Annotated in this window: 45 protein-coding genes, 2 tRNA genes, 2 pseudogenes and 1 riboswitch (1 of these 50 running past the window's edge); of the genes and pseudogenes, 27 read left to right on the top strand and 22 right to left on the bottom strand. The window is 75.7% G+C overall.

The window, feature by feature from the left end; translation table 11 throughout:
* Positions 1-413: 413 nt before the first annotated feature.
* Positions 414-1,751: pseudogene (locus tag ACF1AK_RS08820) on the bottom strand (PP2C family protein-serine/threonine phosphatase); the annotation flags it as partial.
* A 203-nt stretch (positions 1,752-1,954) separates the two neighbouring features.
* Positions 1,955-3,256, bottom strand: coding sequence for an NAD(P)/FAD-dependent oxidoreductase (locus tag ACF1AK_RS08815; protein ID WP_391498014.1), 1,302 nt, complete (start codon positions 3,254-3,256; stop codon positions 1,955-1,957).
* Between the two features lie 621 nt (positions 3,257-3,877).
* On the opposite strand from ACF1AK_RS08815, the gene ACF1AK_RS08810 reads away from it, so the two are divergent.
* Positions 3,878-4,882, top strand: a complete 1,005-nt coding sequence (locus tag ACF1AK_RS08810) for a TetR/AcrR family transcriptional regulator (protein ID WP_391498013.1) — start codon at positions 3,878-3,880, stop codon at positions 4,880-4,882.
* A 338-nt stretch (positions 4,883-5,220) separates the two neighbouring features.
* On the top strand, positions 5,221-7,602 hold the full coding sequence (locus ACF1AK_RS08805) for a sigma-70 family RNA polymerase sigma factor (RefSeq protein WP_391498012.1): 2,382 nt from the start codon (positions 5,221-5,223) through the stop codon (positions 7,600-7,602).
* 40 nt (positions 7,603-7,642) lie between these two features.
* Here ACF1AK_RS08805 and ACF1AK_RS08800 read toward each other — a convergent pair whose 3' ends face one another.
* The 3 genes from ACF1AK_RS08800 to ACF1AK_RS08790 form a co-directional block, all read right to left on the bottom strand.
* Positions 7,643-8,347: a DsbA family oxidoreductase gene (locus ACF1AK_RS08800; RefSeq protein WP_391498011.1), complete on the bottom strand. Its 705-nt coding sequence runs from the start codon at positions 8,345-8,347 to the stop codon at positions 7,643-7,645.
* A gap of 90 nt (positions 8,348-8,437) precedes the next feature.
* Positions 8,438-8,959 carry a universal stress protein gene (locus tag ACF1AK_RS08795; RefSeq protein ID WP_391498010.1) on the bottom strand — a complete coding sequence of 174 codons (522 nt, stop codon included), beginning with the start codon at positions 8,957-8,959 and terminating at the stop codon, positions 8,438-8,440.
* Between the two features lie 196 nt (positions 8,960-9,155).
* Positions 9,156-11,342, bottom strand: coding sequence for an asparagine synthase-related protein (locus tag ACF1AK_RS08790; RefSeq protein ID WP_391498008.1), 2,187 nt, complete (start codon positions 11,340-11,342; stop codon positions 9,156-9,158).
* A 709-nt stretch (positions 11,343-12,051) separates the two neighbouring features.
* Between ACF1AK_RS08790 and ACF1AK_RS08785 the strand changes: the two genes are divergently transcribed.
* The 7 genes from ACF1AK_RS08785 (at position 12,052) to ACF1AK_RS08755 (ending at position 19,969) form a co-directional block, all read left to right on the top strand.
* A complete protein-coding gene (locus ACF1AK_RS08785; RefSeq protein WP_391498006.1) occupies positions 12,052-13,479 on the top strand; it encodes an MFS transporter in 1,428 nt (475 codons plus the stop codon).
* Positions 13,480-13,586: 107 nt separating this feature from the next.
* On the top strand, positions 13,587-14,822 hold the full coding sequence (gene lhgO / locus ACF1AK_RS08780) for an L-2-hydroxyglutarate oxidase (RefSeq protein ID WP_391498005.1): 1,236 nt from the start codon (positions 13,587-13,589) through the stop codon (positions 14,820-14,822).
* Between the two features lie 91 nt (positions 14,823-14,913).
* Complete coding sequence (gene trmB, locus ACF1AK_RS08775; protein WP_391498004.1) at positions 14,914-15,744, top strand: tRNA (guanosine(46)-N7)-methyltransferase TrmB; 831 nt, start codon at positions 14,914-14,916, stop codon at positions 15,742-15,744.
* A 126-nt stretch (positions 15,745-15,870) separates the two neighbouring features.
* Positions 15,871-17,229: a PrsW family intramembrane metalloprotease gene (locus tag ACF1AK_RS08770; protein ID WP_391498003.1), complete on the top strand. Its 1,359-nt coding sequence runs from the start codon at positions 15,871-15,873 to the stop codon at positions 17,227-17,229.
* Between the two features lie 85 nt (positions 17,230-17,314).
* Positions 17,315-17,388 (top strand) — tRNA-Met (locus ACF1AK_RS08765).
* Between the two features lie 245 nt (positions 17,389-17,633).
* Positions 17,634-18,389: a hypothetical protein gene (locus tag ACF1AK_RS08760; RefSeq protein ID WP_391498002.1), complete on the top strand. Its 756-nt coding sequence runs from the start codon at positions 17,634-17,636 to the stop codon at positions 18,387-18,389.
* A gap of 446 nt (positions 18,390-18,835) precedes the next feature.
* Positions 18,836-19,969, top strand: coding sequence for a hypothetical protein (locus ACF1AK_RS08755; RefSeq protein WP_391498001.1), 1,134 nt, complete (start codon positions 18,836-18,838; stop codon positions 19,967-19,969).
* Here ACF1AK_RS08755 and ACF1AK_RS08750 read toward each other — a convergent pair.
* The 4 genes from ACF1AK_RS08750 to ACF1AK_RS08735 form a co-directional block, all read right to left on the bottom strand.
* Positions 19,966-20,415, bottom strand: coding sequence for a GNAT family N-acetyltransferase (locus ACF1AK_RS08750; RefSeq protein ID WP_391498000.1), 450 nt, complete (start codon positions 20,413-20,415; stop codon positions 19,966-19,968). The two genes, ACF1AK_RS08755 and ACF1AK_RS08750, sit on opposite strands and share 4 nt — an antisense overlap.
* Positions 20,416-20,452: 37 nt before the next feature.
* On the bottom strand, positions 20,453-21,187 hold the full coding sequence (locus ACF1AK_RS08745; RefSeq protein ID WP_391497999.1) for a class I SAM-dependent methyltransferase: 735 nt from the start codon (positions 21,185-21,187) through the stop codon (positions 20,453-20,455).
* 79 nt (positions 21,188-21,266) lie between these two features.
* On the bottom strand, positions 21,267-22,013 hold the full coding sequence (locus ACF1AK_RS08740; protein ID WP_391497998.1) for a sensor domain-containing protein: 747 nt from the start codon (positions 22,011-22,013) through the stop codon (positions 21,267-21,269).
* Between the two features lie 125 nt (positions 22,014-22,138).
* A complete protein-coding gene (locus tag ACF1AK_RS08735; protein ID WP_391497997.1) occupies positions 22,139-22,723 on the bottom strand; it encodes a GNAT family N-acetyltransferase in 585 nt (194 codons plus the stop codon).
* 43 nt (positions 22,724-22,766) lie between these two features.
* Here ACF1AK_RS08735 and ACF1AK_RS08730 point away from each other — a divergent pair, with 43 nt between their 5' ends.
* A complete protein-coding gene (locus ACF1AK_RS08730; protein WP_391497996.1) occupies positions 22,767-23,666 on the top strand; it encodes a hypothetical protein in 900 nt (299 codons plus the stop codon).
* 58 nt (positions 23,667-23,724) lie between these two features.
* On the opposite strand, the gene ACF1AK_RS08725 is transcribed toward ACF1AK_RS08730, so the two are convergent.
* The gene (locus ACF1AK_RS08725; RefSeq protein WP_391497995.1) at positions 23,725-24,582 is read right to left on the bottom strand and encodes a M23 family metallopeptidase; all 858 of its coding nucleotides are present in this window, start codon (positions 24,580-24,582) and stop codon (positions 23,725-23,727) included.
* Between the two features lie 12 nt (positions 24,583-24,594).
* Positions 24,595-24,753: riboswitch (cyclic di-AMP (ydaO/yuaA leader) on the bottom strand.
* A 245-nt stretch (positions 24,754-24,998) separates the two neighbouring features.
* On the opposite strand from ACF1AK_RS08725, the gene ACF1AK_RS08720 reads away from it, so the two are divergent.
* The 3 genes from ACF1AK_RS08720 to ACF1AK_RS08710 all read left to right on the top strand — a co-directional run bounded on the left by ACF1AK_RS08720 (position 24,999) and on the right by ACF1AK_RS08710 (position 26,893).
* Entirely contained in the window at positions 24,999-25,289 is a 291-nt protein-coding gene (locus ACF1AK_RS08720) for a YiaA/YiaB family inner membrane protein (RefSeq protein WP_391497994.1), read from the top strand.
* 135 nt (positions 25,290-25,424) lie between these two features.
* A complete protein-coding gene (locus ACF1AK_RS08715; RefSeq protein WP_391497993.1) occupies positions 25,425-26,252 on the top strand; it encodes an alpha/beta fold hydrolase in 828 nt (275 codons plus the stop codon).
* 71 nt (positions 26,253-26,323) lie between these two features.
* On the top strand, positions 26,324-26,893 hold the full coding sequence (locus ACF1AK_RS08710; RefSeq protein WP_391497992.1) for a TetR/AcrR family transcriptional regulator: 570 nt from the start codon (positions 26,324-26,326) through the stop codon (positions 26,891-26,893).
* Between the two features lie 63 nt (positions 26,894-26,956).
* Here the strand turns inward: ACF1AK_RS08710 and ACF1AK_RS08705 are convergent.
* A tRNA-Ile gene (locus ACF1AK_RS08705) sits at positions 26,957-27,030 on the bottom strand.
* A gap of 186 nt (positions 27,031-27,216) precedes the next feature.
* Between ACF1AK_RS08705 and ACF1AK_RS08700 the strand changes: the two genes are divergently transcribed.
* From ACF1AK_RS08700 to ACF1AK_RS08660, 9 genes are all read left to right on the top strand, one after another.
* A complete protein-coding gene (locus tag ACF1AK_RS08700; RefSeq protein ID WP_391497991.1) occupies positions 27,217-29,535 on the top strand; it encodes a SpoIIE family protein phosphatase in 2,319 nt (772 codons plus the stop codon).
* 162 nt (positions 29,536-29,697) lie between these two features.
* Positions 29,698-31,260 carry a sensor histidine kinase gene (locus tag ACF1AK_RS08695; protein WP_391498050.1) on the top strand — a complete coding sequence of 521 codons (1,563 nt, stop codon included), beginning with the start codon at positions 29,698-29,700 and terminating at the stop codon, positions 31,258-31,260.
* The gene (locus ACF1AK_RS08690; protein WP_376086659.1) at positions 31,244-31,657 is read left to right on the top strand and encodes a roadblock/LC7 domain-containing protein; all 414 of its coding nucleotides are present in this window, start codon (positions 31,244-31,246) and stop codon (positions 31,655-31,657) included. Before ACF1AK_RS08695 ends, ACF1AK_RS08690 begins: the two co-directional genes overlap by 17 nt.
* Entirely contained in the window at positions 31,654-32,004 is a 351-nt protein-coding gene (locus ACF1AK_RS08685; protein WP_391497990.1) for a DUF742 domain-containing protein, read from the top strand. The genes ACF1AK_RS08690 and ACF1AK_RS08685 overlap by 4 nt, the downstream gene beginning before the upstream one ends.
* A 16-nt stretch (positions 32,005-32,020) precedes the next feature.
* Complete coding sequence (locus tag ACF1AK_RS08680) at positions 32,021-32,632, top strand: ATP/GTP-binding protein (protein ID WP_391498049.1); 612 nt, start codon at positions 32,021-32,023, stop codon at positions 32,630-32,632.
* On the top strand, positions 32,629-34,221 hold the full coding sequence (locus tag ACF1AK_RS08675) for a cytochrome P450 (protein WP_391497989.1): 1,593 nt from the start codon (positions 32,629-32,631) through the stop codon (positions 34,219-34,221). The genes ACF1AK_RS08680 and ACF1AK_RS08675 overlap by 4 nt, the downstream gene beginning before the upstream one ends.
* Positions 34,185-35,303 carry a cytochrome P450 gene (locus ACF1AK_RS08670; protein WP_391497988.1) on the top strand — a complete coding sequence of 373 codons (1,119 nt, stop codon included), beginning with the start codon at positions 34,185-34,187 and terminating at the stop codon, positions 35,301-35,303. Before ACF1AK_RS08675 ends, ACF1AK_RS08670 begins: the two co-directional genes overlap by 37 nt.
* Before the next feature lie 30 nt (positions 35,304-35,333).
* Entirely contained in the window at positions 35,334-35,600 is a 267-nt protein-coding gene (locus ACF1AK_RS08665; protein ID WP_380290969.1) for a hypothetical protein, read from the top strand.
* A complete protein-coding gene (locus ACF1AK_RS08660) occupies positions 35,597-35,857 on the top strand; it encodes a hypothetical protein (protein WP_391497987.1) in 261 nt (86 codons plus the stop codon). Before ACF1AK_RS08665 ends, ACF1AK_RS08660 begins: the two co-directional genes overlap by 4 nt.
* On the opposite strand, the gene ACF1AK_RS08655 is transcribed toward ACF1AK_RS08660, so the two are convergent.
* Positions 35,847-36,671 (bottom strand): isocitrate lyase/phosphoenolpyruvate mutase family protein, encoded by an 825-nt coding sequence (locus tag ACF1AK_RS08655; RefSeq protein ID WP_391497986.1) that lies wholly within the window; start codon positions 36,669-36,671, stop codon positions 35,847-35,849. The genes ACF1AK_RS08660 and ACF1AK_RS08655 overlap by 11 nt on opposite strands.
* 14 nt (positions 36,672-36,685) lie before the next feature.
* Positions 36,686-37,183 (bottom strand): carboxymuconolactone decarboxylase family protein, encoded by a 498-nt coding sequence (locus ACF1AK_RS08650; RefSeq protein WP_391497985.1) that lies wholly within the window; start codon positions 37,181-37,183, stop codon positions 36,686-36,688.
* A gap of 236 nt (positions 37,184-37,419) precedes the next feature.
* Here ACF1AK_RS08650 and ACF1AK_RS08645 point away from each other — a divergent pair, with 236 nt between their 5' ends.
* The 3 genes and pseudogenes from ACF1AK_RS08645 to ACF1AK_RS08635 all read left to right on the top strand — a co-directional run.
* Positions 37,420-38,211, top strand: coding sequence for an NRDE family protein (locus tag ACF1AK_RS08645; RefSeq protein ID WP_391497984.1), 792 nt, complete (start codon positions 37,420-37,422; stop codon positions 38,209-38,211).
* 83 nt (positions 38,212-38,294) lie between these two features.
* Complete coding sequence (locus tag ACF1AK_RS08640; RefSeq protein ID WP_391497983.1) at positions 38,295-38,651, top strand: S26 family signal peptidase; 357 nt, start codon at positions 38,295-38,297, stop codon at positions 38,649-38,651.
* 40 nt (positions 38,652-38,691) lie between these two features.
* Positions 38,692-39,017: pseudogene (locus ACF1AK_RS08635) on the top strand (GNAT family N-acetyltransferase); the annotation flags it as partial.
* Between the two features lie 90 nt (positions 39,018-39,107).
* Here ACF1AK_RS08635 and ACF1AK_RS08630 read toward each other — a convergent pair.
* The 6 genes from ACF1AK_RS08630 to ACF1AK_RS08605 form a co-directional block, all read right to left on the bottom strand.
* A complete protein-coding gene (locus ACF1AK_RS08630) occupies positions 39,108-39,752 on the bottom strand; it encodes a response regulator (protein ID WP_391497982.1) in 645 nt (214 codons plus the stop codon).
* A gap of 4 nt (positions 39,753-39,756) precedes the next feature.
* Positions 39,757-40,842, bottom strand: coding sequence for a sensor histidine kinase (locus tag ACF1AK_RS08625; protein ID WP_391497981.1), 1,086 nt, complete (start codon positions 40,840-40,842; stop codon positions 39,757-39,759).
* A 109-nt stretch (positions 40,843-40,951) separates the two neighbouring features.
* Positions 40,952-43,171 carry an MMPL family transporter gene (locus tag ACF1AK_RS08620; RefSeq protein WP_391497980.1) on the bottom strand — a complete coding sequence of 740 codons (2,220 nt, stop codon included), beginning with the start codon at positions 43,169-43,171 and terminating at the stop codon, positions 40,952-40,954.
* 156 nt (positions 43,172-43,327) lie between these two features.
* Positions 43,328-43,549, bottom strand: a complete 222-nt coding sequence (locus ACF1AK_RS08615) for a hypothetical protein (protein WP_391497979.1) — start codon at positions 43,547-43,549, stop codon at positions 43,328-43,330.
* Positions 43,546-43,725 (bottom strand): hypothetical protein, encoded by a 180-nt coding sequence (locus tag ACF1AK_RS08610; RefSeq protein WP_391497978.1) that lies wholly within the window; start codon positions 43,723-43,725, stop codon positions 43,546-43,548. Before ACF1AK_RS08610 ends, ACF1AK_RS08615 begins: the two co-directional genes overlap by 4 nt.
* A 41-nt stretch (positions 43,726-43,766) precedes the next feature.
* Positions 43,767-44,126: a hypothetical protein gene (locus ACF1AK_RS08605; RefSeq protein ID WP_391497977.1), complete on the bottom strand. Its 360-nt coding sequence runs from the start codon at positions 44,124-44,126 to the stop codon at positions 43,767-43,769.
* 127 nt (positions 44,127-44,253) lie between these two features.
* On the opposite strand from ACF1AK_RS08605, the gene ACF1AK_RS08600 reads away from it, so the two are divergent.
* A complete protein-coding gene (locus ACF1AK_RS08600) occupies positions 44,254-45,099 on the top strand; it encodes a helix-turn-helix domain-containing protein (RefSeq protein ID WP_391497976.1) in 846 nt (281 codons plus the stop codon).
* Entirely contained in the window at positions 45,083-45,289 is a 207-nt protein-coding gene (locus ACF1AK_RS08595; protein WP_391497975.1) for a DUF397 domain-containing protein, read from the top strand. The genes ACF1AK_RS08600 and ACF1AK_RS08595 overlap by 17 nt, the downstream gene beginning before the upstream one ends.
* A gap of 191 nt (positions 45,290-45,480) precedes the next feature.
* Here the strand turns inward: ACF1AK_RS08595 and ACF1AK_RS08590 are convergent, their stop codons facing one another.
* The 3 genes in view from ACF1AK_RS08590 to ACF1AK_RS08580 are tightly spaced (at most 41 nt apart) and all read right to left on the bottom strand, a layout consistent with a single transcriptional unit that may run on beyond the window.
* Positions 45,481-46,131 (bottom strand): dihydrofolate reductase family protein, encoded by a 651-nt coding sequence (locus ACF1AK_RS08590; RefSeq protein WP_391497974.1) that lies wholly within the window; start codon positions 46,129-46,131, stop codon positions 45,481-45,483.
* Positions 46,128-47,354 (bottom strand): RNA polymerase sigma factor, encoded by a 1,227-nt coding sequence (locus ACF1AK_RS08585; RefSeq protein WP_391497973.1) that lies wholly within the window; start codon positions 47,352-47,354, stop codon positions 46,128-46,130. The genes ACF1AK_RS08590 and ACF1AK_RS08585 overlap by 4 nt, the downstream gene beginning before the upstream one ends.
* Positions 47,355-47,395: 41 nt before the next feature.
* Positions 47,396-47,616: the 3' portion of a YciI family protein gene (locus ACF1AK_RS08580; RefSeq protein ID WP_391497972.1), read on the bottom strand. 151 nt of this gene lie beyond the right edge of the window; the window shows 221 of its 372 coding nt (coding positions 152-372); the start codon falls outside the window, past its right edge; its stop codon occupies positions 47,396-47,398.

The raw sequence follows: 47,616 nt of genomic DNA, 5'->3' as shown, positions 1-47,616 counted from the left end.
ATCGGGCGGCTTTCACACCGGCCCTCCGGGCGCTTCGTTCTTTCGTGTCTCCAGCTTATCAGATGTTTTCCGTGCCGTTCCCGGCGCTTCCTTCACCCAACTCGCTGGCGTCTTCTGCGGCTTGACGCCCCGTCCGACGTTTCAAACTCTAGCCGATCCCCGCTCCGAAAAGCGAATCCGACCGCAATCCCTGAAAACAGGCACGACAAATAAACCCTGAGCCGGAACGCGTCGAAAAGACAACGAAGCGCCTCGGCCCGTAACCGGGAAGAGGTGGTGTTTCAGAGGATTGGCTGCCCCGGGACCGTCCGCGCCGATGCGTGTCCGGTGCTCCCAGCCAGGCAGCTCGAAGAACACTAGACCTCCTGGGCGGCCGAGTCAAGCGCCGGCCTCCGTTCGGGGGACTCCTCGTCGGCCGGCAGCTGGAAGGCGAGGACGGCGACGTCGTCGTCGTGCTCGGAGGTGACGCCCATCGCCCGCAGCAGGCGGGCGCAGACCACGTCGGGGGCGCCGACCGCGCCGGCGAGGGTGCGGGCGAGCTGGTCGAGGCCCTGGTCGATGTCCTCGTCGCGGCGTTCGACCAGACCGTCCGTGTAGAGGACGCCGGTGGTGCCGGGCAGCAGCCGCAGGGTGTGCGAGAGGTGGACGCCTCCCCCGGTGCCCAGGGGCGGGCCGTTCTGTTCCTCGCTGCGCAGGACGGTGCCGTCGGGGCAGCGCAGCAGGATCGGGAGGTGGCCGGCGGAGGCGTAGCCGAGGGTGCGGCGCTGCGGGTCCCAGACGGCGTAGGTGCAGGTGGCGATCTGGTTGGCGTCGATCTCCATGGCGAGGCCGTCGAGCAGGCTCATCACCTTGTGCGGCGGGAGGTCGAGGCGCGCGTAGGCGCGGACGGCGGTGCGCAGCTGGCCCATGACGGCGGCGGCGCGCAGGCCGCGTCCCATGACGTCGCCGATGACGAGGGCGGTCCGGCCGCCGCCGATGGCGATGACGTCGTACCAGTCGCCGCCGACCGCGGCCTCGGCCCCGCCGGGCTGGTAGGTGGCGGCGACGCGGAGGTCGGCGGGCTGGTCGAGCTTCTGCGGGAGCAGGCTGCGCTGGAGGGTGACGGCGGCCTCGCGGTGGCGGCGCTCGGACTCGCGCAGCCGGGCGGCGGCAAGGACCTGGTCGGTGACCTCGGCGGCGAAGACGAGGACTCCGGAGGTCGGGTCGTCGCTCGTTGGAGTGGAAAGGGCGGGCACACCGCCGGCCGGGGCCGGGCGGGCCGGGTCGCGGGTGAGGGGGACGCAGGAGACGTTGTAGTAGCGGTTGCCGGTGAGGCCGAGGATGCAGCGGGCCTTGACGCTGCGGGGGCTGCCGCCGCGGATCACCTGGTCCATGAGGGGCAGGACGCCGAGGGTGCCGAGTTCGGGCAGCGCGTCGCAGGCGGGCAGACCGGTGGGGCGCTCGCCGAAGAGTTCGCGGTAGGCGCGGTTGGCGTAGCCGAGCTGGTGCAGCGGGCCGTAGGTGACGGCGACCGGGGCGGGGATGCGGTTGAGGACCTCGCGGAGGTCCTGGGGCCGGTGGGGGTCGAGCACGCCGGTGGGGTCGAGGGCGTCCGGGGGCTCGGCCGGGCCGGCGGGTCCGGTGGGGTCGCGGGGGCCGGGGACCACGACCGCGTCGCCGGTCGGCGCGGCGCGATCGCTGCCGGCCCCGTTCGGCGGGGTGGCACGCCACGGGACTCCGGTGAGCCGGGCGCTCCAGCGCATGAGGTTCAAACGACGGCCGCTTCCTCGGGTTCCAGACATATCATCACTTTTTGTGCACTCGTCAGCACACGGGGTAATGACTCGGTCGGGCCGATCCTGTCAGGCGGAGACCCGATTCAGGAAGTCGCCCGCGCCCGGCGTGGTCGTCCGGTCGGCCACGGGGCCGGGTCCGTACTCCGAGCGGGCGGCGGCGGCCGGACCGCCGGGGCGGCTCACACCGGCCTCTCGTCGGCGGGTGCCCGCTGTTCGGGCCGGCCGAGCGGGACGACCTCGCGGGAGAAGAGCCCGCCCAGCGCCCAGTCCACCAGGATCCGCACCCGCCGCTCGCCGCTCGGCAGCCGGCGCAGGTGGCGCGCCCGGTGCAGCCACCAGGCCCGGCGGCCGGTAAGCCGTCCGCCGCGCTTGGTGTGGGCGACCGCCCGGCCGAGGCCCAGCGAGGTGGAACAGGCCGGGACCCCGGGCCGGTACGCGGCGATGCCGGGCGCGTGCGGGCCGCCGTCCAGCGCGACCAGCACATTGGCCGCCAGCAGTTCGGCCTGGGCGAAGGCGTGCTGCGCGTTCGGTGCGCACGGCGCCCCGTCCGCGTGCGGGTCGGGCACGGCGGCGCCGTCCCCGGCGGCCCAGGCGCCCGGCAGCGCGCGGCCGTCCGGCCCGAGCACCTGGAGGGTGGGCAGGCAGCGGACCCGGCCGGCGGTGTCCAGCGGCAGGTCGGTGTCGCGCAGCAGCGGGTTCGGGCGGGTCCCGGCCGTCCAGACCAGGGTGCGGGCCGCGAACCGGCTGCCGTCGGAGAGCGCCATGATCCCGCCGGCGGCCGATTCCAGGGTGGTGCGCAGCCGGACGTCGATGCTGCGCTCGCGCAGTTGGGCGAGGGTGTGGTCGGCGAGTTCGGGCGACTCCTCGGCGAGGATCCGGCCGGTGGCCTCGACCAGGACCCAGCGCAGGTCGTCGGGGGTGATGTTGTGGTGGCCGCGCACGGCGTACCGGGCCATGTCCTCCAGTTCGGCGAGCGCGCCGACGCCCGCGTAGCCGGCCCCGACGAAGACGAAGGTGAGCGCGGCCTGGCGGAGCGCCGGGTCGCGGGTGGTGGCGGCCAGGTCGAGCTGTTCCAGGACGTGGTTGCGCAGTCCGACGGCCTCGCCGACGGTGGAGAAGCCGCGGCCGTGCTCGGCCAGGCCGGGCACGGCCGCGGTGCGGGAGACCGCGCCGGGGGCGAGCACCAGCAGGTCGTAGTCGAGTTCGACCGGTGCCGGTGGTTCGCCCGGGCCCGCGGCGTCGGCCCAGGCCCGGCGGGTGGCGTGCTCGATCCGGGTGATCCGGGCGGTGAGCACCTTGCACCCGGTGAGCTCGCGGCGCAGCGGTACGACCACGTGCCGGGGGTCGATGGTGCCGGCCGCGACCTCCGCGAGCAGCGGGTGGTAGGTGAGGTAGGCCTGCGGCTCGACCACCGTGAGGTGGACCTCGCCGCGGCGCAGCCGCTCGCGCAGGCCGCGCTGGAGGTGCAGCGCCGCGGACATGCCCGCGCACCCGCCGCCGACGATCAGGATCCTGATGGCGCACCTCCCGTCGATGGGGCCCGGAGCCCGCCGTCGACCGGGCATGCCCCCATCACGCCCCCCAATAAAGGACCGTCGGCGCCGTCTTGTCCACCGTCCGTGCTGTGGCGGACGGGACCGGTGGTGCCGGGCGGGGACGGATGTGCTGCCGGGGTGAGTTTCTGACGCACTTTCGGCCTCCAACGGCGGTGAACTATGGTCGGATTGTGTGGCGGAGCGGCCAGTGCCATGTCAACTGGCGGCGACGCACCGTGGAGGGGCCATTACGGCCAGTTCTAGTGTTGGCGGGAGAACCCGACTGCGGGACCGTGATCCGGGGAAGGGTAGTTCCCGGACAAGGCCCCGGACGGGCGCCGGTACGCCGGGCCGATCGCACCGATCGGACCGGCGGCGTCCGCCGGATCGGGGTCCGGGTGGTCTGCGCGTGACCGCACCCGCGGTCGGGCGTCACCCGGGCGGCACCATCAACGGCACGAGCGATGGGTCATCGGTCATTTCTTTCATGCGTAGCTGCACCGGGGGGTGCAGGGGCGGGCGACGGCAGGGTCCGGGATCGGATGCCTGCGGGGGAGAGTTGGGATGATGGAACAGGAGCGACTGTTGGGGCGAGCGGGTGCGGCACACTCCGGCCAGGGCGTCGTGCCGGAGCAACGCGGGCCCGCCGAGGCGGCCGGGCCGCCCGGGGTGTCCGGTGCTTCCGGCGCCCACGGGCCGGCCGGGACGGCGTACGCGGCGGTCCCGTACCGGGGCGGCGGCGAGACGGCACAGGCCGGCGCGCCGTCGTCGGGCGCGCGGCTGCGGGTCGACGCCCGCCGGAACCTGGAGAGCGTGCTGCGTGCGGCGCGCGAGGTGTTCGGCGAGTTCGGCTACGGCGCGCCGATGGAGGAGGTCGCGCGGCGGGCCGGGGTCGGCGTGGGCACGGTGTACCGGCGCTTCCCGAGCAAGGAGGTACTGGTCCAGCGGATCGCGGCCGAGGAGGTCGCCTGGCTGACGGCCCAGGCGCGCGAGTCGCTGTACGGCGGCTCGGGGGCGTGGGAGGCGCTGGCCGGGTACCTGGCGCGCGCGGTGTCCACCGGCGCCGGGCGGCTGCTGCCGCCGGAGGCGTTCCAGTACGCCGAGGAGCTGGGGCGGGTGCCCGAGCAGCGTTCGCCGGAGCCGGCCCTCGGGTTCGGTGCCGCGCGGCACGATCCCCCGGGCGACGGTGCGGCGGCCTCGGGCGGGTTCCCGGGCTCCGGGACGGCGACGGCCGAGGCCGAGGCCGCCGCGCTGGTGGCCGACGCGGACCCGCGGCTGCTGCTGCAGCTGCTCGCGGCGCTGGTGGCGCGGGCGGGCGCGGCCGGTGAGCTCCGGCAGGGGGTCACCGTCGCGGACGTGGTGCTGGTGCTGACGGCGTCGGTGCCGGTGCACGCGTGGCGCGGCGCTCCGGCGGGTGCGGCGCCGGTGGGGCCGCCCGGCTCCGCCGCGACGGGCCCGGCGGGCGGGGACGCACCGCAGCAGGCCGGTGGCCGGGCGGCGGACGGCCACCCCGCCGAAGGGCCGTCGGACCGGCTGCTGCAGATCCTGCTCGACGGTCTGCGGGCCCGCTGAGCGTCACTCCGCCGGACGGCCACCGTCCGCTGCGGGCAAGGAGGTTGGGCGACCGGGCGAGGGGCGGGAGCGGGCCGTGCGCCCGGCGCGGGCGGGCCCCGCCGGGGCGTCGCGCGGCGGGCGAACACATCCGCGACGGCCCCACGGAAGAGTGGGCCACGGCCGGTCCGGCTACCGCCCAACTCTGCGCTATGCCATCCTTTGCCCGTGGTTGGAGCCAATGTCCCGATGCGCGCCGTTCGCGCGCCCTCGGCGCCGTGCAGCGGGACCTCGTGCGCCCACGCACTCCCGCGCGCCCTGCCACACTACGGGGGCTGTCATGGAGTCTGGGGTCCGCTGTGAGCGCCGAGGAACAGAACGACTACGGGTACGGCCTCGACTTCGGGCGGTCCGACGGAGCCGGACCCGACTGGGGACCGGACTGGGGTCCTGAGGGGCCGAGCCCCGATCCCGGGGCGCCCGGCAGCGGGTCCGCGGCCGCTCCCCAGGTGTCCGGGCAGGTGCCCGACCAGGCCGGAATGCCCAGCCGCGAGACGCTCTCCGCCTCCGCCGCCGCGTTCCCCCCGGGCCGCGTCCCCGGGCAGGCGCCCGCCGGGCTCGGCGGTGTCACCCCGGAGGCCTTCGTCGGCGCCGGAACCCCGGCACGCCCCACCGTGCCGGCGCCCGCCGACCCGGTCGACGGCGAACGGCCGCCCTCCGACGCCGAGTTGACCGCGCTCGTACGGGCCGGCGACGACACCGCGTACGAGGAGATCTACCGGCGGCACGCCGACTCGGTGCGCCGCTACGCCCGGACCTGCTGCCGCGACAGCTTCACCGCCGAGGACCTGGCCGGCGAGGTGTTCGCGCGCACCCTGCAGGCGCTGAAGGCGGGCAAGGGGCCCGAGTTCGCCGTCCGCGCCTATCTGCTGACCGCCGTGCGCAACGTCGCCGCCGCCTGGACCCGCAGCGAGCGGCGCGAGCAACTCGTCGACGACTTCAGCGTGTTCGCGCAGACCTCGGCCGCCGTCGTCGACCTCGACCTGGCCGACCCGGGCGCCGATGCCTGGGCGATGGCGATGGCCGACCAGCGCATGGTGATGCAGGCCTACGCCGAACTCCCCGAGGACGACCGGATGGTGCTCTGGCACACCGAGGTCGAGCGGGAGTCGCCCAAGACCGTCGCGGTGATGCTCGGCAAGACCGCCAACGCGACCGCCGTCCAGGCCCACCGGGCGCGCGACCGGCTCGCCGCCGGCTTCCTGCAGGCCCATGTCTCGGGCAGCCAGGACCGGGCCTGCGCGGCGTACGCCAACCGGCTCGGCGCCTACGCGCGCGGCTCGCTGCGCAAGCGGGCCTCGGCGGAGGTCGGGGGGCACCTCAGGGAGTGCGACCGGTGCACGGCCGCGTGCCTGGAACTGTCCGAGATCAACCACGGGCTGCGCGCGCTGCTGCCCGGCGGGGTGTTGGTCTGGGTCGGCGTGGGCGGCTTCGGTGCCGCCGCGGCCGCCGTGGGCGGGGCGGCGGTGGTCGGCGGTGCGGCCGCCGGGACCGCGGCCGCCACGGCGGGGGGTGCGGCGACCACGGGCGGCGCCGCCTCGGGTGCGACGGGTGCCGCCGCAGGGGCGGCGGGCGGAGCCGCGGGAGGCGCTGCGGGCGGAGCCGCGGGCGGGGGCGGCGCCGGTGCCGGGGCGGGGGCGGCCGGGGAGGGCCTGGGCACCGCCGCCAAGGCCGGCATCGCCGCCGCCATCGCGGTGGCCGTGGCCGCCGTCGCCGCGTACGCGCTCACCGGCTCGCCGGAACCCGGGCCCCCGGTGGCCGCGCCTCCGGCGGCCGCCCCGGCCACGCCCGCGCCACCGGCCGGGGAGCCCGGGGCCGCCGCCCCGGAACCGGCGCCGCAGCCGGCTCCGGCGAGCGCCGAACCGGCCCCGGCGGAGGAGCCCGCCCCCGCGCCGTCGGCGCCCGCGGCGAGCAGCGCGCCGCCCAGGCCCGTGCCGCCGGCCGCGCCCGGCACCGCGCCGGCCGCCACCGCGGCGGCCTCGCCGACGCCCGCGCCGCCGAAGTCCACGGCGGCACCGGCGACTTCGCCGTCGCCGTCGTCGTCGCCGTCCAAGGCGCAGCCCGCGCCCCCGGTGACGCCGCGGCCGAGCCTGCCGCCGCTGCCGACGGTGCCCGCCGTGCCGCTGCCCGAGCTGCCGACGCTGCCCGCGGTGCCCACCCCCGACGTGCCGGTGATCCCGACGCCCACCGTCGTCCCGTCGGTGCCGACGCCCAGCACGCCGCCGCCACCGGCCGACTTCTGGGCCGACAGCCTCCCGGTGGTCAAGCCCGGCAGCAACCGGGTGCCCCCGCCGCAGCCGGCCGTCCGGCAGAAGGGGAGCGACTGGTTCTGGCAGCGGGACACCGTGGCGGTCGGCGGCGCCGAGCACCGGCACGGCATCAGCGTGCACGCACCGGCGACCACCCTGATCGACCTCAACCGCAGCTGCACGTCCTTCGACGCGGTGGCCGGGATGGACGACCTGAGCGTGACGCTCGGGGGCGTGGTCTTCTCGGTCCAGGGCGGCGACGGGCGGACGCTGTGGAGTTCGTCCACGCTGCGGGCGGGCGACCCGGCGGTGCCGGTGCACGTGCCGCTGGACGGGCAGAAGTCCATCCGGCTGGTGGTGACGCCGGCGAACGGCCTCTGGTCGGCGCTGAACCTGGCCGACTGGGCCGAGGCCCGCTTCCGGTGCGTCTGACGCGGGCCCCGGGGCGGACGGCCGGTTCCGCCCGGTCCGCTCAGACGGCGCAGGAGCCGTCCGCGCAGGCCTCGCCGGCGGGGGCGACCTGCACCGGGGCGGGCCGGCGCTCGCCGATCTCGGTGGCGACCTGCTCCAGCACCCGGCGGAAGGTCTCGGCCTCCTGGCCGCCCTGCACGGCCCACTTGCCCTCGAAGACGAAGGTCGGCACGGCGGTGATGCCCAGCTCGCGGGCCTCGGCCAGCTGCGCGCGGACCTCGGCGGCACCCTCGTCGCCGGCGAGGTAGGCGGTCACCCGGTCCCGGTCCAGGCCCGCCCCGACGGCGACCTCGGTGAGCGCGGTGCGGTCGCCGACGTCCACGCCGTCGGTGAAGTGCGCCTTGAGCAGGGCCTCCTTGAGGCGGCCCTGGACGGCCGCGCCGTACTCGGTCTCGGCGAGGTGCAGCAGGCGGTGGCCGAGGAAGGTGTTGGCGTGCAGGGCCGCGTCGAAGTCGTAGGTGATGCCCTCGGTGAGGCCCAGCTCGGCCACCCGGGCGTCCATCGCGACGGACTGCGGGCCGTAGCGCTCGGCCAGCCACGCGCGGTGCGGGCTCGCGGTGGCCGGGGCGTCCGGGACCAGCTGGTACGGCCGGTAGACCACCTCGACGTTCTCCTTGCCCGCGAAGCCGTCGAGCGCCTGCTCGAAGCGGCGCTTGCCGATGTAGCACCAGGGGCAGGCGATGTCGGAGTAGATCTCGACCTTCATGACGGGGGCTCCAGGGGAGGTGGGAGGGGCGTGCGGTCCGGGACCGGTGAACGATGAACCATCTCGGGACATTCCCGGCGCCCCGGGCGCTCAGCCCTCGGGCGGGGCGGGGACGACCAGGACGGGGCAGGCCGCGTGGTGGACGACGGCGCTGCTGACCGAGCCCAGGAGGAGCCGGGTGAAGCCGCCGTTGCCCCGGGTGCCGAGCACCAGGGTGTGCTGGCGGGCCGAGGCGGCCAGCAGGACCTCGATCACGTTGCCCAGCACCACGTGCACCGACATCTCGGCCGTGCAGGGGTGGGGGCGGGCCTGCTGGACGGTGGCCACCGAGCGGCGCAGGCCGTCGGCCATCGACTCGACCAGGGTCTCCACGCTCTCCTGGACCAGCTCGGCCATCCCCGGGGGGTAACCGGCGGGCGCCGGGTTGACCACGGCGAGCACGTACAGGGGCAGACCGTGCACCTCGGCCTCGGTCATCGCCCGGTCCAGGGCCCAGAGCGACCCGTCCGACCCGTCGCACGCGGCGAGCACCCCCGGCGGCCGTCCCTGCGGCGGCCGGCCGTGCACCGAGAGCACGACGGGAACGGACGGCTCAGGACTGGCACTGGTCACCAGGACCTCCGTGGGTGCGGGGAGAAGCGGGAGACGGGGACGGGGGTCCCCCGCCATGATCGCCGCCCCGCCCCCGCCCCGCCCCCGAGCCGCGCCGGACACGGCCCCGGGGCAACGCGCGGCGAAGCCGTCGCCCGGGACGCCGGACGGGCCTGCCCCCGCTCCGGGAAGGCCGGGGCCGGGAGCGGACGGCGGCTCAGCGGAAGCGGGTGGGGGTGAGGGCGGGGTGGGCGGGGTGCGGCAGGCCGGTCCAGCAGGCGCCGTGGCGCCGGGCGCGGACGCGGCGCAGCCAGAGTTCGGTGGCGACCAGGTCGGCGAGGCCGGCGAGGGTGGCGGGCGGGAGGGCGGCGGCCCGGTCGGTGGCGCGGGCGAGGGCGGCGCGGACGGCGGTCAGGTCGATGAGGCCGGCTTCCGCGAGCAGGGGGGCGTCGAAGAGTTCGGCCAGGCCGTCGGCGGCGAGCCGCAGGCCCGCCCGGGCGGGGGCGGTGCGGTCGGGGCGGGGTCCGCGGCCCCAGTCGGGCGGCAGGTCGGTGCGCCCGGTGCCGGCCAGGACGGACCGCAGCAGCGCGTGCCGGGCCCCGGGCTGGAGGCGGACGTCGTCCGGGAGCAGCCGGGCGGCGCGCACCACCTGGTTGTCGAAGAAGGGCGCGTGCAGGCGCTGGCCGGGCTGTTCGGTGGCGTGCACCAGCGTGCGGAAGCCGCGCGCGTGCCGGTGGAGGGCGTGCCGGGCCCGGTACGCGCCCGGGTGTTCGCCGGGCGCCGGTTCGCGCGCCGCCAGCCGCAGCCGCAGCGCGACGGCGGAGAGCGCCTCGTCGGACAGCCAGCGGGCGGCCGGTCCCGGGACCACCCAGGCGAGGTCGTCCGCCGAGCGGGTGCCCGCCGTGCCGCCGCCGTCGGACGTCCGGCGCAGGGTCAGCCTCACGGCCGTATCGTCGAGCGCCTCCGCCCACCGGCTGCGGGCCAGCCGGTGGGCGGCGCGCACCACGGTGAGCGGGGTCCGCAGCGCGCCCGTCAGGACGCCGGCGGCCGCCCGGTCGGCGCCGGCCAGCGCGGCCACCGGGGAGAGCAGTTCGCGCGACCGGCCGGCCCGGAGCAGATCGGCCAGCCGGGCCGGGTGCCCGTCCAGGACGTGCCGGGCGCCGTAGCCGGTGAGGTGGTCGGTGCCGCCCGCCTCGAACCGGGCTCCGGCCCACGCCGCGGTGACGAGTTCCGGCCCGGGCTCGTCGGTCAGCCGCCCGGCCGTCGGGTCGGTGCGCAGGTCCGCGTAGGGCAGGGTGTCCGGGCCGGTGGCGAGCACGGTGTGGCGCAGCCGGGGCACGTCCGGCGCCGGGACGGCGGCCGGTGCGGCCGCCGCCTCGCCGGAGGTGACGGCGGCGACCGGTTCGGGGGCGGCCCGCAGCCGGGCCGCGGTGCGCGCCCAGGACCCCTTGACGGCCCCGGTGCGCACGACGGCCGGCCGCTCGGGGGCCGCTCCGGTGCCGGCCGGCGCCGGCCCGGGCCGGCGCGGCACTCCGCCACCGCTGCCCGCCCCGGCCGCGAGCGGGACGGCGGCGGCGAGCAGCGCGACGGTGGCGGACGCCGTCCCGTAGGAGAGGTCGACGCCGAGCCGGGCCCGCCCCGGCGGCCCGGCCGGGCTGGTGCGCACCCGGAAGCGGACCGACTCCAGCAGGGCCCGGGTGAGCTCCCCGACGGCCGCCGCCTCGCCGCGCCCGCGCGCCGCGCCGGCGCCCGGCTCGTCGTACCCGGAGAGGAACGGCCGCCCGTCGCGCAGGCCCAGCGCGTGCCCGGGCGGCACCCGCTGCACGCCCAGGTAGGGCGTGCCGGTGCCGAGCGCCTCCGGCGCCTCGGGGCAGGCGAGCCGGGCGGCCAGGTGGCCGGTGTCCAGCGGGGCGCCGACCAGGTCGGCGAGCGGCAGGGCCGCGGTGGCGTACGCGGTGCCGCCGCCCCAGGGGGTGTGGAAGACCGGCCGGGCGCCGGCCAGGTCGGTGAGCAGGACCGTGGAGCGGGTGCCGCTGCGCAGCACGACGGTGTAGCTGCCGGGCCAGGCGGTGAGGTGGCGGACGGCGCCGCCGCGGGCGGCGGCCAGGCCGGCGGCGAGTTCGGCGTCGGTGGCGCCGCAGGCGCCGAGGACGGCGAGCCGGAGCACGGCGGGTCCGGGCTCGACCGGGTCGGGGGCGGCGGGCCCGGTGGTGACCACGGCGGGGGCGCCGGGTCGCAGGGTGACCAGACGGATCTCCTCGGGCCGCCAGTCGCCGACGGCCCAGAGCGGGTCGGGCCCGCTCCACAGGGGGCGCGCGGCGATCGGTGCGACCGCGCCGGGCGGCTCGTGCGCCGGTGTGCCCGGCCGGGGCGCGCCCGTGCACCAGCCCGTCAGCCACCGCATCGCGCCTCCACCGCACGAGGACCAGCACCGCTCGGCGCGCCCGTCAGCGGGCGGTGCCCCTGGCCGGCCCGTGGCGCACCGTCAGAGGACATGGTGCCACCGGTTGCCCGCCCGGCGACCGGAGTTGATGTTTCCGGTACGCGTCCGGCCGGACGCGCGCGTCCGTCGGCACGCGGCTCGAACGCCCGGACGGCAACCCGGCCGCCTCCCCGCCGGGGCGGGCCGGGCCTCCCCCTCCTCGGCCCGGACCGCCCTCCACGGCGCCCTGTCATGGCCATCGCGAAATGGCCGAAAGGCGTCGCTCTGCCCGGGAGGGCATCCGCATGCCCTCCCGGACGTCGCCACCGCCCGCGGGGATGTAGGCGGTGGCGTCCCCCGGCCCGCCGGGTCCTCGACGGCGGGCCGACCCACGACCACCAGCGAATCGCCGACCAGCCGGTCGGGCCAGGGGGCACGGCCGGGCGCACATCGACACGGGACCGGAGCACGGCACTCCGGCGCTCCCCCCGGACGCTCCCGGGCGGCCGGATCCGGGTGGTCCGGACCAATCCGCCGAACCGTCGGCCGGCCGGGCCCGGGCACGCGATCCCGCCATCCGGAATGCGGCCTCTTAACCGTCGGAACGCGTCCGACTACTCTAGGTACAGCAGCTACGGCCCGGGGCCTCCCGGGCCCCGCGCACAAGGCCGCAGGAGGTGCCGCCGCCACCATGACCGTCAGCCCACGAGGACCGAACGAACGGCTCGGCACGCTCCTGACCCTCGCCCAGATCAGCAACGCCGGGCTGGCCCGCCGCGTCAACGACCTCGGCGCCCAACGCGGGTTGACGCTCCGCTACGACAAGACCTCGGTGGCCCGCTGGGTCAGCAAGGGCATGGTGCCGCAGGGCCCCGTCCCGCACCTGATCGCCACCGCGATCGGCGGCAAGCTCGGCCGGCCGGTGCCGCTGGAGGAGATCGGCCTCGGCGACACCGACCCGGCGCCCGAACTCGGCCTCGCCTTCCCGCGCGAGGTGCCCGACGCCGTCCGCTCCGCCACCGACCTCTGGCGGGTCGACCTCGACCTGCGGCGCGGCCCGGGCGGCGGTCGCTGGAGCGACAGCCTGGCCGGCACCTTCTCGGTCGCCGCGTACGCGACCCCGGTCTCCCGCTGGCTGATCACCCCCGCCGACGGCTCGGTGGCCCGCGAGGTGCCGCGCTCCCCCGCCGAGGCGGGCTCCTACCGGGTCGGCCACTCGGACGCCGCCAAGCTCCGCGAGGCCGCCCAGGAGGCCCGCCGCTGGGACTCCAAGTACGGGGGCGGGGACTGGCGTTCGTCAATGGTGCCGGAGTGCCTGCGGGTCGAGGCGGCGCCGCTGCTGCTCGCCTCCTACAGCGACGCGGTGGGCCGGGCGCTGTTCGGCGCGACGGCCGAACTCACCCGGCTGGCCGGGTGGATGGCGTTCGACACCGGCCAGCACGAGGCCGCCCAGCGCTACTACATCCAGGCCCTGCGGCTCGCCCGGGCCGCCGCGGACGTCCCGCTCGGCGGCTACGTGCTGGCCTCGATGAGCCTGCAGGCCGGGTACCGGGGCTTCGCCGAGGAGGCCGTGGACCTCGCCCAGGCGGCCCTGGAGCGCAACCGGGGCCTGGCCACCACCCGGACGATGAGCTTCTTCCACCTGGTCGAGGCACGGGCCCAGGCCAAGGCGCGGAACGCGGCGGCGTGCGCGACGGCGCTCGGGGCCGCGGAGAGCGCACTGGAGCGGGCGCGCGCCGGGGATCCCGATCCGGCGTGGATCGACTTCTACGCCTACGACCGGCTCGCGGCCGACGCCGCCGAGTGCTTCCGCGACCTCGGCGTGCCCTCCAAGGTCCGCCAGTTCACCCGGGAGGCGCTGGCCCGGCCCACCGAGGGGTTCGTCCGCTCGCACGGCCTGCGGCTGGTGGTCTCCGCGATGGCCGAGGCCGAGGCGGGCAACCTCGACGCCGCGGTGGCGGCCGGCGAGCGCGCCGTCGACGTGGCCGGGCGGATCTCCTCGCAGCGCAGCCGCGAGTACGTGGTGGAGATGCTGCGCAGGCTGGAGCCGTTCCAGGGCGAGCGCCGGGTGCGCGAACTGACCGAACGGGCCCGCGCGGTCATCGTCGCCCCGGCCTGACCGTGCGCCCGGGCGCCCCGTGACGCCCCCTCGACCGGCCCCCGCCGGCATGGCAGCATCGCCGTCGGACGGGGGAGGGTCGGACGAGGCGAGGCGAGGAGCGGGCCGTGCGGTACGACGTCGACGTGCTGGTGGTGGGGGGCGGGATCGTCGGGCTCGCCACGGCGTACGCGCTGACCGGGGCCCGGCCCGGGCTGGGGCTCACCGTGCTGGAGAAGGAACCCGGACTGGCCGCCCACCAGACCGGGCGCAACAGCGGCGTGATCCACAGCGGCGTCTACTACCGGCCGGGCTCGCTCAAGGCCCGGTACGCGGTGGCCGGCGCCGCCGAGATGGTGGAGTTCTGCCGCGCCCACGCGATCCCGCACGAGGTCACCGGGAAGCTGATCGTCGCCACCGGGCCCGCCGAGCTGGACCGGCTGCGCACCCTGGCCGAGCGCGGCCGGGCCAACGGCATCCCGGTCACCGAGCTGGACCGCCGGGGCATCGCCGGGTACGAGCCGCAGGTCACCGGCATCGCCGGGCTGCACATCGGCACCACCGGCATCTGCGACTTCCCCGCCGTGGCCGCCGCCTACGCGCGGCTGGCCCGCGAGGCCGGGGCGGAGATCCGCACCGGGGCCGAGCTGCGGGCGGTCGCCCGGCGGGCCGACGGCGTCACCGTGCAGACCTCGGCGGGCGAGCTGCGCTGCCGGGTGCTGGTGAACTGCGCGGGCCTGCACAGCGACCGGATCGCCCGGCTGGCCGGCGACGACCCCGGGGTGCGGATCGTGCCGTTCCGCGGCGAGTACTACGAACTCGTCAAGGAACGGCGGGAGTTGGTGCGGGGCCTGGTCTACCCGGTGCCCGACCCGGCGTTCCCGTTCCTGGGCGTCCACCTGACCCGGGGCGTGCACGGGGACGTGCACGTCGGCCCGAACGCGGTACCGGCCCTGGCCCGCGAGGGCTACGACTGGCGCACCGTGCGGCCGCGCGACCTCGCCGGCACCGCCGCCTTCCCCGGCACCTGGCGGATCGCCCGCCGGCACTGGCGCTACGAGCTGGGCGAACTGCACCGCTCGCTGTCCAAGCGGGCGTTCACCACGGCCGTCCAGCGGTTGCTGCCAGCCGTCACGGCGGCCGATCTGGTGCGGGCCGGGGCGGGCGTCCGCGCCCAGGCGGTGGCCCGGGACGGCTCGCTGCTGGACGACTTCGCCTTCGCCGGCTTCGACCCGGACGACCCGCGCTCCACCCGCCGGCTGGTGCACGTGCTGAACGCGCCCTCCCCGGCGGCGACGGCCTCGCTGCCGATCGGCCGGGAGGTGGCCCGCCGGGCGCTGGCCGCGCTGGAGGCGGGCGGCTGAGGGCCGGCGGAGGACGGGCGGCGGGCGGGAACGTGGGGACCGTCACAGGCCCTGCGGCCCGCGCCCGACGGCCCCGTAGACTCGGGGGATTGTGACTGCCACCGCCCCGATCCCCCAGCCCTCGCCCTCCGCCCGGCTCTCCGCGGCACCCGCCGCGTACCCCGCGCCGATGTACCCGCACAAGGCCACCGAGGCCCAGCACAGCGAGCGGCGCATCCGCAGTTTCCAGCCGCGCCGGGGCCGGATGACCAACGCCCAGGCGGGCGCGCTGGACCGGAGCTGGGAGAAGTACGGCATCGCGATCGACGGCACCCCGCTCGACCTGCCCGCGCTGTTCGACGGCCTGCCGGTCACCCTGGAGATCGGCTTCGGCATGGGCGAGACCACCGCCGCGATGGCCGCCGCCGACCCCGCCATGGGCATCCTGGCCGCCGACGTCCACACCCCCGGCCACGGCAACCTGCTCGGCCTGCTGGAGCGCGACGGCAGCACCAACGTCCGCCCGGCCGCCGGTGACGCCGTGATCCTGCTGCGCGACATGCTGCCCGACGCCTCGCTGGCCGGCCTGCGGGTCTACTTCGCCGACCCGTGGCCCAAGCCCAAGCACCACAAGCGCCGGCTGGTCCAGCCGTCCTTCCTGGAGCTGGTGCTGCCCCGGCTGGCGCCCGGCGCGCTGGTGCACTGCGCCACCGACTGGGAGCCGTACGCCGAGCAGATGCTCGCCGTGCTGTCCGCCTCGCCCGAGCTGGAGAACCTGCACCCCGAGGGCGACGGCACCGGCTGGCTGGAGCCGGCGGACCACCCGGACGGCTCCGTCCCCGGCTACGCGCCGCGGCCCGGCTGGCGCCCGGTCACCAAGTTCGAACGGGCCGGCCTCGCCAAGGGCCACGTGGTGCACGACCTGCTGTTCCGCCGCCGCTGAGTCCCCGCCGGGTGTTCGACCCGGCGGGCCCCGACGGCCCCGGCGGCCGCCGGCGGGCCGGCCCGGAGCGGGGCGTCCGCTCCGGCTCCCCCCGGCCGCCGGGCGGCGTGGCCTACCCTGTGGCGCGTGAGCACCCCGTCCGGCGATGGGTACCACCTCACCGTGCGGGCCGCCGACGACCGAGAGACGCCCACGCCCACCGCCGGTGCCCGGACCGTCCCGGGGCCCCGGAGGCGCCGGGCGCACCGGCTCCTGCCCGCCGCCCCCGCGCCCGCCCCGGCCGTCTCCCCCGCGGACGCCGCGGACCCCGCGGCCCCCGTGTCCGCCCCGGCCCGCGCCGCGCGCTGGCTGCGCTCGTCGGCGGTCCCCCCGGTGACCGCGACGGTCGTGCTGGCGCTGGCCGGCTGCGGCGTGCTGATCCTCCACCTGGTCCGCCGCCAGACCGGCACCACCGGGCTGCTGGTCGGCCTCGGCCTGGCGATGGTCCCGCTGCCCTTCGTGCTCGGCGGGCTCGCCTGGCTCAACCAGACCGCCCGGGTGCCGCTGCGGTACACCGTCTTCTGCCTCGGCTGGGGCGCCTGCGCCGCCACCACCGTGGCCATCCTCGCCAACGGCTGGACCAGCACCTACCTGAGCGCCCACCAGGGCGGTCTCGGCGAGGCGCTGGGCGCCGACCTGGTCACCCCCGTGATCGAGGAGAGCGCGAAGGGCGCCGCCCTGCTCGTCCTGCTGCTGCCGCTCGGCCGGCGGCAGCGCTGCGCGGGCCGGCGCGGCGGCCGTCCCCGGCCCGGGCCCGGCGGGCCGCCCCGGCTGCCCGGCCCCCGGCAGCCGCGCGGGTACCGCCGCCGGCTCGCCCGGCCGCACGCCCGCGGCCGGCTGCGGCTGCGCCCCTACCTGCGCCCGCTGCCCCACCCGCTGCCCCGTCCGCGCCCGGGCCCGACCCCGTCGGTGGCCGGCGGGCGGGCGGCGCTCCCCGGCCACCGGCGGGCCCGCTCCCGGCCGCGCGCGCTGGCCGCCGGGGTGGTGCTCGGCGGGATCACCGCCTGCGGCTTCGCCTTCACCGAGAACGCGCTCTACCTGGGGCGGGCGTTCACCGACGACCAGCAGCAGCGGCTGGACAGCATCGGCCTCGGCGAGCCGCCCAGCCTGCGGGACTTCGACAGCACCGTGCAGACCTTCGTCCTGCGCGGGCTGCTCTCTCCGTTCGCCCACCCGCTGTTCACCGCGCTGACCGGGCTGGGCCTGGCGCTGACCCTCACCACCGGGCGCCGCGCGCTGGCCCGGCTGGCGGCGCCGGGCGGGCTCGTCCTGGCGATGGCCCTGCACGGCACCTGGAACGCCGCGGCCGATCTCGGCACCCGGGGCTTCCTGCTGGTGTACGCGGTGCTGATGGTGCCCTGCTTCGCGGCGCTGGTCTGTCTCGCCGCCTGGGCCCGGACCCGGGCCGGGCGGCACCCCGCCCGGGGGCCGGCGCGGGGAGGGTGAACGGTGCCAGGGCCGGACGGACGGGGGGCGGATGTGGAACCGATTTCCCATCCGGGCGACTTCCCCGTATGGTGGTGTTCACCGACGCGGGGTGGAGCAGCTCGGTAGCTCGCTGGGCTCATAACCCAGAGGTCGCAGGTTCAAATCCTGTCCCCGCTACTCAGTAGCCGAAGGGCCCGGAGGATTCTTCCTCCGGGCCCTTCGTCATGCCGGGAAGGATCCGCCCCGACCGCGTCCCGACCGCGTCCCGGCCTCGTGCGAGCCGCGTCCCGGCCGCGGCACGGTCCTGCCACGAAGGTGTAACGGCACGGCGCGTCAAGATCGCCTAAGTAATATTTCGATCATACTGAGCGGGAAAATCACCCGTTCGGACGCGCACTGTCGCGCCGGGTTAGGAAGCACACATGCTCTCGAAGCGCCTTGCCGGCACCGCCGCGATCTGTCTGCTGCTCGCGGCCGGAGCCACCGCCTGCGGCGGCGACAAGGACTCCGCGACGAAGCTGGACACCGCCAAGCTCAGCGCCGAGGAGATCCAGAAGAAGGCCAAGGACGCCCTCGCCGGCGCCACCTCGGTGAAGGTCGTCGGCTCCATCAGCAACGCCGACGAGAAGATGACCATCGACCTGGCGGTCGACACCAAGGGGCAGTGCAAGGGTTCCGTCACCATGCCCGGGGTGGGCAAGTTCGAGCTCCTGGGCGACGGCAAGCAGGTCTACCTGAAGCCGGACAGCGAGTTCATCGCCAATGTCGCCGGGGGCGGCGCGGAGGGCGCCAAGGCCGCCGAGCTCCTCAAGGGCCGCTACATCGCGGGCGTCCAGGACGACCCGGAGATGAAGGAGCTCACCACCGCCTGCAACCTCAAGGACCTCACCAAGAGCTTCGTCGAGGACGGCAAGTCCACCGACCTCACCAAGGGCTCGGCCGGCACCGTCAACGGCGCGAAGAGCTTCAGCGTGAAGTCCAAGAACAGCAGCGGCGACGAGATGGTCCTGCACGTCGCCACCGAGGGCACCCCCTACCCGCTGCGGATCGAGAAGACCGGCAAGGGCGGCGGCCAGGCGGACTTCACCGAGATCGACAAGCCGCTGACCGTCCAGGCCCCGCCGGCCGACCAGGTCATCGACTACTCGAAGTTCAAGTCCGAGGCGACGCCCGCCTGATCCGAGGACGGCCGGCCGGAACGGCCGCGGAAAATGCGTTGCCCTCCACCCGGTGGCCTGCCTACGCTGGCGGCACACTGAAAGGAGGTGATCCTGAATTGAGTTCCATCAGGATGCGTGAGGTGGCTGCTCGCTAGAGCCGCCCCTGCCTGCGCAGGGTGGGGCCCCAGGCCTCCGGCAGGCGAAATCCCCAGCAGTCACCCGGCCCGCGGGCTCACCGGTACATCCCCGGTGCCTCGGCGACCGGCCCCTCCCAGGGCCGGGACGCCGCGGAGCAGCCCGCGGGCCGTCTGCGTTCCCGGACGGCGCCCGACGCCGCCGGACGCGGCCGGACGGGTGTGTCCGCGCTCCGCGCGGGGCATCACGCCCTCGGCGTCGGGGGCATCCCCGCTAGAGTCGGCGCGCGCTCCGCAGGGGCGGGGTGCGGGCACCGGGGGTGGTGGGCGATGGCAAGGACGGCGACCGGGCGGACCGGCGGCGCGGCGGCCGTGCGGACGGCGCAGCGGGCGGCGGCCGGGATGCTGCCGGGCGCGGGCCTGGTGGGGCTGCTGCTGTTCTCGCTGGGACGGCCGCACCCCTGGCAGGCGCTGGGCGGCGGACTGGTGGTGGCCTGCGCGGCGACGCTGGCCGGCGGTGCGCTGGGGTTCCTGTTCGGGGTGCCCCGGGTGCGCGGCGCCGGGGGCGCGGAGGGCGGCGGAGGCGCCGGGGGCGGCGAACCGCACGGCTCGTACGCGCCGAACACCAATCTGGAGCAGGTCTCGGACTGGCTCACCAAGGTGCTGCTGGGCGTCGGGCTGACCCAGCTCGGCTCGCTCGGCGAGCGGCTCGACCGGCTCGGTACGGCGCTCGCCCCGGCCCTGGGCGGGGGTGCGGGCACGGCGCCGTTCGCGGCCGCGCTGGTCCTGTACTTCCTGCTGCTGGGGTTCCTGGCGGGCTGGCTGGTGACCCGGCTGACGCTGCCGCGGGTGCTCTCCGACGCGGACCGGGCGCTGGACCTCTTCCTGGCCGGGCAGGACCGGGACCGCAAGGGCGACAAGGTGGGCGCGGACGACCTGCGGATGCGGGCGATGCAGCACCTGGGCCTGGTCGGCACCAGCGCCGGCCCGCCGGAGGACCTGCCCGGCTCGATGCTGCCGGCGGACCGGACGGCCGGGCCGGAGCGGGTGGTGGCCGAGGTCCGGTCGACGGCCCGGCGGTCGGCGCTGACGGCGCCCCGGGTGCGGGAGCTGTTCGAGGACGGCTCGGAGGGGCGGCGGATCCAGGCGCTGGCCCTGATGCAGGGCGATCCGGCGCTGGCCGACCTGGCGAGCGTGCTGGAGGCGATCGAGCGCCCGCGCTCCGGGTTCGAGCAGTACCACGCGCTGCTGGCGGCGCGCGGGCTGATGTCCCGGCTGCCGGCCGAGGAGGCGCGGCAGCTGCGGGACGCGGTGGCCGGGCGGCTGATGGCGCCGGACGGGATCCCGTACGGCTCGGACCGGAGCTGGCTGGCGGAGAAGATCCTCGCGGGGCTGGACACGCCGGTGTTCCTGCCGCAGCAGCAGGACGGAGCGCAGCCGGTGGCGTCCGGGAAGGCGTCCTAGAGCGGGAAGCGGAGCTCGGGCCGGTCCCAGTCGATCGGCGGCCGGGCCGCGAAGGTGCCGGTCCGCTCGGCTCCCATCCGCAGGTAGAAGGCCTCGGCGGGCGGGTGGGAGACGACCCGGACGCCGCCGGTGACGCCGACGGCGCGGGCGCGGTCGAGCATGTGGGTGATCAGCCGGCGGCCGACGCCGAGGCCCTGCGCCGCGTCGGCGACGAACATCAGGTCGAGGTCGGCGGGCTCGGTGACCAGCGCGTAGAAGCCGAGCAGGTGGTCGTCGTCGGCGCGCACGGCGAGGTGGACCTCGTGCCGGGCCAGGTACTCGGGCGTCACCCGGTAGCCGGCGATCATCGGCGCGTAGGCGCCGCGGTAGGCGGAGCAGTCCTGGATCAGCGCGGTGAGCCGGTGGGCGTCCGAGGCCGCGGCCGGCTTGATCAACATCTCGGTCATGGTCGATGAGTATAGGGGTGAACAGACCTTATGACCATTACATCGGATGGCCGGCCCGACGCAGGACGAGCACCCGCTGGGCACGGCCGCCCCGGTCGGCGGGCGGCAGTACACGGACCTCGCTGGCGATCCGGCGCTCGCCGAGTGCGCGGCGGACGGCGTCCAGACGGGCGGTGCGGCGGCCCTCGCCGTCGTACAGCGGGTGGACCCGGACCTCACCGCCGGGCGCGGTGACCCGGACCAGCTCGGCCAGCGCCGCCAGCTGCCGCCGCGGTCCGAACAGCTCGGGGTACGCGAAGAGCAGGTAGCCGCTCAGGGTGAGGGCGAAGGTGCCGTCCGCGAAGGGCAGCCGGGGCAGCGCGGCGGCGACGTACTGCCCGGGGTGGGCGGCGCGGTCGGCGGCGAAGAGCCGGCGGGCCCGGTCCCAGCCGCGCAGGTAGCGCTCGGGCCGGCGGTGCCGGCGGGCCGGGTAGAGGTCGGGACGGGCCTCCATCGCGGCGGCCATGGCGGCCCGGGCGGCCAGGGCCCGGGCGGCGATCTCACCGGCCGGGCGGGCGTACACCGGGTCGGCGGCGACGACCAGGCAGCCGAGCGGGCGGGCCTCGGCGGCGAGCGCGGCGGCCCCGCCGGGGCAGTCGAGCAGCGGGCCCGGCAGGGCGGCGAGCGCGGCCCGGGTGAGGCCGAAGAGGCCGCAGTACTCGTCCAGCGGACGGGAGGTGACCAGGGGTGCGGGCGGGGCCCCGGCCGGGGCGCGGGCGGTTCGGTCGGCCATCGCGGCCATCCGACCACGGCCCCCGGCGGCCCGCACCCGGAGGCGTCCGGGCGGGGGCCGCCGGGGGCGGGGCCGGCGGTCAGCGGCCGAGCAGGCCGCGGGCGGCGAGGCGGTTGACGTTGGTCAGGCCGCGCACCAGCTGCGGGGTCAGGAAGACGAAGAGCATCCCGAGCAGGCAGACCCCGGCGATCTGCAGCGGCGACTCGACGTAGTACACGTGCCGGACGCCGTCGCTGTCGGTGAAGTCGAAGAACCGGTAGCCGGGCCAGTCGACGTAGCGCGGGAACACCCAGTGGTAGACGGGGTAGAGCGCGAGCACCCAGCCGACGCAGAGGAAGACCAGCGACATCACCATGCTGAGGATCGCCCAGGGGAACATCACCACCTGGTACAGCACGGCCTTCCAGCCGGCCGCGTCCGCGATCCGGGCGGTGATCGCGCCCCAGACGCCCGGCCGCACGGCCCGGACCGGCGCCGGGGCGGGCACGTCCAGAGCGAGCAGGCCGCGCACCCGGGCGCGCTCCAGGGCGCCGAAGCCCCGGGCGGCGGAGGTCAGCGCCGCCAGCACCGGCAGGCCGAGCACGGTGACCACGGTGCCGAGGCCGAGGGAGAACAGCGCGACCGCGACGACGAAGCCGGCGACCGCCAGCGGCAGACCGGTCAGCGTGAAGCCGACCTCGCGGTAGAAGTAGGAGGTGAACGGGGCCCGCCAGGCGTACGGCGGCTCCTCGATGCGGCGGGCCGCGGCGCGGCGCTCGCCGCCGTCGTGGCCGTCGTACGCGTGGTACTCGTCGTACTCGTCGCGCTGCATGCTGTGGGTGCTCATGGCCGGTCTCGGTCCCTCGGGTCGGTCGCGGGTCGGGCTCGTGGGGTCTGTCCTGCTGACTCCCACAGCCTGTCAAAGCACGCCCGGCCCCGGACATCCGGCTCCCCGGCGAACCGGGGGTGGGGTTATCCCCCCTGAGCGGCGCCCCCGGCCGGTTCGTCGTCGGCGAGCAGCGCGTACTGGTAGGCGTCGCGCCAGCCGTCGTGGCGCCGGTAGTCGTGCCGGACCCGGCCCTCCAGCCGGAAGCCCGCCCTGGTCAGCACCCGGATCGAGGCGGCGTTGCCGACGTCGGCCCGGGCCTCCAGCCGGTGCAGGCCGAGCGGGCCGAAGGCGAGGTCCCGCAGCAGGCCGACGACCTCGCCCGCGTAGCCGAGCCCCCAGACGTCGCGGCGCAGCGCGTAGCCGAGGTGGGCGGCCCCGTGCGGGCGCAGGCCGAGCGCGGCGTTGCCGATCGGGACGGCGCGGGCCGGGTCGTCGGCGTCGGCGAGGCGGACGACGGCCAGCCGGTAGACCTCCCGGGGTTCCCGCTCCGCCTCCTCCAGGTACTGGGCGACCTGGTCGGCGCAGGTTTCGTGGTCGCGCGGCGCGAACGGCAGGTAGCGGGTGGCCTCCGGGTCGCCGAACACCGCGTGCAGCGCGTCCACGTCCTCGGGGGTCTGGTGGAACTCGCGGACGGCCAGCCGGCGGCCGGTGAGTCGGACGGGGACCATGGCTCCCGACCCTACCCCCGACCAGCGGTTACGGTTCGTGGTTATGGAAGACGAAGACCTGCGGCTCGCCCCGCGCACCAAGGCCGCCGAACTGCTCGCCTGGGCGGAGGCGGAGGGCCGCGAGCCGGTCGCCGAGGCCCCGCTGCGGGCGGTGCTGGCGCTGCTGGAGCTGGGCGGCGGCAGGATGCACGACGGCTGGCCGGAACTGACCTCCGCCGCGGTGGAGCACCTGCTGTACGAGCGCCTGTACCTGTACGTCCAGCCGGAGCCGGGGCAGGATCCGCTGGCGTACGGCGCGGCGGTGCGGCTGCTGGCCGACCACCAGCGGGCGGCGAAGCGGCTGAACGCCAAGCGGCAGCAGCGGCTGCACGCCGAGGCCGAGTGGCAGGGCGAGGTGGCGGCCGGTCTGCTGCGCCGGGCGGACCTGGTGACCTGGCCCCGGCTGTACGCGCTGCTGCTGCGCGCGGCCGGGGTGGACACCGGGGACGAGGCGGCGGTGCGGGCCTGGCTGGAGGGGTTCCGGGAGCTCCCGGCGCGGGAGCGGACGGCGGCCTTCACGGCGCTGGAGGCGGACGGCGTGCTGGACGCCGTGGACGACGGGGGCTGGGACGGCGGGGCGCGGACGCTGGCGGTCGGCATGGCCACCGACGGCGCCCGGCGGCTGCTGGAGCAGGGGCTGATGGAGCGCAGCTACCGGAACCTGGCGGAGCTGACGGCGCTGGGCCAGCCGATGCCGGAGGAGCTGGCCGGGGACTTCGGGGCGTTCGAGGAGGCCGCCGTCCGGGTGGCGCTGGAGCTGGCCGGCGCGTGGACGGTGCCGGGGCTGCCGCGGCTGCTGGTCGAGGAGTTCCCGGAGCTGGCGCCGGAGCCGGGGCAGGCGGAGATCGACGCGTACCTGGCCGGGCTGGAGCAAGCCGGGGACGAGGCCCTGGCCGGGGCGTAGGAACGCACGAGGGGCCCCGGCCGGACGGCCGGGGCCCCTCGTCGCGGGCGGGGAGGCGTCAGGGGGTGACGCCGCGCTGCTCGAACCAGGCCTCCGGGTCGACGGGCGCGCCGCCGCCGGGGCGGACCTCGACGTGCAGGTGGGCGCCGGTGACGTTGCCGGTCGCGCCGACCTTGCCGATCTGCTGGCCGGGGACGACCTTGCCGGAGCCCTTGATGATCGAGGAGAGGTGGCAGTACCAGATCTCGGTGCCGTCGGGCAGGGTCTCGACGATCCGGTAGCCGTAGGCACCGGCCCAGCCGGCCGAGGTGATGGTGCCCTGGCCGACCGCGTAGACCGGCTCGCCCTGGTCGGCGGCGAAGTCCAGGCCGGTGTGCAGGTGGGCCCAGTAGCGGGCGCTCTGGCCGTAGTGGGCGGAGAGCCGGTAGTCGCGCACCGGCAGCTTGATGGCGGCGAGCTTGGCCTTCTCGGCCTCCTCGGCGGCGCGCCTGGCCTGCTCCTGCTGGGCGACCTGGGCGGCGCGCTTGGCCTCGGCCTCCTGGGCGGCCTGGACGCGGGCGTTCTCCTCGGCCGCGGTGCGCTGGCTGTCGGCCTGCTGCTGGATGCGCGCGGCGAGGGCGAGGCCGGGGTCGGCGGAGAGGGTGGCCGGCAGCTCGTCGGGCGCCTCGACGGCGGGCGCGGCGGCCGGGGTGGCGGAGGCGAAGCCGGTGGCGCCCAGGGTGGCGGCGACGGCGGTGACACCGAGCAGCGGAGCGGTGCCGCGGCCCTGACGGGGCATCCGGTGCCGGCTGGTCCCGTCGGCCGGCGGGGCGGTCTGGTCGGCGGGGCCGCCGAACGGGCCCTGCCCGGCGAACGGGCCGGGGTGGTCGAGCAGCTGGGTGCCGGACGGGTGTGCCGGGGTGTGCGTCGACGCCACGGAGGCGCGCTCCTTTCCTTCCTTCGCGCCTACCGGGTTAGCTGACGGGTTCGGAGCAGGAAGGTCTCCTACGGCCGGGCCTGGGCCTGGCCGATTCACCCCAAGGAACGTGGTTCCCCGGCTCCCTGGCCTGCCCGGAGGCCGGCCGGCGGGATTAGGCGACGGCGCACGGTGCCGTCTGGGTACGGCGTTGCGGACCGCGCTGCGTTATCAAACGTTAATCCGAGAGCCCCCCGATTCCAAGCCGTCCGTTGCCGACGGCGGGATCCGGACCGGGTACCACGCGACCCGGTGGGCGATTTGGGATGTTTGATGACAACTGACACTACCGAACGTGTCGGGACGTCAACGAACGGCCCCTCACTTGAGTACGCCTACTCATGTGCGACCGGGCCGGGCGCGGCCATCCTGACGCCATGAGCGCACCGATGCAGTCCCGCACCACGGCCGCGTACCACCTCCAGGCCGTGCTGTCCTTCGCCCTCTCCGGCACCGCCCTCGGCGTCGGGATCGCCTTCCTCCCGGTGGAGCCGTGGACCCGGGCGTTCCTCGCCCTCGGCCTGCTCTACACGATCACCTCCACCTTCACCCTCGCCAAGGTGGTCCGGGACAAGCAGGAGACCACCGAGCTGGTGACCCGGGTCGACCAGGCGCGGCTGGACAAGCTGCTGACCGAGCACGACCCGTTCCGGGTGGAGGGCGCCTGACCGGCCCGCCCGGCCGGTCGCCGACGGCGGGCGGGCCGGGCGGGCGAGCGCCGATGGCTTGACGGCTAAGGCTATTAGCCATAGCTTTATGGCTATCGGCACTCAGCCGACGGTCCCCGCCCCAGGAGGCTCCCCATGAACGGCACCCTCGCCCCCGTCACCCGCCACCTCGACCTGCCCGGCGGCCGGATCGCCTTCGACGACACCGCGCACGGCGAGGGCGTCCCGGTCGTCCTGCTCCCCGGGATGCTCGACAGCCGGGCCGCCTACCGGCACCTGCGCCCGCTGCTGACCGCCGCCGGCCGCCGGGTGATCACCATGGACCTGCGCGGCTTCGGCGAGTCCTCGATCCTCTGGGACGACTACTCCCCCGCCGCGATCGCCGGCGACGTCCTCGCCCTGCTGGACCACCTGGGCATCGACCGGGCCGTGCTGGCCGGCAACTCCTACACCGGCGCCAGCGTCGTGAAGGCCGCCGGGGACGCCCCGGACCGGGTCGCCGGCATCGTCCTGCTGGACGCCTTCGTCGAGAACGTGCCGCCGAACGCGCTGCAGCGCCTGGCGGTCGGCGCGATGGGCGCGCTGCTGGTGCGCTCGCCCGCGTTCTGGGGCCTGTACCACCGCAAGGCGGCCTTCCCGGGCCCCAAGCCGGCCGACCACGAGGAGTACGTGGCCGGGCTGGTCGCCGCGCTGCGCACCCCGGGCCGCAGGACCGCCACCCGCGGCTACGTGCGCGGTGACTCCGCGCCCGTCGGCTGGACCGCCGCCGTGCGCTGCCCGGTGCTGGTCGTGATGGGCTCGAAGGACCCCGACTTCGCGAAGCCGGAGCTGGTCGCCGACCGGCAGGCCGCCGCGCTGAACGCGCGCAAGGTGATGATCGAGGGCGCGGGCCACTACCCGATGGCCGACCACCCGCGGGCCACTGCCGACGCCCTGCTGTCCTTCCTCGCCGACCTGGCCTGAGCGCCGCCGAACCGCCCCGCGCCTGCCCCGCGCCCGTTCCGGGCCCGCCCCCCGTTCCCAGGAGAACCGCAGTGCCCCGAGTCGGACTGACCCCCGAGCAGGTCGTCGGCCACGCCCTCGCCCTCATCGACGAGCAGGGCCCCGAGGCCCTCACCCTGGCCGCCGTGGCCGCCCGCGCCGGGGTCGCCACCCCCTCGCTGTACAAGCACGTCAGCGGCGGCCTGGCCGAACTGCGCCGGCTGGTGGCCGTCCGGGTGACCGGGGAGCTGGCCGACCGGCTCGCCGAGGCGGCCCTCGGCCGCAGCGGGGACGCCGCGGTCGCCGCCGTCCTGCGGGCGTACCACGCCTACGCCACCGAGCACCCGCACCGCTACGGCGCCCTGCCGCAGGCCCCGCAGGCGGACCCCGACCTCACCGCGGCGGCCGGCCGGCTGGTCGGGGTGATCGTCGCCGTGCTGCGCGGGTACGGACTGGAGGGCTCCGAGGCGATCCACGCCGCCCGCACCTTCCGCTCGCTGGCGCACGGCTTCGCCGCCCTGTCCACCGGCGGCGCCTTCCAGCTCGCCGAGGACCTCGGGGAGACCCAGCAGCGGATGATCACCGTGCTGACCGCCGGTCTGCGCAGCTGGCCGCGCCCCTGAGCGGCGGGGCGGAGCACGCCGAAGGGCCCGGAGCGGGATCGCTCCGGGCCCTTCGGCGTGGTGTGGGGCTAACAGGACTTGAACCTGTGGCCTCTTCCTTATCAGGGAAGCGCTCTAACCGTCTGAGCTATAGCCCCGTACCCTCGGCCCCGCCTGCGCGGCGGGACGTCGTACGGAGAAGGGTACCGGACCCGGCGGGGGTGCTCGCACACCGGGGAAACCGGTGCCCCGGGACCTGCCGTTCGCCCCACGCCTCACCCACTTAAGAAATAAGGTATTAAGAATTAACTGCCCCATAAGGAACCGGAGAGGCCGGCCGTCCCGTGGACCCGCGCAGCAGCCCCACCGCGCGCAGTGCCATGCGCTGCGTCCGCTTATTGCTCGGCTGCACCAGCGCCGCCGAACTGCTCGGCACCGTGCTGGCCGAGGGCCCGGGCTGGATCACCGGCGAGGGATCGGCGCTCTACCTGCTGGACCCCGCCGGGATGCTCCGGCTGTCCGCCTCCCACGGCCTGCCCGACTGGGCCCACGAGCGCTACAGCGTGGTCGACCCGGCCAGTGAGCTGCCCGCCGCGATGGCGCTGAAGCTGCGCCGCCCGTATCTGCTGAGCCCCGAACGCACCAGCGTCGACTACCCGAACCGGAACGCCGGGATGGGCACCGGGATGGTCGCCATCGTGACGCTGCCGATGGTCGTCGACGAGCGGCCGATCGGCGTGCTCGCCCTCGCCCTCGCCCACCGGGGGATCGTCCCGCGCCGCGACCTGGACGTGCTGGAGACCCTGGCCGACGCCTGCGCGCACCGGCTGGCGTACCTGCTGGACCACGCCGGGGCGCCCGGAGCTCCGCGCACCGGCGGGGCCGCGCCGAACGGGGTCCGCCCCGGTCCCGCGAGCTGCGGCGACCCGGCCGCCGGGACGGCCCACCCGCTGCTCTCGCTCGCCGTCCGCGCCGCCGGGCACGGCGCCTTCGAACGCGACCTGGTCACCGGCGAGACCCACTGGGACGCCCAGGCGCTCCGGCTGGTCGGCCGCCCCGCGCCGCAGGACGGCGGCCCGGCCCCCGCGCCCGACCTCGACCTCGTCGTCCACCCCGAGGACCTGCCGGACGTCCAGGCCGCGCTCGCCGAGGCGCTCGCCACCGGCGGGCCGTACCGGATCCGCTACCGGGTGCCGCGCCGGGGCGGCGGGGTGACCCGGATCGAGGAGACCGGCGAGGTCATGCTGGACGTGCACCGCCGGCCGGTGCGGATCTCCGGGCTGATCGCCGACCTCGACCACGGCCGCGCCCCCGGAGAGCGCCCCGCGGGCGGCCGGTCCGGGCGGACGGCCGGGGCCGCCGGGCGGAAGGCCGTCGTCGGGACGTCCGCCGCCGGGGCCCGGTCGGCGCTGCTGCTGGCGCTCACCCGGGCGCTGTCCCGGGCGGTCACCGTCCGGGACGTCACCGCGGCCGTGACCGACATCGCCCGGCCCGCCTTCGGGGCGGCCAGCATCGTGCTCGACCTGGTCGACGAGGGCCGGCTGCTGCCCGTCGCGCACACCGTCTACGGCGGTCCGCTGCGCACCGAGCTGACCCGGCTGGCCGATCTGTCCGAGGGCGTGATGCAGCGCGCGCTGGCCCGGTCGGCCCCGCTGTTCAGCGAGCCGGCCCGGCGCGGCCGGGGCCGGGACCGCGAGCAGCCGCCGGGGGCGGGCACCACCGGGGGCGGCGGTCCGCTCGCCCCCGCCGCCTGGGCGGTGCTGCCGCTGGTCGCCTCCGGCCGGCAGGTCGGCTCCTGTCTGATCACCTTCGCCACCGAGCGGATCTTCAGCCGCGAGGACCGCACCCTCTACTCCGCCTTCGCCGGCATCCTCGCGCAGTCCCTGGAGCGCGCCCGCCTCTACGACACCCACCACCACCGGGCCACCGAGCTGCAGCGCGCGATGCTGCCGCGCACCCTGCCCCGGCTGCCCGGGATCGCCAGCGCCGCCCGCTACCTGCCGAGCACCGAGGGCATGCAGATCGGCGGTGACTGGTACGACCTGCTGCGGCTGCCGGACGGCCGGATCGGGCTGGTGATCGGCGACGTCCAGGGCCACAACGCCGAGGCCACCGCGGTGATGGGCCAGCTGCGCAGCGGTCTGCGCGCGTACGCGACCGACGGGCACGATCCGGCCGCCACGCTGGCCCGGACCAGCCGGCTGCTCGCCGAGCTGGACACCGAGCTGTTCGCCACCTGCCTCTACCTGACCCTGGACCCGGCCGACGGCACGCTGCGGGCCGCCCGCGCCGGGCACCCGGCCCCGGTCCGGGTCACCGAGGACGCCAAGGCGGTGGAGCTGGAGCTGCCCGGCGGCCCGCCGCTGGGCGTCGCCCCGGACCGGCCGTACCCGCTGGCGGTGGAGCACCTCTCGCCCGGCGAGACGCTGCTCGTCTACACCGACGGCCTGGTGGAGGACCGCGAGGAGGACTACGACGAGTCGGTGCAGCGGATGCTGGGCGGACTGGAGCTGTGGGCGCGCAACGCCGGTCCGGTACGGGTGGAGCCCGGTCCGGCGCTGGAGAGATTGGCCGATCTGCTCACCCTGAACGTCACCGAACGGCGTTCACGCCCGGACGACGTCGCGTTGCTGCTGTTGCACCGGTTGTCAGCTGTGCACTAGCGGGGCGGACGGGACGCCGATCGACGGTCCACGGAGCGCCCGATCGGGCCCGAAGCAGTGCGGATTGGCACGGTATTGACAGGATATCGACGAGATCCGGTCACTTGGCGAGATCCGTTCACACCTTCGTAGGATCATCGCCCTAGAATTCGCCGCGTGACGATGACTCAGTGGTGCGCAACGGCAACAGGCGTGCTCGCCGTCCTCGCCCTCGTGGCCGCCGCCCGCTACCGCGCGGTCGCCGCCACCCAGCGCCGCCGGGCCGGTGACCAGCAGCGCGAGATCGCCGCCCTGCGGGACCGGCTGACCACCGAACTCTCCCGCCGCAGCGCCGAACTGGCCGCCGTCCAGCACGAACAGGAGCTCACCGCCTCCACCCAGCGGGCCTTCCTCAGCGTCGCCCGCCGGATCCTGGTGATGGCCCACGACCAGCAGGCCCTGCTGGACGAGATGGAGCGCACCCACGACGACCCGGCGCTGCTGGAGGGCCTGCTCAAGGCCGACCACGCCGCCGCCCAACAGGCCCGCCTCGCCCAGACGCTGGCCGTGCTCTGCGGTGCCCGGGCCGGCCGGCACTGGCCCGAGCCGGTCTCGCTGGAGGACGTCGTGCGCGGCGCCCAGTCGCGCATCCTGCCCTTCCAGCGGGTGATGATCCGCAGCCGGATCGAGACCGCCGTGGTCGGCGCGGCCGCCGAGGCGCTGATCCACGCGGTGGCCGAACTGCTCGACAACGCCACCCGCTACTCCCCGCCCAGCACCCAGGTGTTCGTCACCCTGATGCCCGTGCACAACGGCGCCGTCATCGAGATCGACGACGGCGGCGTCGGCATGCCCGAGCAGGCCGTGGCCAAGGCCTCCGCCGCCCTGGCGGGCGGCTCCACGGTGGAGATCTCCCGGCTCGGCGAGGTGCCGCAGCTCGGCCTGGCCGCGGTCGGCCGGCTCGCCGAGCAGTACGGGTTCCGGGTCACGCTCAGCTCCGCCCCCTCGCCCTACGGCGGGGTGCGGGTCGTGGTGCTGCTGCCGAACGCGCTGCTCACCGAACCGCTGCCGCCGACCGTGCCGGGCCTCGGCGCGGACGACGCGGTGTTCGGCGGCGCCCCGCGCCGCCCCGGCCCGCCGCCGGCCGCGACCGACCGGGGCACCGGGTACGGAGCGGCGCCGGCCCGGCCCGGCCAGGGCGGGGCCACCCCGTACGACCCGGCCCGGACGTCCGGCCACCCGCCCGCGTACCCGCCGGTCAGCGGCTACCCGCCGGCCGTCACCCCGCCCGCCGCGCCCCGGACGGGCGACGCTCCCGGGGCCGGCGCCCCGGGGGACGGCGGCCCGGCGTACGGCACCACCCCGCCGCCGCTGCCCCGCCGCAGCCACCGGCGCGGCCGTGCCGCCACCCGGCACGCGGCCGGCTCCGCCGCCACCCCGCCGCCGGCTCCGCCGTACCGCTCGGCGCAGCAGGCCCAGGCGTTCATGTCGATGTTCCAGGCCGGAACCGCCAGCGGCCGTTCGGCCGCCCGGGCCACCTCCCAGGCCCAGACGGCGTACCAGGCCAGGGCCGAGGCCGAGGCCCGTCAGCAGGACCGGGCCCGCCCCCGCGGCCCGTTCGGCCAGGACCAGGGCGGTCCCCTCCCCCCGGGCCACTCCCCGGCCCCCGCCCCGCACGACCCTTCCCTTCCCGCTTCCCCCCAGCTTCCCCAGCGCTCCGGAGAGTTCCATGACCACCACCCCTGACCTCGGCTGGCTGCTCGCCGACATCATCAACGTCCCCGAGGTCCAGCACGCCGTCGTGGTGTCCAACGACGGCCTGGAGATCGGGCGCAGCGAGGGCATCGTCCGCGAGGACGCCGAGCGGCTCGCCGCCGCCTGCTCCGGTCTGCAGTCGCTGGCCCGCGGCGTCGCCCAGGGCTTCGGCGGTCACCACAGCGCCACCCGGCAGATCATCATCGAGTACGGCGGCGGCTACCTCTTCATCGTCGCCGCCGGGGCCGGCGCCCACCTGGCCGTGGTGACCGGCGAGGCCGTCGACGCCGGCCTGGTCGCCTACCAGATGCAGGTCCTCGTCGAGCGGATCGGCACCCACCTCACCAGCCCGCCGCGCGCCGACCTCGCGGCGGGGGGCCACCGGTGAGCGGCGGCCCGGTCCGCCCCTACGTCATCACCGGCGGCCGCAGCCGCTCCACCCGCCCCGAGCTGGCGGTCGAGAGCCTGGTCAGCGCCTTACCGGAGCGGCCCGAACTGCCCGAGGACGCGCTGCTCAACCGTGAGCACCAGCGCATTGCCGACCTCTGCCGCAGCCTGCTGTCGATCGCCGAGGTGGCGGCCCACCTGGGGCTGCCGCTCGGCGTCGTCAAGGTGCTGGTCGGCGACCTCTGGGACCTCGGTGCCGTCCAGGTGCTCCCGCCCGTCCCGCAGGCCGAGCGTCTGCCCACCACTCTCCTGGAAGAGGTGCTCGTTGGCCTCCGCCAACTCCGCTGACCCGCTCGCCGGCCCGGTGGCCGCCGCGCCCTTCGGCCCGCCCGCCGAGCCCCAGTACCTGCCGCCGTCCGTCCAGGGCGCGGTGAAGATCCTGGTCACCGGCCCGTTCGGGGTCGGCAAGACCACCCTGGTCGGCTCGCTCAGCGAGATCACCCCGCTGCGCACCGAGGAGACCATGACGGCGGCGAGCGCCGGCGTGGACGACCTCACCGGGCGCGGCGACAAGAGCACCACCACGGTGGCGCTGGACTTCGGCCGGATCACGCTCAACCGGCGGCTCGCGCTGTACCTGTTCGGCACGCCCGGCCAGCAGCGGTTCTGGCCGCTGTGGGACGACCTGTCGCGCGGCGCGCTGGGCGCGATCGCCATGGTCGACCTGCGCCGCCCGGACGAGAGCTTCGACGTGCTCGGCCGGCTGGAGGAGCAGCAGATCCCGTTCGCCGTCGCGGTCAACACCTTCCCGGACTCGCCGAGCTACCCGGAGGAGGAGATCCGGGCCGCGCTGGACCTGCTGCCCGGGGCGCCGGTGCTGTACTGCGACGCCCGGGACCGCCGGGCGGCGTACGACCTGCTGATCGACTTCGTCGACCACCTGCACCGCACCGCCGTCCTGGAGCTGGAGCGATGACCCTTCCCGAGCCCGCCGGCACGGCCGCCGTCCCGCCCCCGGGGTGCCCCGCGCACGCGGGCGGTGCACCCGGCGCCGCGACCCACCGCGGGACGCTGCCCGGCGGGCTGCCCGTCGGGGTGCCGCTCACCCCGCTGTACGGCGCCGCCGTCGCCGACGACCCGCACGGCCTGTACGCCCGGCTGCGCGCCCAGTACGGCCCGGTGGCGCCGATCGAGCTGGAGCCGGGGGTGGAGGCCTGGCTCGTCCTCGGCTATCCCGAGCTGCTCGAACTCACCCGCAACGAGGCGCTGTTCTCCAAGGACTCGCGCCGCTGGCGGGTGCCCGCCGAGGGCCGGCTGGCCGCCGACTCTCGGCTCCAGCCGATGACCTCCTGGCGCCCGACCCTGCTCAACCTGGACGGCGCCGAGCACCAGCGGCTGCGCGCGGCCGTCGCCGACACCCTCGCCCAGATCGACCACCGGCAGCTGCGCGGGACCACCGAGGCCGCCGCCAACGCGCTGATCGACAGCTGGGGCCCGGACGGCACCGCCGACCTGGTCGCCCAGTACGCGCGCCGGCTGCCGCTGCTGGTCTTCACCCAGCTGCTCGGCCTGCCCGCCGACGCCGGCCCGCATCTCATCCGGCTGATCAGCCACATCGCCGACAGCGGCGCCGAATCGGTGCGCGCCAACCGGGAGTTCCAGGCCGTCCTGGTCGACCTGGTGCAGCGCCGCCGGGCCACCCCCAGTGCCGACCTCACCTCCTGGCTGCTGGCCCACCCGGCCGCGCTGACCGACGAGGAGGCGGTGCACCACCTGGTGGTGATGATGGTCGCGGGGAACGAGACCACCATCTGCTGGACCGGCAACACGCTGCGGCTGCTGCTCACCGACCGCCGCTTCCGGGCCACCCTCACCGGCGGCCGGCTGACCGTCGCCGACGCGCTGGAGGAGGTGCTCTGGCGCGACCCGCCGACGCAGAACTTCCCCGGCCGCTGGGCCACCGGCGACACCGTCCTCGGCGGCCAGTACATCAGCGAGGGCGACATGCTGGTGCTCGGTCTGGCCGCGGCCAACGCCGACCCGGCCGCCCAGGGCCCCGGCGCGCTCGGGCACGGCGCCCTCGGCGGCAACCGGGCGCACCTGGCGTGGGGCGCGGGCAAGCACGTCTGCCCGGCCCAGCACCCGGCCCGGATCATCGTCGAGACCGCCGTCGAGACCCTGCTGCACCGGCTGCCGGACCTCCAACTGGCCGTGCCGGCCCATGAGCTGGCCTGGCGCCCGTCCCCCTGGTCGCGCGCCCTGATCAGCCTCCCGGTGCTCTACAGCGCCTTCACCCCGCCCCGCCCGCCCGCCCCCGAGAGGCCCTCCGCATGGACACCGCCGCCGATACCGGCAGACCAGGAACCGACCGTCACGCCGGATCCGGCGCAGGGGGCGCGGACACCGGAGGGGGCACCGGCGGCGTCGGCCTTCGGGCCGGGCGGCCCGGACCCGTCCGGCTCGACGCCCTCGGACGCGACCAGCACGGGGAGAACGCCCGCCTCCGGGAAGCCGGCCCGGCGGTCCTGGTGGAGCTCCCTGGCGGGGTGGTGGTCTGGGCAGTAACCCACCACGACACGCTTCAGGAACTGCTCGCCGATCCGCGCGTCGGCAAGAACCCGCAGCTGTGGACGACCTTCCGGGAGGGGCGGCTGCCCGAGGGCTGGCCGCTGATCACCTTCGTCACCGTCGCCGGCATGATCACCGCCGACGGCGAGGACCACCGGCGGCTGCGCGGCCTGGTCACCCAGGCGTTCACGCCGCGCCGGATCGCCGCCCTGCAGCCCGCCATCGAGGCCCGGGCCACCGCGCTGCTCGACCGGACCGCCGGGCTGGAGGGCGCCTTCGACCTGCGCGAGCACTTCGCCTACCCGCTGCCGATGCAGGTGATAGGCGAGCTGCTCGGCCTGCCGCCCAGGCAGCAGGACGAGCTGCACGAGCTCTCCGACACCCTGGTCTCCAGCTCCGCGACGCCCGAGGCCGCCGTCGCCGCGCAGCGGTCGCTGTTCGCGCTGCTCGCCTCGGTGGTCGCCGCCAAGCGGGCCGAGCCCGGCGACGACCTCACCACCGACCTGATCGCCGCCCGCGCGGACGACGACCGGCTCAGCGAGAGCGAGCTGGTCGGCACCCTGCTGCTGATGCTGGTGGCCGGCCACGAGACCACGCTCAACCTCATCACCAACGCGGTCCGCGCCCTGCTCGCCCACCCCGGGCAGCTGCGGCTGGTGCTGGACGGCACCGTGCCGTGGTCGGCGGTCGTCGAGGAGACGCTGCGCCACGACTCGCCGGTGGGCCAGTTCCCGCTGCGCTACGCGACCGAGGACATCCCGGTCGGCGACGTGGTGATCCGGCGGGGCGAGGCACTGCTCGCCTCCTACGCGGCCGCCGGGCGCGACGGCGCCCACTATCCGGACGCCGACCGCTTCGACGTCACCCGGAAGCCGAACCGGCACCTGTCCTTCGGGCACGGCCCGCACTTCTGCCTCGGCTCCGGGCTCGCCCGGCTGGAGGCGGAGACGGCGCTGCGGCTGCTGTTCGAGCGCTACCCCGCGCTGGCGCTCGCGGACGGGCCGGCGCCGGAGCCGATCGGGTCGTTCGTCAGCAACAGCGTGCGCACGCTGCGGGTGACCGCCCGAGCCGCGCGGTGACCGAGGGCGGCCCGGGTCGTTGGGGGGTTCATGAAGAAACTCGCCACCCTGGCCGCCCTCACCCTGGCCGGTCTCGCCGCCGCCGCGCCCGCCGCGTCCGCCGCCACCTCCACCGCGTCCTCCCCGGACGCGCTCGGCGGGCTGTCCAACGGGCTCACCGTCTCCCCCGCCGACCTCGTCATCCACAAGGCGAAGGACCTGCCGCTGGTCGGCCGGGCCGCCACCGAGATCGAGGCCATCGGCACCGGCCAGCTGACCCACCCGGGCCTCAGCGGCCAGATCGGGCAGGGCCTGTGACCGGCGCGCGGCGGACCGCCGCGCTCACCCTGGCCGCGCTGGCGCTGTCCGCCGCGCCGGCGTCCGCCTTCGCGTCCGGGCCCGCGCCGGCTCCGCCGCTTCCGCCCGCGGGCGGGGACTTCGGCGCCGCCGCGTCCTGTCTGCAGGAGGTGGCGGTCGTCCCGGCGCTCGGCAGCCACGCCGCCGGGCCGGCCCACTGCGCCCACGGCACCGTGCTCGACCACGCCGTGGGCACGCTGGGCGCGCTCACCCGGTGACGTACAGCCCCTGCAGCTCCCGGTAGTCCAGCCCGCCGTCGAGCGCGGTGTACGTCCCGTCCGTGTACACCTCCTCGGCGGCGCGGCGCACCGCCGCGTACGCCGCCCGTGCCAGGCCGGGCCCCAGGCTGACCCGGGCCACGCCGAGCGCGGCCAGCTCCGGCACGGCCGGCGCGCCCGGCCCGGCCATCACGTTCAGCGGCGCCGGGACGGCCTTCACCAGCGCGGCGATCACCGCGGGGTCGGCCACCCCCGGCACGAAGACGCCGTCCGCACCGGCCTCGGCATAGGCCCGCAGCCGGGCCACCGCCTCGTCCAGCCGCCCTTCCGGCGCGCCGAGCTGCCGCAGGAACACATCGGTGCGGCCGTTGACGAACAGCGGCACGCCGGCCGCGTCCGCCGCCGCGCGGGCCGCCGCGATCCGCTCGGCCGCCTCGGCGGCGGGCCGGGTGCCGTCCTCCAGGTTGACGCCCACCGCGCCGGTGGCGAGCAGCGCGGCGACCGTCTCGCCGACCCCGGCGGCGGTGTCGGCGAACCCGCTCTCCAGATCCGCGGTGACCGGCAGCGGCCCGGCGGCGCGGACCACCAGCGCGGTCTGCGCCAGCACCGCGTCCCGGTCGGCGGCGTCACCGTCGGCGCTGCCGAGCGTCCAGCTGACACTGGCGCTGGCGGTGGCGACGGCCGGTGCCCCGGCGGCCGCGACCAGCCGGGCGCCGACCGCGTCCCAGACGTTGGCGAGCACCAACGGCTGTCCGGGCCGGTGGAGTTCGTGCAGACGGCGGGCCTTGTCCCGCTGTTCCGTCGGCGTCGTCATCGCGTCCGCCCCCCCTACTTCGCGGCCGGGCTGAGGCGCGAGGTCACGCCGATCCGGTTCCAGGAGTTGATGGTGATGATCAGCGCGATCAGCTGTGCCAGCTCGGTCTGCTCGAAGTGGGCGGCGGCCTCGTCGTAGACGGCGTCCGGCACGTGGCCCCGGGTCAGCAGGGTGATCGACTCGGTCAGCGCCAGGGCGGCGCGCTCCTTGGCGGTGAACCAGGAGGTCTCGCGCCAGGCGGGCAGGGAGAGCAGGCGGTGGTGCTGCTCGCCGTGCTCGATCGCGTCGGTGGAGTGCATGTCGATGCAGAACGAACAGCCGTTGATCATCGAGGCGTGCACCTTGACCAGCTCCGCGAGCACCGGGTCCACGCCCTGACGGGCGGCGCGCTCCGTGGCGATCACCGCCTTGTAGTACTCCGGCGCCAGGTCGGGCAGCGAGATCCGCTGGGCCGGGGCGGGCACGGCGGCTTCGGTGGTGGTCGGGGTGATCGTCCCGTTCGTGGTCGTCATGAGCGTCAGCCTAGGAAGGCGGCGGCCCGCTGTCCCGGTACGTTCGGCCGTCGGAATCGTGGGCCACTTCGGGTGCGGCGCCCGGGTGCGGCGCCGGGTGCGGGCGGCGATTCTGGCACGACCGGACGGTCGGGCGGAAGAACGCGGGCCACTCCCGGTCCACGAACGGGCGTGCGAGGATCGCGGGGAGGGCGGTGCGGCCGAGGTCAGGGGGACAGGACGTGTGCACGGCGTTCGTGAGCATCGAGCCGGCGGCGGCGGTGCCGGTGCTGCTGCTGTCGGTGCGGGACGAGTACACCGGACGGCGATGGGCGCCGCCCGGGCACCACTGGCCCGCGCAGCCGTCGGCCGTCGGCGGGCTGGACCTGGTCGCGGGCGGGACGTGGCTCGCCGTGGAGCCGGGCGGCGCGGGCGGCGCGGGGCCCGTCGCCGCGTGCCTGCTGAACGGTTTCGGCACCCCGGCCGCGGCGGAGGGCCGGCTCTCGCGCGGCGAACTGCCGCTGCTCGCCGTCCGGGGCGGCCGGATCGACGCGCTGGACCTCGACCGGTACGACCCCTTCCACCTGGTGGTCGTCCGGCCGTCCGGCGCCCACGTGCTGAGCTGGGGCGGGCGCGGCGGCCGGCTCGCCGGGACGGAGCTGCCGACCGGCCTGAGCGTGATCCTCAACGACGGGCCGGAGGGACTGGCCGAGCGCCGCACCACCTCCGAACGGATCCGCACCCTGATGGCCGCCCGCGCCGCCCACTTCCGTGCCCGCTTCGCCGCCGAACCCCGGCCCGAGCCCCGCCCCGGCGCCGCGACGGCCGAACAGGCCTGGGGCGGCTGGCTGCCGATCGTCACCGGCGACGGCCTGGCGCTCGACGACTCGGCCGCCCTGGTCCAGCGGCGCGAGTTCGGCGACGGACGGCTCTGGGGCTCGTCCTCGATCTCCCTGCTCGCCCTCGGCGGCGGGGGCGTCCGCTACGACTTCGCCGCCGCCCCCGTGGAGCCGGTCGGCCACGAGTGCTGGCGGCGGGTGGCGCTCTAGGTCCTCGGCCGGTCGCCGGAGGCCGCCTCCCGGTGCGGCGGAAATCGGTGGGCTTCCCGGGCCCGGTCTGCGACCATCGCCGGATGGGTGTACTGGATGCCGTGGCAGCCCGGGTGGCGGCCGGAGCCACCGTGGAGTTCCGGCCGAGCGGTTCCTCGATGGTCCCGCTGATCCGCAGCCGGCAGCCGGTGGTCGTCGCTCCGGTGGACCCGTCGAAGCTCGACATCGGGGACATCGTCCTGGCCCGGGTCGCCGGAACCGTCTACCTGCACCTGGTGTCGGCCGTCGATCCGGCCAGGAGACGCGTGCAGATCAGCAACAACCGGGGCCGGGTGAACGGTTGGACCGGCCATGACCGCGTCTTCGGCATCTGCCTCGCGGTCGACGGATCCCCCCGGCCCGGCGCCGCGGACAAGACGCCGACGGCGGGAGCGGGCTAGTTCGTTGGCCGACGGACGATCCGCCGGACCGGAAGCCGGCCTGCCGCGAGGCGACACGATCGGGCTGCGGGCCCGGCACGACGACGACATCCCGGTCCTGCTGGCCGAGCTCCACGACGACGTGGTCGACTCCGCCCGCTCCGAGGGCCGGCCGTGGCGGCCGACCACCCCCGGCCCGAAGGCCCCCCGGCTCGTGGTGGACGACGCCCAGCAGGACCACGTCCCGGTCTCCGTGGTGGCGTTGGAGGGCGGCACCCTGGTCGGCGCGGCGGCCCGTGGGGCCGCGACACCCACCCCCGGACGGCGCACCTCGGGCTCGTCCTGCTGCCGGCCACCCGGGGCAGGGGCTACGGGACCGACGCGGTTCCCGGACCCAGGTGCTGCCCGGGCTGCTCGCCGAGGAGCGGAAGGCACGGCGGAAGGCCTGAGCCGCCGGCCGGCGGCAGCGGCTAGCGGCTAGCGGCGGTCCAGGAGGCCGCGGTCGAGGGCGGTGACGACGGCGTGGGTCCGGTCGTTGACGTCGAGCTTGGCGAAGATCCGCAGCAGGTGGGTCTTCACGGTGGCCTCCGTGATGACCAGGCGGCGTCCGATCTCCACGTTGGACAGGCCGTCGGCGACGGCGGTCAGCACCTCCGTCTCGCGGACGGTCAGCGCCACGGGGGCGGGGCGGCGCAGGCGGGCGACCAGGCGTTCGGCGACCCGGGGGGCCAGTACGGTCTCGCCCCTGGCCGCGGAGTGGATGGCGTCGACGAGCCGCTCGCGCGTGGTGTCCTTGAGCAGGTAGCCGATGGCCCCGGCCTCGACCGCGCGCTCGATCTCCTCGTCGGTGTCGTAGGTGGTCAGGATCAGCACGCGGGTGGCCGATCCGGCGGCGGTGATCCCGGCGGTGGCGCTCGCCCCGTCGAGCACCGGCATCCGCAGGTCCAGCAGCGCCACGTCGGGCCGCAGGCGTGCGACGAGGTCGACGGCCGCCCGGCCGTCGCCGCCCTCGCCGACGATCTCCACGGTCGGCTCGGAGGCCAGCAGCGCGACCAGCCCGGCGCGCATCACGGTGTGGTCGTCGACCACGACGACGCGGACCTTGCGTGTTCCGGGCCCCATCGCGTCACCCCTGTCCGGGCGCGGCCGGGACGGCGGCGAGCACCCGGGTGCCGTCACCGGGCGAGCTGGTCACGGTGAGCTCGCCACCGAGTTCGGCGAGCCGCCGGCGCATGCCGTTGAGACCGAAGCCGCGCGATTCCCGCACCACGAACCCCTGCCCGTCATCGGTGATCTCCAGCTCGATGCCGTACGGGACCGGCCCGAGCACGACCGACACCTGGGAGGCGGCCGCGTGCTTGCGGATGTTGGCCAGCGACTCCTGGGTGCAGCGCAGCAGCGCGATCCGGGTCGGCCCGTCGCACGCGACCTCCGCCAGCTCCGCCGCCACGGGCAGCCCGGTGTCCTCGGTGAACCGCTCCAGGGTCCGGCGCAGCGTCCCGGCGACCGAGCCGGGGGCGAGGCCCGACTGCGGCGCCGAGCCCACCAGCGCCCGCGCCTCGGCGAGGTTCTCCCGGGCGGTCCGCTCGATCGAGAGCAACTGCTGGGCGGCCCGGCCCGGATCGGCGGCGAGACCGGCCCCGGCCGCCTCCGCCAGCACGATGATCGAGGCGAAGCCCTGCGCGAGGGTGTCGTGGATCTCCCGGGCGAGCCGCTCGCGCTCCTCGGTGGCGCCCTGGAGCCGGTGCGCCTCGGCCAGGCGCAGCCGGGCGGCCTCCAGTTCCGCGCCCAGCCGGCCGGCCCGCTCGTCGCTCTGCTCGACGATCCGGGCCACCCCGAGCCCGACGAGCACGCCCGCCAGCCAGCCGATCAGGGTGAAGACGACGTTGCCCGCCGCGAAGTCCTGGGCGTCGAAGGCCTGGTGGCGGACGATGCCGGTCACGGTGGCCGCCGCGCCGGCCGCGCTGAGGGCGATCGCCCGGCGCGGGCTCCCGGCGAACAGCCAGAACTGGGGAAGGGAGACGATGAACAGCGCCGCGCCGTCGCCCCGGACGAGCGCCAGGGCCCCCATGCCGAGCACGAGCGCGGCCAGGAAGGCGCGCGGCCGCAGCACCGGGTGGCCGGGTCGGACCGCGACGCCCGCGTAGCAGAGGGCGAGCGCCGCCGACAGCCCGATCGACCAGTAGGTGGTGGCGCCGTCGTCGCCGAGCACGGAGACGACCGGGGGAGGACCCCCAGGACCACCCACACCACCACGTACCAGCGGCGGAGCGACCGTAACCGGAACCGGTCCTCGGACTGCGCAGGTCGAGTCATGACGATCAGCCTACGATCGCCTGCTGCGCGTGGGAGCCGGAGCGGGAGCCCGGGCGGGGGCGGGGGCGCGGGCGGGGGCGTTGAGGCGGCCACCAGGCGGTGTCGCGGAGCAGCAGCAGGGCCGAGGGCAGCACCATGAGCCGGACCACCACGGCGTCCAGCAGCACGGCCACGGCCAGGCAGAAGCCCATCTGCTTCATCTCGGTGAGGTGCAGGGCGACGAAGGCCCCGAACACCGTCACCATCACGACCGCCGCGCTGGTGACCACCCTGGCCGACCGGCCGATCCCGGCCAGCACCGCCTCACGGGCCGGCATCCCGGCGCGCACGGACTCCTGGATCCGGCTGACCACGAACACCTGGTAGTCCATCGAGAGGCCGAACAGGATCACGAAGAGGAACAGCGGCACCCGGGAGGCGATCGCGCCGAGCGAGTCGAAGCCGAGCAGGCCCTCGGCCCAGGTCCCCTGGAAGACCACGACCAGCAGGCCCAGGGAGGCCGCGGCGGACAGCAGGTTGAGCACCACGCCGAGCAGACCGAGGACCGGTGAGCGGAACGCCCAGAGGGTCATCAGGAAGGTGGCCAGCAGCAGGAGGCCGATGACCAGGGGCAGCGTCTCGCGCTCGTGCGCCACGTAGTCGCGGCCCCGGGCGACGTCCCCGCTCACCGCGCTCTCCGCTCCGGCCAACGAGCCGACGGTGGCGGGCAGATGGGTCCGGCGGAGGTGGTCGAGGGAGGCGATCGCCCGGGCGGAGGAGGCGGGGAAGGGGACGGCCAGCTCCAGCACGGTGATCCGGCCGTCGGCGGAGGTGCGGAGCACCGGTTCGGCGGTGGCGGCTCCGGCGAACAGCGGGTCGGCCTGGGCCCGCCGGGCGAGGTCGGTGAGTGCCCGCTTCACCTCCGCCGTCTGGTCGGGCGCGGCGCGGGTGACGACCTCGTGCCGGGTCAGGAGCTCGGGGAAGGCGTGGGTGAGGCGGTCGTGGACCCGCATCGCGGGGATGTCGCGGGAGAAGGTGTCCTTGCCGGGGTCGACGAGCCGCAGGCCGAGGGCGGGCGCGGCCAGGCCGAGCATGAGGAGGGTCGAGAGGCCGAGGGTGAGCGCGGGGTGCCGCTGCGCGGGGCGGAGCAGGGCGCCGACGATGCGGCCCGGGCCGTCCGTCGTTCGCCTTGCCCGGCCCTTGGTCCTGCGCTCGGCGCGGCGTTCGGCACGGCGTTCGGCGCGACGGCCGATCGTCACCAGCAGGGCGGGCAGCACGGTGAGCGAACTCGCCACGGCGACCGCCACGACCAGGATCGTGCCGGTCGCCAGCGAGGAGAAGATGACGTCCGAGGCCAGGTAGAGGGTGGCGGTGGAGACGATCACGGCGAGACCGGAGACGACGACGGCCCGTCCGGCGGTGGCGGCGGCCAGCTCCACCAGCGCCTCCGGCGCGAGCCGCCCGCCGCTGCGGGCCCGCTCCTCGCGTTCGCGCTCCAGGTGGAAGAGGGTGTAGTCGACGCCGACCGCGAGGCCGATGAGCAGGATCATGTTGGTTCCGACGCCGGCGTCGGGGACCAGGTGCGAGACCAGCATGGACAGGCCCAGGGCGGCGGCGATGGAGGAGAGCGCCAGCAGCAGTGGCACGCAGGCCATCACGATCGAGCCGAAGACGAGCAGCAGGGTCACGAGCGTCACCGGGAGGGTGAGGCGCTCGGAGAGCGCGAGGTCCGCGCCGCGCTGCTCGTTGACGCCCTTGCTGATGGAGGGTGAGCCGGTCTCCTCGACGATCAGCCCGGGGTGGGCGGCCTGCGCCTGCGCGGTCCGGTCGAGGAGGGGGGCGACGTTCTTCCTGCCGTGGAGCTCCGGGCCCTTGAGCACCACGGAGACCCGGAGGGACTCGCCGTCCTGCGACCGGACGGGGTCGGCGACCTCGGCCACCTCGGGCAGTGCGCGCATCCGGGCGGTGACATCCTGGGCGGCTGCGGTCGCGGCGGTCACGTCCAGCCGCCCGGAGGCGGGGCGGATGAGGATGTGTTCGACGGGCTTTCGTTCCAGGCCTCCCTGGGCGGCGATCGCCTCGGCTCGCCCGGCCTCGCCGACCCGGTAGTCCTCGCTGGTGGCCTCATGGGTGCCGACGGCGATCCCGGCACCGAGGCAGAGGACGACGAAGGCGAACCAGCCGGCGATGGCGGTCCGGGCATGCCGGGCGCTCCAACGGGCCACCCGCACGGGTAGTTGACTCATACCGCCGATCCTCCGCAACCGCCCCCGGCCGAGGACACGCCCGCCCGATGGAACCTGCCGTCCACCGATCGGTGGACGGCAGGGAAAGAGCGGCGCCCGCACAACCGGCCCCGGCGCAGGAAGTCGGACGGGCCGACTTCCTGCGCCGGGCGGCGGTCAGTTGTGGCGGGTGCGCCAGTAGTGGTGAAGGGCGCGGGCGAGGGCGGAGTTGGTGAGGAGGGTCGCCACGCAGAGGAGCAGGAGGAAGAGGAGGTTCGCCGTACCCGGGGTGTGGGGGCGGACCGGGCGAGTGGTGAGGGCGGCCATCGCCGCGCCGGCCGCCACGGAGGCGGCCGAGGTGGCGAAGAGGAGCGACCTCGGCGGTCGGGGGCGGTTCACCGGGTGGGCGGGGTCAGGGAGACGTATTCGGGGCGGGTCGTCCACTCGATGCCGCCGCCGACCGGGCGGAGGTAGAGGCGTCCGCCGATGGTGTCCATGTAGATGCCGGTGCGGTGGGTCCGGCGGTCGTGGACGAGTTGGCCGGGGGTGGGGGTGGGGGTGGGGTGCTTGGGCATGTGGTGCGGTCTTTCGGGGTGTGGGAGGGGGGCTTGGGGGTTCAGGGGCGGGGGATTCGAACGGTCACCAACCGTCCGGTCGCGGCGACGACTTGGGCTTCGATGGGCGTGCCGTCGGGGGTGTTGAGGGTCAGGGCGAGGCCAGGCGTGGGACGCCAGGGCTGCTGCTCGGCCTCGCGGCGACGGGCGCGGACGCCGTCGCGGATCACCTCGGTGAGCCTGCGGACCAGGAAGGTGGGGGCGGCGCCGAGGTCGATGAGGACGATGCCGGTGACGGAGGCGCAGTTCCAGTCGATGCCCGTGGAGGGGAGCGTGGCATCGGCGGCCGCGAGCGTGGCCCTGAGGTCGTCGAGGGCGTCGGCGGCGTCACGGCGGTCGTCGGCGGTGATCTTTCTGAGCATGGAGGGCATGGGGAAGCTCCGGATTCCGGGGGGGCGCATTTCGCGATTCCTCCTCCAGGATCGGACAGGGTGACTACGCTGAGAAGCCGACCGATCGCAGCAAGTTGATTGTGGAGACGGAGCGCCCATGGCAACCCCGAACCGCCTGCCGCCCGGCAAGACTCCGAGGGAGTACTACGGCAGTGAGCTGCGGCGTCTCAGAGAAGCAGCGGTGCCGAAGATGTCGCAGGACAGGCTCGGCGCACTGACGTTCGTGTCCGGTTCGTACATTGGACAGCTGGAGAACGCTCAGCGGGCTCCGCAGCTGGATCTCTCGATTCGGATCGACGTGGCCCTCGACACGGATGGGGCGCTCGAACGCCTTCATGAGTTGTTGGAGTATTCGCGTTTTGCGGACTACTTCCAGGAAGCTGTCGAGCATGAGGGCCGCGCCTCGTCGATTTGTGAGTTCGCCGGGCACGTGGTGCCGGGTCTGCTGCAGACGCCGGACTACGCAAGAGCGGTCTACCTGGCATCACAACCGCTGCTCATGGACGGCGATCTGGAGGAACTGGTCGCCGCGAGGATGGAGCGGCAGAGGCTGGTCAACGACCCAACAGGGCCGGAGTTGTGGTTCATCCTGGACGAAGCCGTGATCCGTCGACCCGTCGGAGGCCATCAAGTGATGGCCGACCAGCTCAACCACATCGCCGCGCTGATGAAGCGACGGCGCCTGATCGTTCAGGCCCTCCCCTTCGATGCCGGCGCCCATGCTCTCTTTGGCGGAATGATGTCATTGATGACCTTCGCGGATGCCCCACCGCTGGTGTACCAGGAGGGCCAGTACGCCGGTCAGTTGATCGATGACAATCGCTTGGTCGCCCGATGCCAGCGGGCATACGATCTCGTTCGGGCCGCCGCATTGTCGCCGGAGGCGTCCCTGGACCTGATCCTCTCGGCGGCGGAGGTCCACAAGCATGCCAAAGAGCGATGACCGCCCCTCCCAGTGGCGGAAGAGCAGCTACAGCAACGGCGATGGTGGCTCCTGCGTAGAGGTCGACGACGCCAACCCCGGGCACGTCAGGGACTCCAAAGACCCCAACGGGCCAGCACTCGCCTTCACCCCCGCCGCCTGGAACGCCTTCGTGAGCTCCGTGCGGGGCGGGGAGTTCGGCGGCGTCTGATTCGGCCTGGCAATCCCTCGATCGACCGGCTCGTCTTCATCCATCTCGCTTGCCTCGTCGGTGTCACCGACGAGGCAAGCATCGGAACGCACACGGTGAACTCGCGTCATCTCCGTGGTGGGTTGCCGACATCGGGGGTGTAGGCAGCCCCGGGAGGTACGTCGTCCTCCCGGGGCTGCCCTTCGTTTCCCCTACTTCCGCCAGAAGAGGTGGTGGGTCACGCTGCTCGGGCTGGGGACGACGTCGACGTGGAAGCGGTCGCGCAGGTCGTCCGGAGAGTCCCACAGCTTCAGGCCGGTGCCGAGCTTCAGAGGGGAGACCGCGATGTGCAGGGTGTCCACGAGGTCGGCGTCGAGGAACTGCCGGATGGTGGTCACCCCTCCGCCCAGGCGGACGTCCTTGCCCTGGGCGGCCTCCTTCGCCTGGGCGAGCACCGTGGCCGGGTCGCCGTTGACGAAGTGGAAGGTGGTGTCGGAGAGGGTGATCGACGGCCGCTCGTGGTGGGTCAGGACGAAGACCGGGGTGCGGAACGGGGGCCGGTCGCCCCACCAGCCCTGCCAGTCCAGGTCCTCCCAAGGCCCCCGGTGGGGGCCGAACTTGTTGCGGCCCATGATCTCCGCGCCGATGTTCCGGGCGTAGTCGCGGGTCAGGTAGTCGTCCAGGCCCCGGCTGCCCCCGGGGTCGGTCCGCATCGGCCAGCTCGCTGTGGCGCCGGCCCAGGAGAACAGCCGCTCGGGGCGGTCGAGGCCGAAGGGGCGCTCCAGGGTCTGGTCCTCACTGGCGCCGGCGGCGATGCCGTCAGCCGAGACGTTGAAGTTCTGGACCCTCAGGAGTTGGGTCATGCGTTCCTCCGGTGCGTGGCGCCCGCCTCCAGGCGGCGGGCGTGTTCGGTGAGGTGGCGGCGTTCCGGGGCGCTGGTGGCGCGGCGGGCGGCCTCCCGGTAGACGTCCGGCGCCGCCGGGTCGCCGAGGAGTTCCAGGAAGTGGGCCCGGGTGGCGAACAGCCGGTGGTGACGGGAGAACCGTTTGTCCGCCTCCAGCGGGGCGAGTGCCGCCAGCCCGGCCTGCGGGCCCTCGACCATCGCCAGCGCCACCGCCCGGTTGAGGGTGATGAAGGGGTTGTCGCCGAACCGGACCAGCAGGTCGTAGAGCGCCAGGATCTGCGGCCAGTCCGTCGACTCGGCGTCCGGCGCCTCGTCGTGGACCGCCGCGATCGCCGCCTGGAGCTGGTACGGACCGACCTGGCCGCGCGGGAGGGTGCGGCTGATCAGCTCGACGCCCTCCTCGATCAGCGAGGAGTTCCACCGCGAGCGGTCCTGCTCGGCCAGCGTCACCAGTTCGCCGCCCGCCCCCGTTCGTGCCGGACGGCGGGCGTCGGTGAGCAGCATCAAGGCGAGCAGCCCGGCCGTCTCGGCGTCCTCCGGGGCGAGCCGCAGCAGCAGCCGGGTCAGCCGGATCGCCTCGCCGGACAGCTCCGGCGCGGTGAGGTCGTCGCCGTTGCTCGCCGTGTAGCCCTCGTTGAAGATCAGATAGAGCACCTGGCGGACGTCGGCGAGCCGTTCCGAGAGCCGCCGGGCGGGCAGCCCCGCGGTCCGGACGGTCTGCTTCGCCCGGCTGATCCGCTGCGCCATCGTCGACTCCGGCACCAGGAACGCCGCCGCGATCTGCGCCGTCGTCAGACCGCCGACGGCCCGCAGGGTGAGCGCGATCCGGCTGGGCGCCGACAGATCCGGGTGGCAGCAGAGGAACAGCAGGTCCAGGGAGTCGTCCCGGCCGGCGGTGGACGCCGCGTCCGGCGGCGGGCTGAGCAGTGCCGACTGCGGCGTGGCGAGGGCCAGCGCGTCCTCGCGGCGCCGGCGGGCCGACTCGCTGCGCACGGCGTCGGCCAGCCGCCGGCCGGCGACCGTCACCAGCCAGCCGCGCGGGTTCTCCGGCACCCCCTCGGCCGGCCACTGCGTGGCGGCGGCCAGCAGCGCCTCCTGCACCGCGTCCTCGCAGGCGTCGAACTGGCCGCGCCCGTACCGGCGCACCAACGCCCCGAGGGCCTGCGGCGCGAGCTCGCGCAACAGACCCTCAAAACCGCCCTGTTCCCGGGTCTGGCCGCCGCTCACACGTCCGCCGAGGGGGCCGGGGACTCGTGCAGGATCGGCCACAGCTCGACCGGCTCGACGTCCGCGAACGGCATGTCGGCGGCGATCTCCTGGGCGCGCTCCAGGCTCTCGCAGTCCAGCAGGTAGAAGCTGGCCAGGTACTCCTTGGTCTCCAGGTACGGCCCGTCGGTGACCGCCGGGAGACCGTCCGCGCGCCGCACCAGCTGGGCGGCGGCCG

This window comes from Kitasatospora sp. NPDC015120 (assembly GCF_043080305.1).
GTDB lineage: Bacteria > Actinomycetota > Actinomycetes > Streptomycetales > Streptomycetaceae > Kitasatospora.
Note: the sequence above shows the minus strand (reverse complement) of the source record. Positions and strands in the feature narration are given on the sequence as shown.

Coding starts and splice junctions, on each gene's coding strand:
- ACF1AK_RS08620 (WP_391497980.1), bottom strand. CDS start 43,171: ATGAGTCAACTACCCGTGCGGGTGGCCCGTTGGAGCGCCCGGCATGCC.
- ACF1AK_RS08640 (WP_391497983.1), top strand. CDS start 38,295: ATGGGTGTACTGGATGCCGTGGCAGCCCGGGTGGCGGCCGGAGCCACC.
- ACF1AK_RS08630 (WP_391497982.1), bottom strand. CDS start 39,752: ATGGGGCCCGGAACACGCAAGGTCCGCGTCGTCGTGGTCGACGACCAC.
- ACF1AK_RS08785 (WP_391498006.1), top strand. CDS start 12,052: ATGACCGTCAGCCCACGAGGACCGAACGAACGGCTCGGCACGCTCCTG.
- ACF1AK_RS08730 (WP_391497996.1), top strand. CDS start 22,767: ATGGAAGACGAAGACCTGCGGCTCGCCCCGCGCACCAAGGCCGCCGAA.
- ACF1AK_RS08590 (WP_391497974.1), bottom strand. CDS start 46,131: ATGACCCAACTCCTGAGGGTCCAGAACTTCAACGTCTCGGCTGACGGC.
- ACF1AK_RS08595 (WP_391497975.1), top strand. CDS start 45,083: ATGCCAAAGAGCGATGACCGCCCCTCCCAGTGGCGGAAGAGCAGCTAC.
- ACF1AK_RS08760 (WP_391498002.1), top strand. CDS start 17,634: ATGCTCTCGAAGCGCCTTGCCGGCACCGCCGCGATCTGTCTGCTGCTC.
- ACF1AK_RS08665 (WP_380290969.1), top strand. CDS start 35,334: ATGAAGAAACTCGCCACCCTGGCCGCCCTCACCCTGGCCGGTCTCGCC.
- ACF1AK_RS08815 (WP_391498014.1), bottom strand. CDS start 3,256: ATGTCCGCGGCGCTGCACCTCCAGCGCGGCCTGCGCGAGCGGCTGCGC.
- ACF1AK_RS08600 (WP_391497976.1), top strand. CDS start 44,254: ATGGCAACCCCGAACCGCCTGCCGCCCGGCAAGACTCCGAGGGAGTAC.
- ACF1AK_RS08690 (WP_376086659.1), top strand. CDS start 31,244: ATGACCACCACCCCTGACCTCGGCTGGCTGCTCGCCGACATCATCAAC.
- ACF1AK_RS08735 (WP_391497997.1), bottom strand. CDS start 22,723: ATGGTCCCCGTCCGACTCACCGGCCGCCGGCTGGCCGTCCGCGAGTTC.
- ACF1AK_RS08605 (WP_391497977.1), bottom strand. CDS start 44,126: ATGCTCAGAAAGATCACCGCCGACGACCGCCGTGACGCCGCCGACGCC.
- ACF1AK_RS08745 (WP_391497999.1), bottom strand. CDS start 21,187: ATGGCCGACCGAACCGCCCGCGCCCCGGCCGGGGCCCCGCCCGCACCC.
- ACF1AK_RS08610 (WP_391497978.1), bottom strand. CDS start 43,725: ATGCCCAAGCACCCCACCCCCACCCCCACCCCCGGCCAACTCGTCCAC.
- ACF1AK_RS08800 (WP_391498011.1), bottom strand. CDS start 8,347: ATGAAGGTCGAGATCTACTCCGACATCGCCTGCCCCTGGTGCTACATC.
- ACF1AK_RS08790 (WP_391498008.1), bottom strand. CDS start 11,342: ATGCGGTGGCTGACGGGCTGGTGCACGGGCGCGCCCCGGCCGGGCACA.
- ACF1AK_RS08655 (WP_391497986.1), bottom strand. CDS start 36,671: ATGACGACGCCGACGGAACAGCGGGACAAGGCCCGCCGTCTGCACGAA.
- ACF1AK_RS08750 (WP_391498000.1), bottom strand. CDS start 20,415: ATGACCGAGATGTTGATCAAGCCGGCCGCGGCCTCGGACGCCCACCGG.
- ACF1AK_RS08720 (WP_391497994.1), top strand. CDS start 24,999: ATGAGCGCACCGATGCAGTCCCGCACCACGGCCGCGTACCACCTCCAG.
- ACF1AK_RS08740 (WP_391497998.1), bottom strand. CDS start 22,013: ATGAGCACCCACAGCATGCAGCGCGACGAGTACGACGAGTACCACGCG.
- ACF1AK_RS08715 (WP_391497993.1), top strand. CDS start 25,425: ATGAACGGCACCCTCGCCCCCGTCACCCGCCACCTCGACCTGCCCGGC.
- ACF1AK_RS08650 (WP_391497985.1), bottom strand. CDS start 37,183: ATGACGACCACGAACGGGACGATCACCCCGACCACCACCGAAGCCGCC.
- ACF1AK_RS08755 (WP_391498001.1), top strand. CDS start 18,836: ATGGCAAGGACGGCGACCGGGCGGACCGGCGGCGCGGCGGCCGTGCGG.
- ACF1AK_RS08810 (WP_391498013.1), top strand. CDS start 3,878: ATGGAACAGGAGCGACTGTTGGGGCGAGCGGGTGCGGCACACTCCGGC.
- ACF1AK_RS08695 (WP_391498050.1), top strand. CDS start 29,698: ATGACTCAGTGGTGCGCAACGGCAACAGGCGTGCTCGCCGTCCTCGCC.
- ACF1AK_RS08675 (WP_391497989.1), top strand. CDS start 32,629: ATGACCCTTCCCGAGCCCGCCGGCACGGCCGCCGTCCCGCCCCCGGGG.